30 protein-coding genes and 2 pseudogenes (1 of these 32 running past the window's edge) are annotated in these 57,671 nt (G+C 70.1%); 13 read left to right on the forward strand and 19 right to left on the reverse strand.

Going from position 1 to position 57,671, the window contains the following annotated elements; all coding sequences use genetic code 11:
* Positions 1–139 precede the first annotated feature (139 nt).
* A complete protein-coding gene (locus tag TU34_RS14875; RefSeq protein WP_045823695.1) occupies positions 140–328 on the reverse strand; it encodes a hypothetical protein in 189 nt (62 codons plus the stop codon).
* On the opposite strand from TU34_RS14875, the gene TU34_RS14880 reads away from it, so the two are divergent.
* Positions 309–794, forward strand: coding sequence for a DUF4190 domain-containing protein (locus TU34_RS14880; RefSeq protein WP_052688958.1), 486 nt, complete (start codon positions 309–311; stop codon positions 792–794). The genes TU34_RS14875 and TU34_RS14880 overlap by 20 nt on opposite strands.
* Positions 795–891: 97 nt before the next feature.
* Here the strand turns inward: TU34_RS14880 and rpsQ are convergent.
* The 11 genes and pseudogenes from rpsQ to rpsJ all read right to left on the reverse strand — a co-directional run.
* Positions 892–1,158: pseudogene (gene rpsQ / locus TU34_RS14885) on the reverse strand (30S ribosomal protein S17); the annotation flags it as partial.
* A gap of 23 nt (positions 1,159–1,181) precedes the next feature.
* Positions 1,182–1,430: a 50S ribosomal protein L29 gene (gene rpmC / locus TU34_RS14890; RefSeq protein ID WP_045823697.1), complete on the reverse strand. Its 249-nt coding sequence runs from the start codon at positions 1,428–1,430 to the stop codon at positions 1,182–1,184.
* On the reverse strand, positions 1,430–1,846 hold the full coding sequence (gene rplP / locus TU34_RS14895; protein WP_045823698.1) for a 50S ribosomal protein L16: 417 nt from the start codon (positions 1,844–1,846) through the stop codon (positions 1,430–1,432). Before rplP ends, rpmC begins: the two co-directional genes overlap by 1 nt.
* Positions 1,847–1,849: 3 nt before the next feature.
* On the reverse strand, positions 1,850–2,689 hold the full coding sequence (gene rpsC / locus TU34_RS14900; RefSeq protein WP_045823699.1) for a 30S ribosomal protein S3: 840 nt from the start codon (positions 2,687–2,689) through the stop codon (positions 1,850–1,852).
* A complete protein-coding gene (rplV, locus tag TU34_RS14905) occupies positions 2,689–3,147 on the reverse strand; it encodes a 50S ribosomal protein L22 (protein WP_045823700.1) in 459 nt (152 codons plus the stop codon). The genes rpsC and rplV overlap by 1 nt, the downstream gene beginning before the upstream one ends.
* Complete coding sequence (rpsS, locus tag TU34_RS14910) at positions 3,144–3,425, reverse strand: 30S ribosomal protein S19 (RefSeq protein WP_045823701.1); 282 nt, start codon at positions 3,423–3,425, stop codon at positions 3,144–3,146. The genes rplV and rpsS overlap by 4 nt, the downstream gene beginning before the upstream one ends.
* A gap of 17 nt (positions 3,426–3,442) precedes the next feature.
* A complete protein-coding gene (rplB, locus tag TU34_RS14915; protein WP_045823702.1) occupies positions 3,443–4,279 on the reverse strand; it encodes a 50S ribosomal protein L2 in 837 nt (278 codons plus the stop codon).
* A gap of 43 nt (positions 4,280–4,322) precedes the next feature.
* On the reverse strand, positions 4,323–4,628 hold the full coding sequence (gene rplW / locus TU34_RS14920) for a 50S ribosomal protein L23 (protein ID WP_045823703.1): 306 nt from the start codon (positions 4,626–4,628) through the stop codon (positions 4,323–4,325).
* Position 4,629: 1 nt separating this feature from the next.
* The gene (gene rplD, locus TU34_RS14925; RefSeq protein WP_045823704.1) at positions 4,630–5,319 is read right to left on the reverse strand and encodes a 50S ribosomal protein L4; all 690 of its coding nucleotides are present in this window, start codon (positions 5,317–5,319) and stop codon (positions 4,630–4,632) included.
* Positions 5,316–5,972 carry a 50S ribosomal protein L3 gene (gene rplC, locus TU34_RS14930; RefSeq protein ID WP_045823705.1) on the reverse strand — a complete coding sequence of 219 codons (657 nt, stop codon included), beginning with the start codon at positions 5,970–5,972 and terminating at the stop codon, positions 5,316–5,318. Before rplC ends, rplD begins: the two co-directional genes overlap by 4 nt.
* A gap of 35 nt (positions 5,973–6,007) precedes the next feature.
* Complete coding sequence (rpsJ, locus tag TU34_RS14935; RefSeq protein WP_003938093.1) at positions 6,008–6,313, reverse strand: 30S ribosomal protein S10; 306 nt, start codon at positions 6,311–6,313, stop codon at positions 6,008–6,010.
* Between the two features lie 660 nt (positions 6,314–6,973).
* Between rpsJ and TU34_RS23045 the strand changes: the two are divergent.
* From TU34_RS23045 to TU34_RS14980, 8 genes and pseudogenes are all read left to right on the forward strand, one after another.
* Positions 6,974–7,201 (forward strand): annotated as a pseudogene (locus TU34_RS23045) (winged helix-turn-helix domain-containing protein); the annotation flags it as partial.
* 434 nt (positions 7,202–7,635) lie between these two features.
* Positions 7,636–8,139 (forward strand): hotdog fold domain-containing protein, encoded by a 504-nt coding sequence (locus TU34_RS14950; protein ID WP_045823720.1) that lies wholly within the window; start codon positions 7,636–7,638, stop codon positions 8,137–8,139.
* A gap of 87 nt (positions 8,140–8,226) precedes the next feature.
* Positions 8,227–8,940 carry a GntR family transcriptional regulator gene (locus tag TU34_RS14955; protein WP_045823721.1) on the forward strand — a complete coding sequence of 238 codons (714 nt, stop codon included), beginning with the start codon at positions 8,227–8,229 and terminating at the stop codon, positions 8,938–8,940.
* Positions 8,941–9,039: 99 nt separating this feature from the next.
* Complete coding sequence (locus TU34_RS14960) at positions 9,040–10,605, forward strand: NCS1 family nucleobase:cation symporter-1 (RefSeq protein ID WP_045823707.1); 1,566 nt, start codon at positions 9,040–9,042, stop codon at positions 10,603–10,605.
* A gap of 17 nt (positions 10,606–10,622) precedes the next feature.
* Positions 10,623–11,363, forward strand: coding sequence for an aspartate/glutamate racemase family protein (locus tag TU34_RS14965; protein WP_045823708.1), 741 nt, complete (start codon positions 10,623–10,625; stop codon positions 11,361–11,363).
* A gap of 101 nt (positions 11,364–11,464) precedes the next feature.
* Complete coding sequence (locus tag TU34_RS14970) at positions 11,465–12,262, forward strand: glycosyltransferase family protein (protein WP_065973615.1); 798 nt, start codon at positions 11,465–11,467, stop codon at positions 12,260–12,262.
* Between the two features lie 93 nt (positions 12,263–12,355).
* Entirely contained in the window at positions 12,356–13,162 is an 807-nt protein-coding gene (locus tag TU34_RS14975) for a glycosyltransferase family protein (RefSeq protein WP_065973617.1), read from the forward strand.
* 184 nt (positions 13,163–13,346) lie between these two features.
* Positions 13,347–14,249 carry an esterase/lipase family protein gene (locus tag TU34_RS14980; protein ID WP_238981331.1) on the forward strand — a complete coding sequence of 301 codons (903 nt, stop codon included), beginning with the start codon at positions 13,347–13,349 and terminating at the stop codon, positions 14,247–14,249.
* 49 nt (positions 14,250–14,298) lie between these two features.
* Here the strand turns inward: TU34_RS14980 and TU34_RS14985 are convergent, their stop codons facing one another.
* The 4 genes from TU34_RS14985 to TU34_RS15000 form a co-directional block, all read right to left on the reverse strand.
* Positions 14,299–48,405, reverse strand: coding sequence for a non-ribosomal peptide synthetase (locus TU34_RS14985; RefSeq protein WP_082080318.1), 34,107 nt, complete (start codon positions 48,403–48,405; stop codon positions 14,299–14,301).
* Positions 48,406–48,718: 313 nt separating this feature from the next.
* Positions 48,719–49,159, reverse strand: a complete 441-nt coding sequence (locus tag TU34_RS14990; protein ID WP_150116550.1) for a hypothetical protein — start codon at positions 49,157–49,159, stop codon at positions 48,719–48,721.
* A gap of 262 nt (positions 49,160–49,421) precedes the next feature.
* Complete coding sequence (locus TU34_RS14995) at positions 49,422–49,643, reverse strand: MbtH family protein (protein ID WP_045823710.1); 222 nt, start codon at positions 49,641–49,643, stop codon at positions 49,422–49,424.
* Between the two features lie 97 nt (positions 49,644–49,740).
* Positions 49,741–50,133, reverse strand: coding sequence for a hypothetical protein (locus tag TU34_RS15000; protein ID WP_150116551.1), 393 nt, complete (start codon positions 50,131–50,133; stop codon positions 49,741–49,743).
* A gap of 271 nt (positions 50,134–50,404) precedes the next feature.
* Between TU34_RS15000 and TU34_RS15005 the strand changes: the two genes are divergently transcribed.
* From TU34_RS15005 to TU34_RS15020, 4 genes are read left to right on the forward strand one after another with little or no spacing between them, the layout of a single operon-like run.
* Positions 50,405–51,454, forward strand: a complete 1,050-nt coding sequence (locus tag TU34_RS15005; RefSeq protein WP_082080319.1) for an ATP-binding cassette domain-containing protein — start codon at positions 50,405–50,407, stop codon at positions 51,452–51,454.
* A complete protein-coding gene (locus tag TU34_RS15010; protein ID WP_045823712.1) occupies positions 51,451–52,266 on the forward strand; it encodes an ABC transporter permease in 816 nt (271 codons plus the stop codon). Before TU34_RS15005 ends, TU34_RS15010 begins: the two co-directional genes overlap by 4 nt.
* The gene (locus TU34_RS15015) at positions 52,263–53,498 is read left to right on the forward strand and encodes an ABC transporter permease (RefSeq protein WP_338063005.1); all 1,236 of its coding nucleotides are present in this window, start codon (positions 52,263–52,265) and stop codon (positions 53,496–53,498) included. Before TU34_RS15010 ends, TU34_RS15015 begins: the two co-directional genes overlap by 4 nt.
* Before the next feature lie 40 nt (positions 53,499–53,538).
* Positions 53,539–54,402, forward strand: a complete 864-nt coding sequence (locus tag TU34_RS15020) for a glycosyltransferase family 2 protein (protein ID WP_045823713.1) — start codon at positions 53,539–53,541, stop codon at positions 54,400–54,402.
* 23 nt (positions 54,403–54,425) lie between these two features.
* Here TU34_RS15020 and TU34_RS15025 read toward each other — a convergent pair whose 3' ends face one another.
* The 3 genes in view from TU34_RS15025 to mftF are tightly spaced (at most 7 nt apart) and all read right to left on the reverse strand, a layout consistent with a single transcriptional unit that may run on beyond the window.
* A complete protein-coding gene (locus TU34_RS15025; RefSeq protein WP_045823714.1) occupies positions 54,426–54,878 on the reverse strand; it encodes a PPOX class F420-dependent oxidoreductase in 453 nt (150 codons plus the stop codon).
* Positions 54,875–56,221, reverse strand: coding sequence for a mycofactocin system GMC family oxidoreductase MftG (gene mftG / locus TU34_RS15030; protein WP_045823715.1), 1,347 nt, complete (start codon positions 56,219–56,221; stop codon positions 54,875–54,877). The genes TU34_RS15025 and mftG overlap by 4 nt, the downstream gene beginning before the upstream one ends.
* A 7-nt stretch (positions 56,222–56,228) precedes the next feature.
* A protein-coding gene (gene mftF, locus TU34_RS15035; RefSeq protein ID WP_150116552.1) for a mycofactocin biosynthesis glycosyltransferase MftF crosses the window boundary here: on the reverse strand, positions 56,229–57,671 show its 3' portion. 159 nt of this gene lie beyond the right edge of the window; only the last 1,443 of its 1,602 coding nucleotides appear in the window; the start codon falls outside the window, past its right edge; its stop codon occupies positions 56,229–56,231.

Genomic DNA, 57,671 nt, shown 5'->3' on the forward strand with positions numbered 1-57,671 from the left:
CCTCCACCCCGCCCAGCACATCGACCCCGCCCAGCACGCCTTCGCAGCCGACCACACCGGTCGCCTCGACGCCCACCACGGCACCGAAGTTCGGGAGCAGCTGACCCGTACCCGTTCGGCAGAGAGGCTCCGGGGCGGGTCAGTCTGTCCCGGCGTCGAGTCGGCGGGCGAGCTCGGGTCCGATCACGCGCAACGAGGCGGCGTCGGCCATGCCGAGGTGATGGGTGTCGACATCGACCGTGGTGACCGTCCCAGCGACGTACGGTCGCCAACTCTCGCCCACCGCGGCCGGATCGTCCTTGTCGGCGGTGGCGACGACGACCAGCATCGAGCCGTCGAACACCTCGGGGCGGTGCTCCGCCGGCCCGGGACCGTATCCCGGCGCGGGATACGGCGAGACCCCCTTCGGGCAACCCCAGTACGAGCAGCCCCGGTACGGCCAGCAACCGCCGTATGGCCAACCCCAGTACGGGCAGGCGCCTTACGGTCAGGCGCAGTTCGGTGCGCCCGCTTTCGGTGCGCCACAGAACAACACGCTCGCGGTGGTCTCGCTGGTCACGGGCATACTGTCGATCCCCGCGCTGCTGCTCTGCTACCTCGGGGTGCCGCTGGCGATCGCGGCGCTCATCACCGGTTTCCTCGCCCGAGGTCAGATCACCCGTGAACTTGCGCGCTTCCGCGGTACCGGTCAGGCGACAGCCGGGATCATCTGCGGCGCCATCAGTCTCGTGTTGCTGGTGCTGCTGATCGTCCTCATCGTCGCGGTCGGTCTGAGCTCACCCACCGACTTCTGAGGTCGGTCGCGACACCGGTTCGCACGAACAGAACGACCCGCCACCGTGATCCGGTGGCGGGTCGTTCCGCTCTACGTGGGTCGTGATGCGAGAGGGCTTACTTGGCCTTCTCGAGGACCTCGACGAGGCGCCAGCGCTTGGTGGCACTCAGCGGGCGGGTCTCCATGAGGCGCACGCGGTCGCCGATGCCGGCGATCTCCTGCTCGTCATGGGCCTTCACCTTCGAGGTGGTGCGGATGATCTTGCCGTAGAGGGGATGCTTCACGCGGTCCTCGAGCTCGACCACGATCGTCTTCTGCATCTTGTCGCTCACGACATATCCGACCCGCACCTTGCGCTGTGCGCGCGGCTTCGTTTCGGGTGTTGTCACAGTGGTGTCCTTCTCGCTCATGCGTCGTCACCGACCGTCGCGTCGGAGTCCGGGCCGCCGGCGAGTCCGAGCTCGCGCTCACGCATCACGGTGTAGACGCGTGCGATCTCACGACGGACCAGCCGCAGACGGCGGTTGTTGTCGAGCTGTCCGGTCGCCATCTGGAAGCGCAGGTTGAACAGCTCTTCCTTTGACTCGCGGAGACGCTCGAGGAGTTCTGTGTCACCGAGCTCGCGGAGCTCGGCGGCAGCGATACCGAGTGCCATCAGAACGACTCCTCTCGTGTCACGATGCGGGTCTTGATGGGCAGCTTGTGCTGCGCGCGGCGCAGGGCCTCGCGAGCGGTGTGCTCATCGGGGTAGCTCATCTCGAACAGCACGCGACCGGGCTTGACCGGCGCGACCCACCACTCGGGCGAACCCTTACCGGAACCCATGCGGGTCTCGGCGGGCTTCTTGGTCAGCGGGCGGTCGGGGAAGATGTTGATCCACACCTTGCCGCCACGCTTGATGTGCCGGTTGATCGCGATACGTGCGGACTCGATCTGACGGTTGGTGATGTACGCGCTCTCCAGTGCCTGGATGCCGTAGTCACCGAACGTCACCTTGGTGCCGCCCTTGGCCTGCCCCTTGAGGCTGGGGTGGTGCTGCTTGCGGTGCTTGACCCGGCGTGGGATCAGCATGGGTCAGCCCTCCTGGTTCTCTGTCGGCGCCGTGGCGGTGTCGACCGCGACCGGGGCCTCGGTGGCGACCGCGGTGGCGGTGTCGGCCGCTGCGCGGCCGGCCTCGGTGCTCGTCGCGGTGGTGCCCGAGGCGCCACTGCGGCGCGGACGGGCCGGACGCTCACGACGGGGACGGTCGCCGGCCGGGGCCGACGCGGCGGTGAGCTCGCGCTTGCCGCCGACGATGTCGCCCTTGTAGATCCAGACCTTCACGCCGATGCGGCCGAAGGTGGTCTTGGCCTCGTACAGCCCGTAGTCGATGTCGGCACGCAGCGTGTGCAGGGGCACGCGGCCCTCGCGGTAGAACTCGCTGCGGCTCATCTCGGCACCGCCCAGACGACCCGAGCACTGCACCCGGATCCCCTTGACGTTGGGCTGACGCATGGCCGACTGGATCGCCTTGCGCATGGCGCGACGGAACGCGACGCGGTTCGAGAGCTGCTCGGCGACACCCTGTGCCACCAGCTGCGCCTCGGACTCGGCGTTCTTGACCTCGAGGATGTTGAGCTGCACCTGCTTGCCGGTCAGCTTCTCCAGGTCGCCACGGATCCGGTCGGCCTCGGCGCCGCGGCGACCGATGACGATGCCCGGACGGGCGGTGTGGATGTCGACGCGGACGCGGTCACGCGTGCGCTCGATCTCCACCTTGGCGATGCCGGCGCGCTCGAGGCCGGTGGCCAGGAGCTTGCGGATGGCGACATCCTCTTTCACGTAGTCCGCGTACTGCTTGTCGGCGTACCACCGCGACTTCCAGTCGGTGGTGATACCCAGACGGAAGCCGTGCGGGTTGATCTTCTGGCCCACTACTGAGCTCCCTTGCTTGTCTTCGCGGCGGCCTGCTGCGACACGGCCTTCTTGGGTGTCTTCGACCGGCTGCGACCCGACGGGGCCGAGGCGGTGACACTCTCGACGACCACGGTGATGTGGCTGGTGCGCTTGCGGATCCGGAACGCGCGCCCCTGGGCACGCGGACGGAAACGCTTCATCGTGGGGCCCTCGTCGGCGAAGGCCTGCGAGACGACCAGCGTGCGCCGGTCGAGTCCCAGGTTGTTCTCCGCGTTGGCCGCGGCACTCGCGACGACCTTGGCGACGGGCTCGCTCGCGGCCTGCGGCGCGAACAGCAGGATGTCGAGCGCCTCGTCGACGTTCTTGCCGCGGACGAGATCGATGACGCGGCGGGCCTTCATCGGCGTGACGCGAACGAACTTCGCGGTGGCCTTGGCCGTCGGGTTCAGAGTCTCCGGGCTCTTGGCTGCACTCATCGCCTCTTCGCCTTCCGGTCGTCCTTGATGTGTCCCTTGAACGTGCGCGTCGGTGCGAACTCACCGAGCTTGTGTCCGACCATCGAATCCGAGACGAACACCGGCACGTGCTTGCGACCGTCGTGGACGGCGAAGGTGTGACCGATGAAGTCCGGGATGATCGTCGAGCGGCGCGACCAGGTCTTGATGACCTGCTTGGTGCCCTTCTCGTTCTGGACGTCCACCTTCTTCAGGAGGTGGTCGTCGACGAACGGGCCTTTCTTCAGACTGCGTGGCATCTGCTACTCCCTCCTGCTTATCGCTTGTTCTTGCCGGTACGGCGGCGGCGGACGATCAACTGATCACTGGGCTTGTTGCGGCGGGTGCGGCCTTCCGGCTGTCCCCACGGGCTGACCGGGTGGCGACCACCGGAGGTCTTGCCCTCACCACCGCCGTGCGGGTGGTCGACCGGGTTCATGACGACACCACGGACGGTGGGGCGCTTGCCCTTCCAGCGCATACGGCCGGCCTTGCCCCAGTTGATGTTGCTCTGCTCGGCGTTGCCGACCTCGCCGACGGTGGCGCGGCAGCGCACGTCGACGCGACGGATCTCACCCGAGGGCATGCGCAGGGTGGCGTGTGCACCCTCCTTGCCCAGCAGCTGGATCGAGGCGCCGGCACTGCGGGCCATCTTCGCGCCACCACCGGGACGCAGTTCCACGGCGTGGATCTGGGTACCGGTCGGGATGTTGCGGAGCGGCAGGTTGTTGCCGGGCTTGATGTCGGCGGTTGCCCCCGACTCCACGACGTCGCCCTGGTTGAGCCCCTTCGGCGCGATGATGTAGCGCTTCTCGCCGTCGAGGTAGTGCAGGAGCGCGATGCGCGCGGTGCGGTTCGGGTCGTACTCGATGTGAGCGACCTTGGCGTTGACGCCGTCCTTGTCGTTGCGACGGAAGTCGATCAGTCGGTAGGCGCGCTTGTGCCCGCCACCCTTGTGCCGGGTGGTGATGCGTCCGTGCGCGTTACGACCGCCGCGACCGTGCAGCGGGCGGACGAGCGACTTCTCCGGGTGGTCACGGGTGACTTCGGCGAAGTCGGCGCCACTGGCGCCGCGGCGGCCCGGTGTCGTCGGCTTGTACTTACGAATGGCCATGAGTCTTCTTGTCCTCTACTTCTTCCCAGGGGTACCGGCGGCGTCAGCCGACCGGCCCTCCGAAGATCTCGATGGGCTTGCTGTCTGCGGTCAGCGTGACGATGGCGCGCTTGGTGTCCTTGCGCTTGCCGTAACCCGACCGGGTGCGCTTGCGCTTGCCCTGACGGTTGGCGGTGTTCACGCTCACGACCGAGACATCGAAGATCTTCTCGATGGCGATCTTGATCTGGGTCTTGTTGGACTCCGGGTGCACGATGAACGTGTACACGTTGTCCTCGATCAGTCCGTAGGACTTCTCCGAGATCACCGGCGCGAGGATGATGTCGCGCGGATCTGCCTCAACAGTCATCTCAGGCCTCCTTCTCGTCTGTCTTCACCGCGCGCGAGACGAACGCGTTGAGCGCCTCGACGCTGAACACGACCTCGTCGGAATCGAGCACGTCGTAGGTGTTGAGCTGATCGGGCGTGATCGGCAGCACGTACTGCAGGTTCGCGACCGACTTCCATGCCGCGGTGTCCTCGCGGCCGATGACGACCAGGAACTTGCGGCGATCCGACAGCGCCTCGAGGAACGTCCGCGCGGCCTTCGTCGACGGGTCCTGCCCGGCGACGAGTTCGGTGATCACGTGGATGCGCTCGTTGCGGGCCCGGTCCGAGAGGGCTCCGCGCAGGGCGGCGGCCTTCATCTTCTTGGGGGTGCGCTGGCTGTAGTCACGCGGCTTCGGGCCGTGCACGACGCCACCACCGGTGAACTGCGGGGCGCGGGTCGAGCCCTGACGGGCGCGGCCGGTTCCCTTCTGGCGGTACGGCTTCGCGCCACCGCCGGAGACCTCGGCGCGGGTCTTGGCCGAGTGGGTGCCCTGCCGTGCGGCGGCCTGCTGCGCGATGACCACCTGGTGCATCAGCGCGATGTTGGCCGGCGCGTCGAAGATTTCGGCGGGGAGCTCGACGGTGCCGTCGGTCTTGCCGTCGGCGGTCTTGACGTCGAGGGTCAGCTTGGTGGCTGCGTCGCCCGTCGACTTCGTGGTGTTGACGCTCATACGGTCACACCGCCTTTCACTGCGTCGCGGACGATCACGACGCCGCCCTTGCGACCCGGGATCGCTCCCTTGATCAGCAGGAGGCCGGCCTCGGCATCGACCTTGTGCACGGTCAGGTTCTGGGTGGTGACGCGCTCGTTGCCCATGCGTCCGGCCATCCGCATGCCCTTGAACACGCGACCCGGGGTGGCGCAGCCACCGATCGAGCCGGGTGCGCGGTGCACGCGGTGGGCACCGTGGCTCGCGCCCAGGCCCTTGAAGCCGTGGCGCTTCATGACGCCCGCGAAGCCCTTGCCCTTCGAGGTGCCGGTCACGTCGACGACGGCGCCGTCGGCGAAGATCTCGGCGGTGAGCTCCTGGCCCACGGTGAAGGAGGACGCGTCGTCGACGCGGAGCTCGGCCAGGTGGCGGCGCGGCGTGACGCCGGCCTTTGCGAACTGTCCTGCGACCGGCTTGGTCACCTTCCGCGGATCGATCGCACCGAAGGCGAGCTGGACGGCGACGTAGCCGTCGGTCTCCTTCGTGCGGATCTGCGTGATCACGTTCGGTCCGGCCTTCACGACGGTCACCGGCACAACCCGGTTGTTCTCGTCGAAGACCTGGGTCATCCCGAGCTTGGTGCCCAGGATTCCCTTTCCGTTCTTCTGTGTCATATCTGTGTCAGTCCCTCTTCGGCGCTCTGGCTCGTCTACTGGATGTTGACGTCGACGCTGGCCGGCAGATCGATGCGCATCAGGGCGTCAACGGTCTTGGGCGTGGGGTCGAGGATGTCGATCAGACGCTTGTGCGTCCGCATCTCGAAGTGCTCGCGAGAGTCCTTGTACTTGTGCGGCGAACGAATCACGCAGTACACGTTCTTCTCGGTGGGCAACGGCACCGGGCCGACCACGCGAGCCCCGGTACGGGTCACGGTCTCCACGATCTTGCGCGCCGAAGCGTCGATCGCCTCATGGTCATAGGCCTTGAGCCTGATGCGGATCTTTTGTCCCGCCACGCTGTGTCCTCTTCCGTCTGGTGTCTAGTCGGCAGATCGCCGCGCGAGCGCGGCCACAGATGACCACCGCACGCAGGCGTCCTGCGCGCTACCGGCGAACCCTCGCCGGAGGTGATCGACACTGTTCATCTGTCGTTGTGCGTTCGACCCGTCACGACGTGCGTCGATACGGGCCTGGTCGAGCTGGCCGGGTGCGGATCTCTCCGACACCCGAGGTCGGGCGTGTCGTTTGCTCGAACACACGTGTTGCGACGTGTTCGAACCATTGCGTCATCTGCCGTGAACCTCACCGATCCGGCCACGCGGTGGCGCCGAGATCGGAAATCCGTGCTTGTCGAACGAGTGCGGTCCGATGCCCCGAGCAGTTCGTCTCCGCTTGCTCCGTCAGCCACACTCGCACCCGATCGAGGCCGCACGAGAGCGCGTACCCGATCAGGGCAACCCGAACAGTATGCAACAGATGCCGGTCGAGGCCAAATTGCCGCCCGTGGACGGACCACCCGGCGACAGCATGGTCTTCACAGAGTCTGCACATGATCTGCGCGGCATGTCGACAACCGGTCACCACCGTCTCAGCCATGGAGCCAGCGAGCTCGTCGCCCGCACCCGCGCGTTGCTGCGTCGGGCGGGGCGGTCGCCGCCGCGGCCGCGAATCTCACGCGCACCGAGTTAGACCTGCTCGCCACCCTCGCGCGCCATCCCGGTGCGGTCCTCAGTCGTGGGCAGCTGTTGGAGACGGTGTGGGGGTGGGCCGAGGCCGGCGAGACACGCACCGTCGACTCCCACATCCGCTCGCTGCGTCAGAAGGTGGGCGCACACCGTATCCGGACCGTGCACGGGGTCGGCTACGCGCTCGACGCCCGCCCCGACGCGACCGACCGACCGTGACGCCCGGCCTGCCTCGACCGCTCGACGCGATGTGCTCGTTCAAGTCCAAGACCGCCGTCGTGGTCGGCACCGCACTGTTCTCCTCGAGCGTGTCGTTCTGGGTGACCGCGAAGTGGCAGTTCCGCTACGCGCTGCTGATGGCTCTGGCCGCCGCGCTCGTGGTCACGTGGGTGCTCGCCCACGGCATGACCTCGACGCTGCGGGAGATGACCGGTGCGGTGCGGAGGATGTCGCAGGGCGACGACACCGGTCGCGTACGGGCCGGCGTGGCGACCCCGACCGCGAGACCCTCGACCTGGCGCTCGACCAGACCGAGCGGCTGGGGCGACTCATCACTGACCTCCTCGACCTCTCCGCGCGCGCTCCGCCCTCGACGGGGTCGACCTCACACCGACGCAGACGTGCCCACCACGGTGAGCGGTACGGTGTCGGCCATGACCGAGGCCTCCACCACCCCCCGCCCCGCCGGCACGAACCCGACCTACGCGCTGTGGCGCAGGCTGCCGCAGAACGCGATCGGTGCCGCGGTGTTCTCACTCGGCATGGTCGCGCGCGTCCCCTACTTCGGCACCATCGTCCCGTCGGTGAAGGAGCTCTCGCCGGGGCGCTGCGTCGTCACCGCGCCCAAATGGTTCGGCGTGCACAACCACATCGGCACCTTCCACGCCATCGCCGCCTGCAACCTCGCCGAGTGCGCCATGGGCATGCTGATGGAGGCCACCGTGCCCGACGGCCTGCGCTGGCTGCCCAAGGGCATGCAGTCGCAATACCTCGCGAAGGCGACCACCGGACTCCGCGCCGTGGCCACCCTCGACGGACCGATCGACCCCGCGACCATCGGCAGCGGAGCCGACGTCGTGGTCGCCATCGCCATCACCGACAAAGCCGGCCTCGAGGTCGTGCATTGTGAGATCACCTGCTGGGTGACCCCGAAGTAGCTTTCGCTTCACCCGGCGTCGGGCGGCCGGAGTTGCGACAATCGTCGTGTGTGCGGCGGGGTGGTCGTCGCGACGGGAGGAGCGCACATGCTGCCGGGACGAGGGCGCCACATCGTGTTGCTCGACGCGCTGTCGGCCATCCCGACGGGCCCCTCGCAGGCGAGCGTCCTCGACGGGTTGCGGCGGGTCATCCTCGACGGCGTAGCGGTACCGGGGTCACCGATCCCGGTCGGTGAGGTCGCGGGGGTCTTCGGCGTCAGTCCCATCCCGGTCCGCGAGGCGCTCAAGACGCTCGTCGGCGAGGGCCTCGTGGGGCACGAGACGAACGGCGGATACTTCGTCGCCCAGCTGACCGGCGACGAACTCCGCGAGATCTATTACGTGCGAGGCGTTCTCGAACGAGCGGCGCTGGGACGCGCGGTTGAGCGGGCGACCGCTGACGACCTCGACGCCGCACGCGCGGCCAACGATGCCCTCCTCGAGGCGACCATGACCGCGGATCTGCGCGCCTATCAGGTCAATTCGCGTCGCTTCCACCAGGCGCTGATCGCGCCGTGCGGAATGCACCGGCTCATCAACATGTTCGAGTCGACCTGGAACATCACCGAACCGTTCCAACTCATGCGGACCGCGACCCCGCAGATGCAGACCCGTCTGCACGCCGACCACGAGGCCATGATGACGGCGATGGCGCAGCGGGACACCGCCTCGTTGCTCGCCGCCGCCGGCGACCACCACGCACGACTAGAGACGATGATCGTCGGCAGCGCAGCAGATTCGGACATCGCCGACCCGCGGTGATGCCGCCCTTCCGGGCCGGCGAAAATATACTCTCGAAGTAACCCGTCAGAAATAACGCGGTCCTAATCTCAGTGGAATTCCACGAATCCAGGAGATGCCATGACCGACGTCGGGACAACGAATGCGGTGGTCGAACCGACGCGCACGAGCGCGGCCGGTGAGAGCGTCATCAAGATCGGCTACCACCAGAACCTCACCAACGAAGACCTCGCGCCGCTGAAGAAGCAGCACTGGACCTCCTACAACATCTTCGCGTTCTGGATGTCGGACGTGCACAGCGTCGGCGGCTACGTGTTCGCGGGAAGCCTTTTCGCACTGGGTATCTCGGCATGGCAGGTGCTCATCGCACTGCTCGTCGGCATCTTCATGGTGTACTTCCTCTGCAACCTCGTGGCCCGCCCCTCACAGCAGGCGGGTGTGCCCTACCCGGTGACCACCCGCATCGCGTTCGGCGTACGCGGCGCCAACCTCCCCGCCATCCTGCGCGGCCTCATCGCCGTCGCCTGGTACGGCATCCAGACCTACCTCGCGTCGGTCGCGTTCGGCCTGCTGGCCCTGAAGTTCTGGCCGTCGCTGGCGAAGTTCGACTCGGTCGGTGACTACGGCTTCCTCGGCCTGTCGCTGCTCGGATGGGGCGGGTTCGTCCTGATGTGGGTGCTGCAGGCAATCGTGTTCTGGAATGGCATGGAGACCATCCGCAAGTTCATCGACTTCTGCGGACCCGCGGTCTACGTCGTGATGGTGATCCTCGCCGGCTACCTGATCTACAAGGCCGGCTGGAGCAACGTGCACTTCGATCTCTCGTCGGGCCCCAACAAGAGCGGCTGGGCGTCGATCACGGCACTGATCAGCGCGATCGCCCTGGTGGTCTCCTACTTCTCCGGACCGATGCTGAACTTCGGCGACTTCTCCCGCTACGGACGCACCTTCGCCGACGTCAAGAAGGGCAACTTCCTCGGCCTGCCGGTGAACTTCCTGTTCTTCTCGATCCTCGTGGTCTGCACGGTCTCCGCCGGCGCCACAGTCATCGGCCGCGACACCGACGGCAACATCATCACCGACCCGGTGCACATCGTCGATCGCATCGACAACACCACCGCCGCGGTCCTGGGCGTGCTGACCTTCGCCATCGCGACCATCGGCATCAACATCGTCGCGAACTTCGTCTCCCCCGCGTTCGACTTCTCCAACGTGGCGCCGACGAAGATCACCTGGCGCATGGGCGGCATGATCGCCGCGATCGGTTCGGTGCTGATCACCCCGTGGAACCTGTTCAACAACCCCTCGGCCATCCACTACACACTCGACGCCCTCGGCGCGGTGATCGGACCGCTGTTCGGCGTGCTCATCGCCGACTTCTACCTGGTGAAGATGAAGCAGATCGTCGTCGACGACCTCTTCAGCATGTCGCCGACCGGGCGCTACTGGTTCCGCAGCGGCGTGAACCCGGTGGCCGTGATCGCCACCGTCGTCGCCGCAGCCGCGGGCATCGCGATCGTCATCGAGGGAACCACCTACATGGCGAGCTACACGTGGTTCGTCGGCGCCGGAATCGGCTTCGCGATGTACTGGCTGGGTATGCGCTTCGCGCCCGCGACGTTCATCTACGACAGCCCGCCCGCGCCGGTCGCCGAGGCCGCACCCGCCGCCGACGTCTCGGCCTGAGAGGCCAGACTGAGGTCATGCGGATCTGCCTGATCAACCCGAACACCACCACGTCGATGACCGATCTCATGGTCTCCGCGGCGATCGCAGCCGCCGGACCGGGCACCGAGATCGTCGGGGTCACCTCCTCGATGGGCCCGGCATCGATCGAGAGCCACTACGACGAGGCCCTCGCCGTGCCGGGTGTACTCGCGGCCATCACCGCCGATCGCGCCGCCGAGACCCCCTGTGACGCCTACGTGCTGGCGTGTTTCGGCGACCCGGGCCTCGACGCGGCCCGCGAGATCGCCGACGCGCCGGTGCTGGGCATCGCGCAGGCCGCCATGGCTCTGGCCGCCCTGGTCGGCGGGGGTTTCTCGGTGGTGACCACACTGTCGCGGACCATCGGTCGCGCCGACGAGCTGACCCATCGGTACGGGGTCGCCGGCCTGTGCCGCGGCCTGCACGCCTGCGACATCCCGGTGCTCGAACTCGAGACCGACCCCGACACCGAGGCCGTCCTCACCGATGCCTGCGCGCGGGCTCTCGCCGACGACGGTTCGGAGTCGGTCGTCCTGGGGTGCGGCGGGATGGCCGACCTGGCCGCACGCATCTCGGCGAAGATCGGGGCGCCGGTGATCGACGGTGTGGCGGCCGCGGTACGACTGGCCGAGGCCCTCGTCCCGGTCGCCGGATTCCCCGGGCCGGCCAGTGGCGAGTACTCGCGACCTCCCGCCAAGCAGTACACCGGGATGCTCGCGGGCTTCGAACGGTTGTGAGCCGTCAAGGTTTCTTCGTCTGTTCAGATGAAGATTGCTAATTTGCAACACTTACGGTGCGTATGTGCGAAAGACTGTGCAATATGTCGAAGTCTCTCCTTGTGACCGTTCCCGTATACGGCCAGATCGAGTACACCCACGCGCTGGTGGGAGACCTCGAGCAGGAAAAGGCCGATTATCTGATCGTCGACAACAAAGGTGACTACGAGCCGATCGGCGACGAACGGGTGGTCACGCCGGGTCACAACACCGGCTGGGCCGGCGGTTCCAACCTCGGTCTGCGGACGGCGTTCGTCGAGGGCTACGACGCCGCGATGACCCTGAACAACGACGTCCGGCTCTCGCACGGCTACTTCGACGGGCTGCTCGACGACCGCCTCCCCTCCGACGCGGGCGCGGTCGTGGGCCTCTACGACGACGCCGGCGCCCATCCGGCCCTGCTCGCCGACTACGAGGGACCGGCCGAGAACTACACACCGCGCGACGCCTACCGCCGACTCCCCGCCGTCGACGGCACGGCCCTGTTGCTCACCCGCGACGCGTTCGTGGCGACGGGCGGGCTCGACGAGCGCAGCTTCGGACGCTTCGGGTGGGGCGCCGATCTCGACCTGTGCATGCGGCTGCGCGCGGCGGGCTTCGGCATCTATGCGACCGAACGCAGCTTCCTCAACCACTTCGGTCGCAAGACCGCCGACGCCGTCGCCGGACGCCGCCGCTACCAGTTCTTCGGCGGCAAGGAGATGGCTCGCGGCCTCAAGAAGCTCTACGGCAACAAGTGGCGCAACGACGTCGTCACCCAGCGCTTCGAGGTCCGCAGTCTCGCCGACCACTCGGTCCTGCGCACCGAGACGCCCCGCATGGTCTTCAAGGCCGACCCGGTTCACGCCGGCGCCCACTGAGCCTCGTGATGCTCTGTCGTGTGTATGCGCGAACTTGCAGCATCCGATGCGAAATCGCTGTCCCAGCCCGCTCGGCCCGGAGATGATCGGTCTGTGAACAGGCGACTCCTGGTCTGTGTACCGGTTTTCGGCCAGATCGAGTACACGCATGCCCTCATCGGAGATCTCGACCGCGAGGACGTCGATTTCGTCATCATCGACAACCGAGGCGACTATCGGCCCCTCGGCGGCGAGCGGGTCGTCACACCCGGAACCAACCTGGGGCAGGCCGGCGGATCCAATCTGGGGTTCCGTACCGCCTTCTCCGAGGGTTATCAGAACGCGATGACGTTGAACAACGACACCCGTCTCTCGCCGGGCTACTTCGACGGATTGCTCGACCCGCGACTGCCCGATGACGCCGGGGCGGTGTGCGCCGTCTACGACGACCGGGGTGCGCATCCCGCGCTGCTGTCCGAACACACCGGGGATGCGGCCGACTACGCACCACGGGACGTCTACCGCGATCTCAAGGTCGTCGACGGCACCGGCCTCCTGCTGACCCGCGAGGCGTTCATCCGGATCGGGGAGCTCGACGAACGCTCCTTCGGCAGGTTCGCCTGGGGTGCCGATCTCGATCTGTGCATACGACTGCGCGCCGTGGGCATGTCCGTGGTCGCCACCGAACGCAGCTTCCTCAACCATTTCGGCAGAAAGACCGTGTCGGCGGAGATCGGCCGATCCCGCTACGGCTTCCGCGGCCTGGTCGGCATGTCCCGCGGACTCACCCGCGTCCACGGGCGTGGGTGGACCCACCAGACGAACACCACGTCGTTCGAGCGTTACGACCTCGACACCCACGAGCTCCTCGGCACCGACACCCCCCGCCGACTCCTCGAGGTCACCAAGCCTGCCGCCTGATCAGACCGAGGTCGTCCGGCCGGATGTCACATCACGCCCCGGCAACCATCCGATAGCGAATCGATGCACCGCTGTGCTCGTGGTGGGCAGCCCTCCCCCGGATCGGTAGCCTCGACCTCGGTTGGGGCTGATGTTGCTGGAGGTACTGATGAGGCGTGTGAGCCTCACGTTGGGACGTGTTTGCGTGGCCCGACTTGTCGTGATCGCCGTGCTGGCGATCGCGGCACCGCTCGGTGCGATGGGTCCCGCCGGCGCGGCCCCGGCCCCGGTGGAGCCCACGACCGGCGGGTACAACTCCCCCTCGTGTCGGCCCGCGCCTGCACATCCGCGCCCGGTGATCCTGGTGCACGGGACCTGGACCGATTCGGCGCAGACCTGGCAGACCCTCGCGCCGGCGCTCACCGGTCAGGGCTACTGCGTGTTCGCGATCGACTACGGCCGACATGCGGCCGGCAGCACCGAGAACCTCATGGACCTCGTGGGTGGCGACACCATCACGCGCTCGGCCACCACGCTGGCGCGCTTCGTCGACCGCGTACGGCGTGAGACGGGCAGCGCGCGCGTCGACATGGTCGGCCACTCGCAGGGCGCACTCGTCATCCGGCAATACCTGAAGTTCGACGGCGGCGCCCCGGGCGACCCCGCCCGCAACACCGTGAACACGGTGGTCACGCTGGCGGGGACCAACCACGGAACCACGTTCGACCTGAACCAGACCATCGGCGCCATCGGCGAGATGCTCGGGATCCCGGTGGTGCGCCTCGCCGCCACCACCGTCGGTCCGTCGTATGTCGAGCAGATGGTGGGGTCACCGTTCCTCGATCGGCTCAACGCCGGCGGTGACAGCCGACCCGGGATCCGGTATGTCGTGGTCGGCACCCGCGACGACACCGTGGTCACCCCGCCCGAACGCACCTTCCTGCGTGCCGGACCGGGCGCGACGGTCCGCAACACCTGGGTACAGGACGGCTGCGGGACGCGACAGGTCGACCACATGCAGATGACGAGCGACGCGCGCGCGGTGTGGATCGTGCTCGACGCACTCGACCCGAGCTATCGAGCGACGCACCCCGCGCCCTGCCGCTGACACCGCTGCGCACCGCCGTGCCGCCGCGGCCGCCGGTCCGGTCCGACGGTCAGCTCCGGTCGTCGTCGGGGCGGTCTCCCCCGGTGCGATCGGCGATCGCGCGCAGCGCCAGCATCCAGTGCTCGATCAGCTCGTCGAGGTCACCACGGTCGATGGCGTCGTCGAGGTAGGTCACCATCGCCCGCACGATCGGACCGTCGGGGGTGACGGTCGACAGCGACTGGATGTCGATCTCGGCCTGCGCGGGCATGCGGTTGCCACGGGCCAGGGCCTCGGGGTCGTGCACATCGAGCAGTTCCGGCCCGCGCATGTCGGGGAACCACGGCACCTCGTCGACATCTGCTGTGCCATCAGATCCGGGGCCATCAGATCCGGGGACGGCGCCGATGTAGTTGAAGACGACCTGCGGGTCGGCGAACCCACCGAGACGCTCGCGGCCCTCGGGGTCGAGGTGGCGCAGCATCCCGTACCCGATGCCGCGGTCGGGGTGCGCGGTCATCGCGGCGCGGGTGCGTGCGACGACCTTCTCGGCCACCTCGGGGCGATCGAAGATCTCCGGCAGGGCCAGTCCGTCGAGGTCGACGCGGGTGGGGAACATCGAGGTGAACCAGCCGACGGTGCGGGAGAGGTCGGCGCCGTCGACGACGACCTCCTCCCGGCCGTGACCCTCGAGGGTCAGCAGCGTCGAGGTGACGTCGTATCCGCGGTCCCGGCGCCAACCGACGACCGCGGTGGCGAGACCCGCGACGAGCAGGTCGGCCATCGTGGTGCCCTCTTGCCCCGGTTTCCCCTGAGCTGCCGGGAGACTCGCGGCGAGCGGGCCCACGATCTCGGCGGGCAGCACCAGCTCGGCGCGGGCGAGACGGTCGACGCGGTCGGTCGTGAGGTCGAGGCGCCGGGTGCCCAACGCCGGATCGGGTCCGTCGAGAACGGAGACCCAGTGGTCGAGTTCGGTGCGCCGCCCGGCGGCCGCGGCCTGTTGGCCGGCGCTCCACGTGATCCAGCTCGTACCGGCGTCGGGGAGGTCGACGGCGTGACCCGCCGACACCTGGCTACCCGCGACGGCGATGTCGGACTGCAGGATCCGCCACGACACCGCGTCGACGACGAGGTGGTGGGCGACCACGGCCAGCCGTCCCGTCTGTCCCTGCGACGCGGGGGCCAGCCACACCAGCCGCAGCATCGCACCGGCCTCGGGGTCGAGGTCGTCGATCGCGTCGGCGACGGCGCTGCGCAGGCGCGCGGTGTGGGCGTCACTGCCCGGCACCTCGCCGGCGGCCAGGTCGATCCGGGTGAGCGCGGCGGAGAGATCGACCGTGCCCGCCGCGCCGATCTCCAGTGTCCGCGACGCGATGTCGAGCCGTGAGCGCATCACGTCGTGTCGGTCGACGACGGCGGTCATCGCCGCGACGATCTGCTCGGGGGTCACCTCGGCGGGAACGGTGAACACCATCGGCATCACGAAGCGGCTGATGTCCCCACCACGCTCGAGGAGCTTCTCGATGACCGGCGTCAGCGGCGCCGAACCGGCATGCGCGTCAACACGATCGGCGGCCGTGCCCGATCCGTGCGTGGACGCGACGGCTGCGAGCGCGGCGATCGTGCGCTTCTCGAGCACATCCCGTGCGGTGAACCGGATCCCGGCCGAGCGCGCTCTGGTCACCAACTGCATCGCACCGATGCTGTCGCCGCCGATGTCGAAGAACGAGTCGTCGGCGCCGACGTCGGCGCCCAGGAGGTCCGCGACGATCCCGCACAGGATCGCCTCGGACTCAGTGGCCGGTGCCCGCCGCGCCACGTGCTCGATCTGCGGCAGCGGCAGTTCGCGGCGCGCGATCTTGCCCGAGCGCCCACGCGGGAACTCGTCGAGGACCACGATCACGTCGGGCACCATGTACGGCGGCAGCACCCGACCCGCGTGGTCCCGGACACCGACGGCGTCGACCTCGGCGTCGCCGTGGCCGATCACGTATCCGATGAGTCGGGTACGACCCTCGGTCTCGTGGGCGATCACCGCCGATTGCGCCACCGAATCGTGCTGCGCGAGAACGGTCTCGATCTCCTCGAGCTCGATGCGCAACCCGCGGACCTTCACCTGGAAGTCGACGCGTCCGACGTAGTCGAGGGTCCCGTCGGGCAGACGCCGCACCAGGTCGCCGGTCCTGTACATCTGCGCGCCCGCAGGACCGAACACACTGGGCACGAATCGTTCCGCGGTGAGGTCGGCGCGTCCGAGGTACCCACGGGCCAGTTGGTCGCCGGAGAGATACAGCTCGCCGACGGCGCCGAGCACACACGGGCGCAACCACCGGTCGAGGACCCAGCCCCGAGTGTTCCACACCGGTCGGCCGATCGGCACCACGTCGGTCGCCCCGGATGTCGTGGCCGTCGAGGTGGTACCGGCCGTGACGACCACAGCCGACGTCGCGTCTACGGTGACCTCGGTGGGCCCGTAGAGGTTGACGACCTGGGCACCCGAGGTCGACGCCACCTGCTGGGCCAGCGAGATCGGCAGGGCCTCACCACCGGAGAAGACCGTGCGCAGGCAGTCGAGGGAATCGGGTCCCGCGGATTCGGCGAAGACCGCCAGCACCGACGGGACGAACTGCACGACGGTGACGGCGTGGTCGGAGACGAGCGAGACGAGTTCGGTGGCGTCGGTGTGCGCACGCGGTCCGGCGATGACGGTGCGGGCACCGGCCAGTGCCGGCGCGAACATCTCCCACACCGAGGCGTCGAAGGTGAACGGCGTCTTGAGGAGGACGACGTCGTCGCGGCCGAGTCGGTATTCCTCGGCGATCCACCGCACCTGGTTGGCCAGGGCGCGCTGGGTGATCGCGACCCCCTTGGGTCGACCTGTCGATCCCGAGGTGAACAGGACATAGGCCAGCGATGCCGCGCGGACGCGGCCCCGCATCTCGGTCGGTTGGATCGGCGCGTCGGAGATGTGGCGCAGACCCGGTGCCGCGAGGTCGAGGCACGCGATCGGCGCCACGAGCGTACGGATGGCGGCGAGGCGACCGGCGTCGGTGACGACGCAGCGCACACCGGCTTCGGCGACGAGCGTGGTCATGCGGTCTGCGGGGGCGTCGACGTCGATGGGCAGGTACGCCGCACCGGCCTTGCCGACGCCGTAGACGGTGGCGACCTGCTCCAACGACCGCGGCATCGCCACGGCGACGAGGTCGTCGGGGCCCACGCCGTAGGCGATCAGCACGCGGGCACGGCGGTTGGCCATGGCGTCGAACTCGGCGAAGGTCACCGTCCGCTCACCGTCGGTGAACGCGACGTCGTCGGGCGTCTCGCGCACACGGCGGGCGAACATCTCGGTCACCGTCGCGTTACCGACCGCGACGGAGGTGTCGTTCCACGACTCGAGTTGTCCGGCGACCTCGTCGGCATCGAGCAGGTGCAGGTCGCGCACCGGGGTCGCGCCGGCGCGGGCGAAGGCGCGCAGCACCCGCAGTACCCGTTGTCCGAGATCGTCGGCCCGGTCGTGACCGATCAACGCGGGGATGTACTTCAGGGAGATCGACAGGTGCGGATCCGACTGCGCGAGAACGGTCATCGGGTAGTGCGAGGCGTCGTTGATCTGCGCGCCGTCGACCGACATGCCGTCGATCTGCGATCCGCTCTCCAGCGCCTCGCGGTCCACCGGATACGACTCGAACACCACGAGGGTGTCGAACAGCGCCGGTACCCCGAGGTCGCGCTGGATGGCCGGGAGCCCGATGTGGTGGGCCTCGAGGAGCCCGGCCTGTTCGGACTGCACGCGCTCGAGCAGACCGATCACCGTCTCGCGCTGGTCGAGGCGCACGCGCGCCGGGATGGTGTTGATGAACAGACCGAGCATCCCGCCGATGCCGGGCAGTTCGGGGGGACGACCCGACACCGTGACACCGAACACGACGTCGTCGGCGCCGGTGGAACGGGCCAGCACCAGGCCCCACGCGGTCTGCACCATCGTGTTCATGGTGAGTCCGCGCTCGCGGGACAGCTCGGCGAGGCCGGCCGCGGTCTCGGGGTCGATCGCGAGCGGGTACTCCACCGGGACGATGTCGTCGGGCCGCAGCTGCTCGGGGTCGGTCGGGCGTTCGACGAGCAGGGTCGGGCCCTCGAGGTCGGCGAGGGCGTGCCGCCACGAGGTCATCGCGGCCTCGGGGTCGCGACGCGACAACCACCGCAGGAAGTCGCGGTAGTCAGTGTCGGCCACGGGGAGATGGTCGACGCCGCCCATCGCGTAGAGCGCGAACAACTGCTGCAGCAGGATCGGTCCCGACCACCCGTCGAGCAGGATGTGGTGGTTGGTCATCGACAGTCGCGCCAACGGGATCCCGTCGGCACCGGCCGGCACCTGCAGCATGAGGAACCGCATGAGCGGCGGTGCCGACATGTCGAACCGGTCGAGGCGGTGGGCGCGCAGGAGTCGGTCGGCCTCGGCGTCGGCGTCGGGGTGGCCGGTGAGATCGACGACGCGCCACGGCACCTCGACCGCGTCGGCGATCGCGGTCACCGGGGTGCCGTCGCCGGCGGTGTGGAAGGCGCTGCGCAGCACCGGGTTGTGCGCGACGAGGGCACTGACCGCGGCACGCATCCGGTCGGCGTCGACGGGGCCGCGCAGTTCCAACACCACCTGCGCGGTGTAGATGTCGACGGCGTCGTCGCCGGCGAGTTGGGCGTGGTAGAGCAGACCGGCCTGCAGCGGGGCGAGCGGCCAGATGTCCTCGACACCACCGTGTGCGGCCTCGATGACGTCGATGTCGTTCTGCGACACCGGCACCAACGGGACGTCCGAGGGGGTCAACCCGCCGGCGTCGGCACTGTTCCCGTGGGTCGCGAGACCCGCCGCCGCACGCTTCCACTCGTCGGCCAGCGCCACGACCTCGTCGTGGTCGAGGAGGTCACCGGCGTAGGCGAACGACGCCGACAACCGCGGGCCGTCGGGGGTCTCGTCGGTGACGGCGTTTATCGTCAGCACCGCCGGGACCACCATGGCGTCGTCCATCGCACCGCCGAGGGGGCCGCCGTCGTCGGCCGCCTGCCACCCGAAGTCGGCGTCACCCGCGGCGGACTCGGTGCCGGATTCGTTGCGGCCCAGGTAGTTGAAGGCGATCTGCGGTTCGGGGCGGCTGCGGAGCGCGTCGGCCTCGGGTCCACCGAAGGTGGTGAGCAATCCGAAGCCGATGCCGTTGTCGGGCACCGACGCCAGCTGCTCCTTGACCGCCTTGAAGGCCGTGCCCGCGGCCGGGCCACCGGCGAGGGCGTCGTCGACGTCGATGCCGTCGAGATCGACCCGCACCGGGTACTTCGAGGTGAACCATCCGACCGTGCGGAACAAGTCGGCGCGCGCGCCGTCGGCGGTGTCGGCGACGACGTCCTCCTCGCGGCCGTGGCCCTCGAGTTCGATCAGCAGCGACGACGCGTCGACGCCCCGTGCCTGCCGCCGTCGCCGCACGGCCAGCGCCAGCGCGGTGAGCAGCGCGTCGTCGGTGCCGGCACGGTAGGTCGCGGCGACGCCGCTGAGCAGCGACCGCGTGACGTCGGCGTCGAATGCGACCTCGACACGGCGCAGTGTCGCCGCGACATCGCGCGCGGGATCCAGGGGCCGGTCACCGAGGTCCGGGTCGTCAGCGGCGGCGACGGCGGTCCAGTGGGGCAGTTCGTCGTGGCGGGTCGCCACGGCCGCGGGCAGGGCGTGGGCCCAGGTCCGCAACGACGTGCCGATCGGGCGGACGGCGTCGGATGGCGTGCCGTCCGGTCCCGTCAGTCCCCACGCCACGGCGAGGTCGGGCAGCAGGATCCGCCACGAGACGCCGTCGACGACCAGGTGATGGATGACGACGTAGAGACGTCCGCGCGCATCGGGTCCGAGCTCGTCGGCGGGGTCGAACCAGACGACCGAGATCATGCGACCGGCCGCCGGGTCGAGGCGGTCGATGGCGTGGGCCGCCGCGGCCTGCACCGTCGCGGTGAACGCGTCGGTGCCCGGCAGGTCGTCGACCACGACGCGGGTCAGGACGTCGCTCGCGACCACCGATCGCGCCGCCGGGATCTCGAGGCGGTCCTCGCCGTCGGCCTCGAGATCGTCTCCGACGAGCACCAGACGTGCCCGCAGCGCGTCGTGGCGGTCGAGGACCGCGTCGAGGGCCGCGAGGAGACGGTCGTGTCCGGGATCGGCGGGCAGGGTCAGGAACGTCGCCTGCGAGAAGGTGCGGTACTCCCCGCGGGTGTCGACGAGCCACCGCATGATCGGCGTCAACGGCAGCGATCCCACGCCGCCACCGTCGAGTTCGGGCAGCACCGCGTCGGCGGCCCCGCCCTCGGTGTCGACGATCGGCGCGAGTTCGGCGACCGTACGGCGGTCGAAGACGTCGCGCGGGGCGAAGGTGAGGCCGGCGCCGCGAGCCCGCGACACCAGTCCGATGGCCATGATCGAGTCGCCGCCGAGCGCGAAGAAAGAGTCGTCGACGCCGACCTCGGGCACGCCGAGCGTCTCGGCGAACAGCGCGCACAGGCGTTTCTCGACCTCCGAGACCGGGGCCCGGGAGGGACGGTCGGCCGCGACGAACGTCGGCGCCGGCAACGCCTTCCGGTCGAACTTGCCCGCCGGGGTCAGCGGGACGGTGTCGAGGACCACGATCGCCGTCGGCACCATGTGCGAAGGAAGACGCTGCGCGATCCGCGCGGTGAGATCGGCGGTGTCGACCTCACGCCCGTCGTGACCGTGGACGTAGGACACCAGCATGGTCTGGCCCGACACCGGGTGCGGCACACCGAGCGTCGTGGTGAACCCGATGTCGGGTTCGCGGCCGATGACGGCGTCGATCTCGCCGAGCTCGATGCGGAACCCGCGCACCTTCACCTGGAAGTCGCTGCGACCGTTGAACTCCAGTTCCCATCGGCCGTCGGCCCCGGCACGCCAGCGGACGAGGTCTCCGGTCCGGTACATTCGCGATCCGGGCGGGCCGAACGGGTCGGCGACGAACGACGCCGAGGTCTGCGTGGTCCGGGTCAGGTAGCCCAGGGCCACCGACGGGCCCGACACGTACAGCTCGCCGGGGACACCGGGCGGCACCAACTGCAGTCGATCGTCGAGGACGGCGGTCCGGACGCCGCTGATGGGTCCGCCGATGGTCAGCGGCAGCGCGGGGTCCATCGCGGCGCTACGTGTCGACCAGATCGTCGCCTCCGACGGCCCGTAGAGGTTGTACATCGAGCGCCCGACGGCCCAGCGCCGCACCAGATCCGGCGGGCAGGTGTCGCCGCCGACGCAGATGACGCGCAGCGCGTCGACGCCGTCGGTGGGCACGGTGGCCAGCGCCGCCGGGGTGACGAACGCGTGGGTCACGTGACGCTCGACGAGCAGGTGGGCCAGTTCGTCGCCGCCGAACATGTCGGCGGGCGCGATCACCTGGGTCGACGCCGCGGCCACGGCCAGCAGCATCTCGAGAACCGACGCGTCGAAGCTCGGCGAGGCGAAGTGCAGCACCGTCGAGTCCGGACCGAGGTCGAAGGTGTTCGTCATCTCCGCCACGACGTCGGCCAGCCCGCGATGGGGCACCGCGACACCCTTCGGGCGACCGGTGGACCCGGAGGTGAAGATGACGTACGCGGTCGCGTCCAGATGCGCGACGGTCGCCGGCGGACGCCGTGCGGCAGCGGTGTCGACTCCGTCACCGTCACCGATGTCGACTCCGTCGAGCGCGAGCCACTGCGCGGCGTCGGGCAGGCGGTCCCGCAACGCGTCGACCGTGAGGCCGATCCAGATGGCCGCGGCGTCGACCATGAAGCCGATGCGGTCGGCCGGATAGTTCGGGTCGATGGGCACCACGGCACCACCGGCCCGCACGATCGACCAGAACCCGACGACCGACTCGATCGAACGTCCGATCGCCAACCCCACCGGCGAGCCCGCGCGAACTCCCCGATCGTGGAGCACGGCAGCCAGATCGGTGATGCGACGGTCGAGTTCGCGATAGGTGAGCACCCGACCGCCGGCGACGACGGCGGTGCCGTCGGGGTTGGCCGCGATCGCGTCGTCGAGGATCTCACCGAACGTGCGCGACGGCGCCGCGGGAGTCCCCGTCATCGACGACAGCTGCGCGGTCCGCGCCGGCGACAGCAGGGCGATGTCGCCCACCGGCACGGTCGGGTCGCTCACCGCGGCCCGCAGGACCGCGACGAACCGCTCCGCCATCGCCTCGATGGTCTCGCGTTCGAACAGCGCTGTGGCGTAGGTGAACACCGCATCGAGCCCGCCGGGGGCGTCACCGGTCGGCGCGACCGTCAACTGCAGGTCGAACTTGGTCGTCGTGATGTCGGTGTCGAGTCCCGACACGGTGAGCCCGGGCAACTCGAACTCGGCGTCGCCCGCGGTGTTGCCAAAGGCCAGGACCACCTGGAACAGCGGCGAATACGCCGTGGTGCGTTCGGGTGCGAGCTTCTCCACCAGTCGCTCGAAGGGGATCTCGGTGTGGGTGAACGCCGCGATGTCGGTGCTGCGGATCCGGTCGAGCAGATCCCCGAATCCCTCGGCCGGGTCGATCTCGCTGCGCAGCACCAACGTGTTGACGAACATGCCGACGAGGTCGTCGAGATCGGCGTCGCCCCGACCGGCGATCGCGGTGCCGATGGCGACGTCGTCGGTGGTGCCCGATCGCGCGAGCAGCACCGCCAATGCGGCATGCACCACCATGAACAGCGTCGCACCGTGCGCTCCGGCCAATCGCGTCAGACCGGCGTGGGTCTCCGGGTCGACGGAGAACTCGACGTTCGCGCCGGCGGTGGAGGCGACCGCGGGCCGCGGGTGGTCGGTCGGCAGGTCGATCACATCGGGCAGACCGTCGAGATGCGTGGTCCAGTAGTCGATCTGGCGCGAGGCGAGGGATTCGGGATCGTCCTCCGAACCGAGCAGTTCGCGCTGCCACAGCGCGTAGTCGGCGTACTGGACGGGCAGCGACGGCCACCCGGGCGCCTCGCCGCCGCGACGAGCGCTGTAGGCGGTCATCACGTCGCGCGCCAGCGGCGTGACCGATGACCCGTCGCCGCTGATGTGGTGCACGACGACCACCAGGACGTGTTCGTCTCGACGCGGGGCGTCGGCATGCGCGTCGTGGGCCCCATTCGCGTCGGGGGTCCCATTCGCGTCGGCGCCGGATGCGACCGACAGCAACGCCATCCGCAGCGGCACCTGCGCGGCGACGTCGAAACCGGTCGAGACGAGACGGATCAGCTCGGTGTGCAGCGCGTCGTGGTCGGCGACCGACGCCACCGACAGCAGGGCCCGGGCGGCGGCGTCGTCGTGGTCGGCGATCGACTGGCGCGGGGCGCGGTCATTGCCGCCGATCTGCGCGTCGGCCGGGTAGTGCGTACGCAGGATCTCGTGTCGTGCGACGACATCTGCCACCGCGGCCCGCAACGCGTCGACGTCGAGATCGCCGACGAGCCGGATGACCGACGGGATGTTGTAGGCGGGCGAGGTGGTGTCGAACTGGTTGATGAACCACATGCGACTCTGGGCCGGCGACAACGGGATCTGCGCCGGGCGCGGTCCGGCGACGAGGCGCGGGCGGTCCGACGACGCGCTGCGTTCGGCGGCCGCGGCGACCCCGCCGACGGTCGGGTCGGTGAACAGGTCGCGCACCGTCAGGTCGGTTCCCAGCGCCGCGTTGATGCGTGCGATCGCCCGCGTCGCCGACAGCGAGTTGCCGCCGATGGCGAAGAAGCTGTCGTGGGCACCCACGGTCTCGACGCCGGTGAGGTCGGCGTAGAGACCGGCCACGATCTCCTCCACCGGTCCGCTCGGTCGCGTGTGGTCGGTACCACCGCGCAGGTCCGGCTCGGGCAGGGCGCGGCGGTCGAGTTTGCCGTTGATGTTGAGCGGCAACGACTCCAGGACCACCGTGACGGTCGGGACCATGTACGACGGCAGGTCGGCGGCGGCCGCGTCGAGGACGGAGCGCTCGTCGATGCTCGCCCCGGGTGCGGGCACCAGATAGGCGACGAGGTGTTCGCCCGACCGCGGGTCGCGGTGCACGGTGACGACGGCGCTGCGCACCGACGGTGCGGCACCCAGGACACGCTCGATCTCCTCGAGCTCGATGCGCAGTCCACGCACCTTCACCTGGAAGTCGCTGCGTCCCATGTAGACCAGGGTCGGGACGGGGTCGTCACCCACGCGGGCCCACCGCACGAGGTCGCCGGTGCGATACATCCGTGTGCCCGCCGGTCCGGACGGGTCGGCGACGAAGCGGTCGGCGGACAGGTCCGGACGGGCGAGGTATCCGCGGGCCAGCTGATCGCCGGCGAGGTACAGCTCACCGGTCACGCCGTCGGGAACCGGGTGCAACCGGTCGTCGAGGACGTGCACGCGGGTATTCCACTCGGGCCGACCGATTCCCACCACGGACTCGACGTGTGCGGGCACGGGCTGGTGGGTGACGCTGACTGCGGCCTCGGTCGGACCGTAGAGGTTGTGCACCCGCGCCGACGACACCGCGCGGAGCCGGTGGACGACGTCGGCGGTCAACGCCTCACCGATGCAGAGGATCTGGCGCAGCCCGGCGATCTGTTCGGGCCGCACGTCGGCGAGGAACGCCGCGAGCAGCGACGGCACGAACGTGGTCACGGTGACGCGGCGTCGCTCGATGAGGTCGGCGAGGACGGCGGGGTCGCGGTGCGCCGTCGGCCCGGCCACCACCAGGCGGACACCGGCGGTGACGGCCCACCAGAACTCCCACACCGACAGGTCGAAGGTGGCCTGGGTGCGCAGGAGCAGCGCGTCGTCGGAGGCGAGGCGGAACTCCACCGACAGCCAGTTGAGCTGGTTGACGATCGCCGAGTGCGGCACCGCGACACCCTTGGGTCGCCCGGTCGAGCCCGACGTGTAGATCACGTACGCGGTGTTCCACGGACGCAGTGTCTGCAGGCGTTCGGAGTCGTCGACCTCGGTCGCGGCGTAGGCACCGAGATCGACCTCGGCGAGATCGATGACGTCGGCGTGACCCGCGACCACCTCGGGGGTGCCCTCGGAGACCACCACCACCGACGGTGCGGCGTGGTCGAGGATGTAGGCCACGCGGTCGGCGGGATGGTCGGGGTCGATGGGCAGGTACGCACCGCCGGCGACGGTGACGGCGTACATCGCGACGACCAGGTCGATCGACCGGTGCATGGCCAGTCCGACGACGACCTCGGGACCGACCCCGTGATCGATGAGCGCACGGGCGAGGCGGTTGACGCGGGCGGCGAGCGCGGCGTGGTCGAGCGACCCGGTCTCGGAGTCCAGGGCCACCCGTGTCGGGTAGGCCGCGAACGACGACGCGAGGATGTCGGCGAGCGTGGTGGGGGCCAACACGACGGCGGTGTTGTTGCGGCCGTGCACGACATCCTCGATCTCGGCCGCCGACATCAGCGCCAGATCACCGACGGGGGTGGCAGGCGCCTCGAGGAGCGAGGTGAGCAGGGTGGTGAAACGCTCCGCCACCGCCCGCACGGTGTCGCGGTCGAAGAGGTCGTCGGCGAAGGTGAGGACTGCCTCGACCGCGGCCGGGGCGCCGTGCTCGTCGTACTCCGGCGACAGGATCAGGTGCAGGTCGAACTGCGCCACACCGTCGGGCAGCTCGACGGGTTCGATGCGCAGGCCGGCGAGCTCGAGCGCGGCGCGGTCGATGTTCTGGAACGACAGACCCACCTGGAAGATCGGGTGGCGCGCGGTGGACCGCACCGGGTTGATGACCTCGACGAGCCGCTCGAACGGGACGTCGGAGTGGCTGAACGCCTCCGCGTCACGGTCGCGGGTCGTCTCCAGCAGGCGGTCGAACGGTGTGGCGGGATCGACGTCGACGCGCAGGGCGAGGGTGTTGACGAACATGCCGATGACGCCGTCGAGTTCGCGTTCGGTGCGCCCGGCCATCGGTGTGCCGACGATGATGTCGCGACTGCGCGAGAGCCGTCCGAGCAACACCGCGAACGCGGTGTGGAACGCCATGAACGTGCTCGCGTTGTGGGTGCGGGCGAGGTCGGCCATGCGACGGTGGACGTCGGCGGGGACGGTGAACGCGTGCTGACTGCCGCGCAACGACTGCACGGGCGGTCGCGGACGGTCGACGGGCAGCTCGAGCTGATCGGGCAGCGCCGCGAGAGTCGTCTTCCAGAAGGCGATCTGGGCGCTGAGCAGGCTGGTCGGGTCGTCCTCGTCGCCCAGCAGCTCGCGCTGCCAGATCGCGAAGTCGGCGTACTGCACCGGGAGTCGATGCCACGCCGGTTCGGTCGCCTCGACGCGCGAGGCGTAGGCCAGGGCCAGATCGGTCACGAACGGCACCATCGACTCGCCGTCGGCGACCACGTGGTGCACGGCCATCGCCAGCACGTGCTGGTCGTCGGCGACGCGGAGCACGGTGATCCGGACGGGGACCGAGTCGGTGACGGTGAACCCGGCCGACAGGAACTCCCGCAAACGCTCCGGCACGTCGGCGATGTCGACGTCGGTGACGGACACGTCCGGGATCGCCTGCTCGGCGGGCAGGATCACCTGGTGCGGGCCGGCGGCGGAGTCGGGGTACACCGTCCGCAGCGACTCGTGCCGGGCGATGACGTCGCCGATCGCCGCCCGCAGGGCGTCGAGGTCGAGGTTCCCGCGCAGCGTGACCGCGGCCGGGATGTTGTACGCCGCCGACTCGGGGTCGAACTGGTTGAGGAACCACATGCGGGTCTGCGCCAGCGACAACGGGATCCGCTCCGGACGGGGCCGGGCGACGAGCGGCGGGCGGGCCGGTCGACCGACCTCGCCGGCAGCGAGGCGCTCGGCGAGCCCGGCGACGGTCGGCGCGGCGAACAGCTCACGGACCCCGATGGCGGTGTCGAGTGCGGCCGACGCGCGGCCGACGACCTTCGTCGCGCTCAGCGAGTTCCCGCCGAGGTCGAAGAAGCTGTCGTCGACGCCGACGGTGTCGACTCCGAGGACCTCGGCGAACACCTCCGCCAGGGTCTGCTCGACCGCGGTGCGCGGTGCCCGGTACTCCCGTTCGACGACGACGAACTCCGGTGCGGGCAGTGCACGTCGGTCGAGCTTGCCGATGGGGGTCAGCGGGATCTCGTCGAGCACGGTGATCACGGCGGGCACCATGTGCTGCGGCAATCGCGCCGCGACGGCCTCGCGCAGGGCGTCGGGATCCGGTGTCGTACCGGGCGCCCCGAGGACGTAGGACGCCAGCGCCGTCTGACCGTCGGGTCCGGTGGCGCCGATCGTCACGGCGTACTCGACGTCGGCGGAATCGGCGAGGGCACGGTCGATCTCACCGAGTTCGACGCGGAACCCGCGCACCTTCACCTGGAAGTCGCCGCGGCCCACGTATTCCAGCGAGGTGGCCGGCAGCGCGGGATCGATGCTCACCCGCACGAGGTCGCCGGTCCGGTACATCCGCGCGCCCGGGGCGCCGAAGGGATCGGCGACGAAGCGTTCGGCGGTGACGCCGGGGCGCTCGTGGTAGGCGCGGGCCAGGCCGGGGCCGGCGAGGTAGAGGTCACCGACGATGCCCTTGGGCACCAGGCGCATCCGGGCGTCGAGGACACGCACGCTCACCCCGCGCAGCGGTGACCCGATGGTCACACGATCCCCGGGGTGCAGACCGGGGGTGATGGTGGTGATGACGGTGGTCTCGGTGGGGCCGTAGGCGTTGCGCAGACGGCCCGTCCACCGGGCGGCGAGCTCGGGCGGACACACGTCACCGCCCACCACGACGGAGGTGACCTCGTCGAGCCCGCCGGGGTCGACGGTCATCAGCGCGGTGGGGGTCATGACGACCGTGGTCACCGATTCCGCGGCGATGAGTGCCGCGAGTTCGTCGCCGCCGAACACGTCCTGCGGCGCGACGACGAGGGTGGCGCCGGCGAAGAGCGCGGCGAGCAACTCGCCCACGGAGGTGTCGAAGCTCGGCGAGGCGACGTGGAGCACCCGCGAGTTCTCGTCGGTGTCGTAGTGTTCGCGGACGTCGGCGGCGAGGTTCGCCAGACCGGCGTGGGTGACGACGACGGCCTTCGGCGTCCCCGTCGAACCCGAGGTGTAGATCAGGTAGGCGGGGTGATCGGGTCGGAGCACCCCGGTGCGCTCGGCGTCGGTGACCGGCGCGGGGTCCAGATCGGCCGTGGCCGAGGCGATCTCGTCGAGATCACGCCATGCGACGGTGTCGGGGAGATCGGCGACGTCGGCGGCGACGGTGATTCCGAACAGCGCGCGGGAGTCGGTCAGCATGCCCGCGATGCGCTCGGCGGGGTACTCGGGTTTGATCGGCAGGTAGGCCGCACCGGTCTTGGCGATCGCGATCGTGCCCACCACCGACGACAGGCTGCGTCGCATCCCCAGCGCCACCACGGTCTCGGGACCCGCACCGTGCGAGATCAGGTCGCGGGCGACGCGATTGCACAGCTCGTCGAGTTCACGATGGGTCAGCGACGTGCCGTCGAAGGTGATCGCGGTGCGGTCGGGGTCGATGTGGGCACCGCGGGTCAACAGGTCGGGCAGCAGCGCGTCGGCAACCGGTTCGCCGCCGGTGAGGGCGAGCAGTTCACGTCGTTCCGACGGGCCGAGGATGTCGATGGCGCCGATCGTGGTCGTCGTGTCGTCGGCGATCGCGGTGAGGATCCGCAGAAATCGGTCGGCGAAGGTCGCGACGGTCGACTGGTCGAACAGGTCGGTGGCGTAGGTGAACATCGCCGGGGCCGCCTCGTCGGGCGGGGCGGAGTCGCCGACCGACAACTGCAGATCGAACTTGGCGACCTCGAACTCCGCCTCGACGACCTGCACGCGCAGATCGGGCAGCGTGAGATCGGGGGCCTCGTTGTTGTCGAACGACAGCGCCACGGTGAACAGCGGGTGGTGTGCCGTGGAGCGCGGGACGTCGAGCACCTCGACGATACGCTCGAACGGGATGTCGGCGTGCGCCATCGCGTCGACGTCGGCGGCACGCACCGCGGCGAGCATCTCGGCGGCATCGGCCTCGGGGTCGACCTCGGTGCGCAACACGACGGTGTTGACGAACATGCCCACGAGATCGTCGAGGGCCTCCTCGCCGCGACCGGCGACCGGGGTGCCGATCACGATGTCGCGCGACCCGGACAGGCGTTCGAGCAGGATCGCCAGCGCGGCGTGCAGGAGCATGAACAGGCTGACGTCGTGGGTGCGGGCCACGGTCGCCAGGCGGGCCCGCAGGTCGGCCTCGATCTCGAAACGGACCATGTCGCCGCGCAGCGACTGCACCGCCGGACGCGGCCGGTCGGTCGGCAGGTCGAGCGACTGCCCCACTCCGGCCAGGGTGATGCGCCAGTGCTCGATCTGCTGCGCGGCCACCGACGTCGGATCGGATTCGTCGCCGAGGAGGTCGCGCTGCCACAGCGAGAAGTCGGCGTACTGCACCGACAGTGGTGGCCGCGGCGCCACGGCACCCGACCGTCGCGACTCGTAGGCCACCACGAGATCCCGGAAGAGCGGGGCGAGCGACGACCCGTCGGCGCTGATGTGGTGGGCGACCACCATCAGCAGATGCTCCTCGGCGGCATCGGCCGGGGACGCCTCGCCGCGTCCGATGGTCATCAGCACGATGCGCACGGGGAAACCGGTGGTGACGTCGAAGCCTGCCACCGCCATGCGGGTGACCTCGTCGGTGACCGACTCGGGGGCGACGGTGGTCTCGGAGAAGATCTGCGGCAACGCGGAATCGGTCGGGTGGATGACCTGACGCGGGCCGTCGGCGGAGTCGGGGTGGGTGGTGCGCAGCGACTCGTGCCGCTCGAGGACGTCACCGACCGCCGTGCGCAGCGCGTCGAGGTCGAGGGTGCCGGTCAGCCGCAGCGGCAGCGGCAGGTTGTAGGCCGGTGACGAGGTGTCGAACTGGTTGATGAACCACATGCGCGCCTGTGCCGGCGACAGCGGGATGTGGTCCGGACGAGGGCGGGCGGCCAGGACCGGGCGCGTGGTGTTCCGGTCGCGGTCGCCGATCGCGGCGGCGAGTTCGGCCACCGTCGGGTGGTCGAAGACGTCGCGGACGCCGACCGACACCCCGAGTGCGGCCTGCACGCGCGCGGCCACCCGTGTGGCGCCGAGCGAGGTGCCGCCGATGTCGAAGAACGAGTCGTTCGCCCCGACCCGGTCGCGGCGGGCGATGTCGGCGAACACCTGCGCCACGGCGCGCTGCGCGTCGGTGCTCGGCTCGACGTAGGCGACCTCGGTGGAGGCGAAGTCGGGCACCGGGAGCGCGCGGCGGTCGAGTTTGCCGTTGGGGGTGAGCGGGAAGTGCGGCAGCACGATGATCGCCGCGGGCACCATGTATGCGGGCAGACGCCTGCGCAGGGTGGCCGCGACCGCGGTCACATCCGGCTCCGCGCCGCCGGTCCCGACGACGTAGGCGACGAGCTGCTGGTCGCCGGCCGCGTCCACCACCACGGCGACGGCGTCGGAGATCTCCCAATCGTCGAGGAGGGCCGCCTCGATCTCGGTCAGCTCGATGCGCAGCCCGCGCAGCTTCACCTGGAAGTCGGTGCGTCCGATGTAGTCGATCTCCCCGTCGGGACGCCGCCGCACGAGATCGCCGGTGCGGTACATCCGTTCGCCGGTCGCCGAGGTGATGTCGGCGACGAAGCGGTCGGCGGTGAGATCGGGTCGGCCGACGTAGGCGCGGGCCAGCTGCACACCGGTGATGTACAGCTCGCCGGCGACACTCGGCGGGACCGGGCGCAGACGTTCGTCGAGGACGTGGACGCCGGTGTTGGCGACCGGACGGCCGATCGGGACCGTCTCGGTGTCGGCCGCGGAGTAGTGGTGGTAGGTGACGTCGACCGCCGCCTCGGTCGGACCGTAGAGGTTGTCGACAGAGATCGAGGTCAGTGCGGCGAGCCGGGCCGCGACGGTCGGGGGCAGCGCCTCGCCGCTGGCGAACACGCGGCGCAGCGACGCGAGCCTGCGGTCCCCGCGATCGCGATCACCGAGCGCGGCGGTGAAGGCCGACAGCATCGACGGCACGAAATGCGCCACAGTGACGTCGTTCTCAGTGATCACGCGGGCGACCTCGGCGGGGTCGCGGTGGGCGTAGGGTGCGGCGATGACGAGTCGGGCACCGACCTGCAGCGGCCAGAAGAACTCCCACACCGACACGTCGAAGGTGGCCGGCGTCTTCTGCAGCACGGCGTCGGTGGCGTCCATCGGGTACTCGGCCTGCTTCCATCGCAGTCGGTTCACGATGGCGCGGTGGGTGATCGCGACGCCCTTGGGCCGCCCGGTGGACCCGCTGGTGTAGATCACGTACGCGGTGTTGTCGGCGTGCAGCGGACCTCGTCGGTCGGCATCGGTGACCACCGCGCCGGACACCCCGGACAGGTCGAGGGTGTCGACGGCGACAACCGTCCGACCCCCGTGACCCACCGCGTCAGCGCGCTCGACGGTCGTGGTGAGCACCAGCAGCGGATCGGCGCTGTCGAGGATGTAGGCGATCCGGTCGGCGGGGTGGTCGAGGTCGATCGGCACGTAGGCGCCACCGGCACCGACGATCGCGTACATCCCCACCAGGAGGTCGATCGATCGTCGCATCGCCAGTGCCACATGGACCTCGGGTCCGACGCCGACGTCGATGAGGTGCCGCGTCAACCGGTGCACGCGGTCGGCGAACTCGGCGTAGGTGAGTTCCTGCGGCGCGGACCCGACGGGCGCGAAACGCAGCGCGGGCGCGTCGGGGGTGCGTCCGACCTGTTCGACGAACAGATCGACGAGGGTGAGGTTGTCCTCGGCCGGCGCCTGCCCCGATTCGGCGATGACCGCGGCGAGCATGCCGGAGAACCGCTGCGCGAAGGCGTCGCCCGAGCCGTCGTCGAGCAGACCCGGCAGCAGCGTCGACAGCGCCACGGTGACCGCGGCCTCGGGACCGATGCCCACCGACCCCAGCGTGGCCGCCATCTCCGCCGATTTCGCCTGCAGTGCACCGTAGGTGACGTCGACACCGTTGTGCGACAACGCGATCCCGTCGGGGTTGATCCGTGCGGCCGTCGCGAGCAGCTGGTCGAGGGAGCGGGCATCGGTGTCGACGGGCCGCGCGTCGGCCGCCACCGGGTCGCCGGTGCTGGAGTCGGCCAGCTCGTTGCGTTCGGCCGCGGTGAGGATGTCGATGTCGCCGATGACGACGTTCTCGTCGTCGGCGACGGCGGTGAGGATGGTGAGGAACCGCTCGGCCATGGCCTCCACGGTGGTGTGGTCGAAGATGTCGACGGTGAAGTCGAGGACCGCCTCGATGCCGCGGCCACGACCGTCGGCGCCGAAACTCTCCGAGATGGTGAGGCCGAGATCGGACTTCGCGACCCGGATCGGCAGGTCGAGCGCACTCACCTCGAGCCCCGGGAGGGTGACGGTGGGGACCTCGATGTTCTGCATGGTCAGCGTGGCCTGCACCAGCGGGGCGTACTTCCGCGACCGGGCGGGGGCGAGGACCTCCACGACCTGTTCGAACGGCAGATCGGCGTTGCCGAAGGCCGCGAGGTCGGATTGTCGTGTGGCGGCGAGTGATTCGATGAAGGTCGCCGAGCTCGGCACCGTCGTGCGCAACACCAGCGTGTTGACGAACATGCCGACGAGTCCCTCGGTCGCCGAGGCGGTGCGACCGGCGATGGGTGTGCCGACGGCGACGTCGCCGGTGCCCGACATCCTCGACAGCAGGGCCGCGTATGCGGCGTGCAGGACCATGAACATGGTGGCGTCGTGCTCGCGCGCGAGCTGGGCGAGCCGTTGCTGGAGTTCGGCGCCGACGGTGAAGGTGACCTCGCCGCCCTCGATGGAACGGCGGTCGGTGCGGGGCCGGTCGGTGGGGATCGCCAGCAGCTCCGGCAGACCGGCGAGGTGTTCGCGCCAGAACGCGATCTGCCTGCTCGCCGGGGACTCCGGGTCGTTCTCGTCACCCATCACCGCGCGCTGCCAGATCGCGTAGTCGGCGTACTGCACCGACAGCGGGCGCAGGTGCGGGCGGTCCCCGGCGGCCCGAGCGGTGTAGGCCGACATCAGGTCGGTCGCCAGCGGCACCAGCGACGATCCGTCGGCGGCGATGTGGTGGATCACCAGGAGCAGCACGTGGTCGTCGTCGGACAGGCGGAACAGGCAGGCGCGCAACGGCGGTGCCGCGGTGACGTCGAACCCGGCCGAGGCGGTCGCGAGCGCGGCGGCGAGCAGGTCGTCCTCGCCGGCGACGTCGATGATCTCCAGGTCGGGGGTGTACTCGTCGACACCGAGGACCCGCTGGAACGGTTCGTCGTCGGAGTCGGGGTAGACCGTCCGCAGGATCTCCTGACGGGCCAGCAGATCGGCCAGCGCGGCGTGGAGCGCGTCGAGGTCGAGCGTGCCGCGCAGCCGGAGTCCGAGGGGGATGTTGTAGTCGGCGACGTCGGGGTTGAGGCGGTTGAGGAACCACATCCGCTGCTGCGCGAGCGACAGCGGCACCCGGTCGGGGCGGGGGCCCGCGGTGAGCGGGAGGGCGGTGATGCCGTCGGCGGTGTCCAGTGCGGCGACCGCGGCGGCGAGGTCGGCGACCGTGGACGACTCGAACAGGACCCGCACGCCGAGGCGCACGTCGAGGTTCTCGTTGATGCGCGCGATGACCCGGGTGGCGGCCAACGAGTTGCCGCCGAGATCGAAGAACGAGTCGTCGGCGCCCACGCGGTCGAGGTCGAGCACCTCGGCGAAGGCGTGCGCGATCGCGCGTTCCAGCGGCGTCTCGGGGTCACGGGCCGAGGTGGCGGCCGCGACGAACTCCGGCGTCGGCAGCACCCGCCGGTCCAGCTTCCCGGTCGGCGTCAGCGGGACCTCGTCGAGGACGGTCACCGCACTGGGCACCATGTACTGCGGCAGGAACCGCGCCGCGTACGAGGTCAGGTCGGCAGGCCCGACCGTCGAACCCGCCACCAGCGTCACGTAACTCGCCAGCGCCGTGCCACCGCCCGGTCCGCCGACGCCGAGCGTGGCGGCGAACTCGACCGCCGGGTGCGCGGCGAGCACGGAGTCGATCTCGCCGAGCTCGATGCGGAACCCGCGGACCTTCACCTGGTGATCCGAGCGCGACAGGTAGACGATCTCGAGACCTCGGTCGGCGGTGCGCACCCACCGGACGACGTCGCCGGTGCGGTACATCCGCTCGCCCGGCTCGGCCGGGTTGGCGACGAAACGTTCGGCGGTGAGTCCGGAGCGGTCGTGGTAGGCGCGGGCGACTCCCGGTCCACTGACGTAGAGCTCGCCCGGGACCCCGACGGGGACCGGCTGCAACCTCGCGTCGAGCACCAGTGCGCTGACGCCGGTGATCGGGCCGCCGATCGTGATCTGCTCGCCGGGCACGACCGGAGAGCTGATGTTGGTCATGATGGTGGCCTCGGTCGGACCGTAGCCGTTGTAGACGTTGCGCCCGGGTGCCCAGCGCGCGAACAGCTCTGCCGGCACGGCCTCGCCGCCGACGGCGATCTCGGTGAAGTCGGGCAACCCCTCCGGGTTCACCGACGCCAGCGCGGCCGGGGTGATGAAGGCGTGCGTGACGCGCTCGCGGGCCAACAGGTCGTGGAGTTCCTCGCCGCCGTAGACCGTGGTGGGGACGATGACCATCGTCGCCCCGACGCAGGTGGCGAGGAGCAGCTCGAGAACCGAGGCGTCGAAGCTCGGCGACGCGACGTGCAGGGTTCGCGAGGCGGGCGTGATGCGGTACCGGTCGGCGATCTCGGCAGCGTACGGCGCCATCCCCCGGTGGGTGAGCTCGGCGCCCTTGGGCTTCCCGGTGGTCCCCGAGGTGTAGATGATGTAGGCGCAGTTCTCCGGTCGCGGGGCCCGCAGCAGTTCCCCGGGACGGATCGGTGCATCGTCGTGCCGGTCGAAGGCGGGGTCGTCGATGTCGATCGACGCGACACCGTCGGGGAGCACGAGGTCGCCGTCGGCGGCCCGCGTGATCACCAGTCGCGCACCGGAATCGGTGAGCATGTGGGCGACGCGGTCGGCCGGGTAGTTCGGGTCGACGGGCACGAACGCGGCGCCGCTGCGCACCACTCCCCACACCCCGAGCACCGAGGAGATGCTGCGACCGATGGCGAGGGCGACCACGTCCTCGGTTCCGAGACCGCGATCGATGAGCTCGCGGGCGATCCGGTTCGAGCGTGCGTCGAGCTCGCGGTACGACATCGACTCCTCGCCGCACACCAGCGCCATGGCGTCGGGGTCGACGCGTGCGGCCTCGTCGAGGATCTCCGAGAGCAGACGCAGCGGCGGCGCGGGCCGGCCGCGCACAGGGGTGACCTCCGTGCGCTCGGCGGCGGTCATGATGGGGATCTCCCCCAGCGGTCTGCCCGCGGCGTCGGCGTCGACGAAGCCGGTGAGGATGGCGGTGAGCCGGGCACCCAGCGTGGCGGCGGTGCCCGCGTCGAAGATGTCGGTCGCGTAGCCCACGAAGCCGGTGACCCCGGCGGGGGCGCCGTCGTCGGTGAACTGTTCGCCGAGATCGATCGTCAGGTCGAACTTGCTGTACTCGGTGTCGATCGAGCCCAGCGCCACGCCGAGGCCGTCGATGTCGAGAGTGGTTGCCGCGGCGCCGTTCACACCGATCACGACCTGGAAGATCGGGGTGTGCGAGGCGGTGCGTGTCGGGGCCAGGGCATCGACGACACGCTCGAACGGGACGTCGCTGTGCCCGAATGCGTCGAGGTCGGTGTCACGCGCGGCGATCAACAGGTCGGCGACGGTCATCGCCGGGTCGACCTCGAGCCGCAGCGCGAGGGTGTTGACGAACATGCCGACCAGCGCGTCGAGTTCGGGACTCCCGCGGCCTCCGATCGGTGCGCCGACCACGATGTCGGTGTCGCCGCTGTGCCGTGCGAGCAGCGCGGCGAGGGCGGCGTGGAACACCATGAACCGCGACACCCCGTGGGAGTTGGCGGTCGCGACGATCGCGCGGTGCAGTTCCGGCGACAGCTCGAACATCTCGGTGGCCCCGATACCGGTGCGGCTCTGGCCTCGCGGGCGATCGGTGGGGATGCCGGTGATCTCCGGGGCGCCGGCGAGCACGGTGCGCCAGTGCTCGAGTTGCCGCGCGGCGATCGAGTCGGGATCGGTCTCGTCACCGAACGTCGCGGACTGCCAGATCGCGAAGTCGGTGTAGTGGGCGGCCAGCGGGGCGAGCGCAGGTCGGTCACCGCGCAGCCGGGCCTCGTAGGCGCCCAACAGGTCTACCGCGAGCGGCTGCATCGACAACCCGTCGGCGGCGATGTGGTGGATGACGAACACCAGGATGTGCTCGGGTGCCTCGTCGGGCCGGTCCTCGTTGAGGCGCCACAGCGCGGTGCGCACCGGGACGGTGGTCGTCACGTCGAAGCCGGGTCCCGCGAACTCGCGCAGGCGACCCCACAGCTCGTCGCGGCGGATCGAGTCGAGCCGCACCGGCGGCAGGGCGTCGATGGTGGGGACGACGACCTGATGCGGACCGTCGGCCGTCGAGGGGTAGATCGTGCGGAGCACACGCTGACGGTCGACGAGATCGACCAGCGCGGCGCTGAGTGCATCGATGTCGAGGTCGCCGGTGAACACGAACGTCAACGGGATGTTGTACGCGCCCGAGGTCGGGTCATAGGTGTTGATGAACCACAACCGCTGCTGCGCCAACGACAGTGGCACGGGCAGGGACTCGTCGTGGGCGATCGGCCGGAAGCGGGCGACCATCGCCGAACCGGACTCGCCCGAGTCGCGCCGCTGCGTGATCAGGCGGGCGAGCTGCGCGACGGTCTGCGCCTCGAACAGGTCGCGGATGCCGATCGCGACGCCGAGGGTGTCGTGGACGCGGACCGAGAGCTGCGCGGCCATCAGGGAGTTGCCGCCCAGTTCGAAGAACGAGCGCACGGTGCTGACGCGGTCGACGCCGAGCATGTCGCCGAACAGCCCGGCGACGATCTCCTCCACCGGGTCGGTCGGCGCCACGTACTCGGCGTCGTCGGTGTCGGGGACCTCGATCTGCGCGAGCGCCGTCCGGTCGAGCTTGCCGTTGGCGTTGACCGGCATCTCGGGCACGGACACGAGGACCGCGGGGACCATGTACTCCGGCAGCACCGCCGTCAACGCGACGCGCGTCGCCTCGACGTCGACGACCGCGCCCGGGGCGGGGACGACGTAGCCGACGAGCCGGGCCCCGACACGGTGTTCGGCCACGAGAACCGCGGCGGAGGCGACCGTGTCGAGCGCCGTCAACGCCGTCTCGATCTCCCCGAGCTCGATGCGCAGTCCGTGCAGTTTGACCTGGAAGTCGGTGCGCCCCAAATAGTCCAGCTCGCCATCGGACCGCATCCGCACCAGGTCGCCGGTGCGGTACATCCGCTCGCCGGGCGCCACGGCGATCGTGGCGGGCGCGGCCAGGAACCGATCGGCGGACAGGTCGGCGCGGCCGAGATACCCACGCGCCAACTGCACGCCGAGCAGGTACAGCTCACCGGCCACCCCCGCGGGGACCTGGCGCAGACGACGGTCGAGAACCGCGACGCGGGTGTTGGCGACGGGCACGCCGATCGGGACGGTGACCTCGTCGGCGGGAACCCATTGGTGGTGGGTGACGTCCACGGCGGCCTCGGTGGGACCGTAGAGGTTGTGGATCTCGGCGGACGAGGCCTCGCTCATCGCGCGCGCGACATCGGCGCCCAGTGCCTCGCCGCTGGTGAAGACCAGACGCAGCGATCCCAATGCGGTCGGGTCGGTCCCGGTGACGAACACACCCAGCATCGAGGGCACGAAGTGGATGGTGGTGATCGACTCGGCGGCGATCAGACCGGTCAGGTAGGCGACGTCACGGTGGCCGCCGGGTTCGGCGACGACCAGACGCGCACCGATCTGCAACGGCCAGAAGAACTCCCACACCGACACGTCGAAGGTCGCGGGCGTCTTCTGCACGACGACGTCGTCGGGGGTCAGCCGGTAACGGTCCTGCATCCACCGTAGGCGGTTGACGATCGCGCGGTGGCTGACCGCCACGCCCTTGGGCATGCCGGTCGAACCGGAGGTGAAGATGACATACGCGATGTTGTCGGCGCGCAGCGGCGATGTCCGCTCGGTGTCGGTGATCGGCGTCGCCGACAGCGGTTCCAGATCGAGTGTGTCGATCGCGATCCGGGGGATGTCGGGTCCCGGCGCGTCGGCGTCGGGGGCGGGTGCGGCGGCGGGCAGCGGTGCGCCGGTCACGGTCAGCACGCACGCGGGACGGGAGGTGCGCAGGATGTGGGCGATGCGGGTCGGCGGGTGTTCGAGGTCGATCGGGACATACGCACCGCCGGCGGCGACCACGGCGTACATGCCCACGAGCAGGTCGACACTGCGGCCGATCGCGAGTCCAACGGTGACGTCGGGGCCGACGCCGTTCGAGATCAGGTGCCGCGCCAGTCGATTCGACCGTGCCGAGAACTCGGCGTAGGTGAGCGACTGCACACCCACGGTCTGAGCACCCACGGTCAGGGCGATCGCGTCGGGTGTCTCCCGGACGCGATCGGCGAAGATCTCCGCGAGCGTGTCCGACGAGTCCGGGGACCACGTGGACTCCGGCGTCACGGGCGCGACGTCACCGGCGGCCCGGCGCGCGGCGGTGTGCACCTCGTCGATCAGCTCGACGAGACTGCCGCCCGATCCCGGGGCGGCAGCGGCGGCCGCCGGGATCATCGTCGACAGCGCCACCGACAGCACCGCGTCGGGGCTCAGTCCGCCGGCCGCCATCGGCGCCAACGGCACGAGGCGCTCGGCGATGTCGGCGAAGGTGAAGCGGTCCTGGTCCTGTCCCGATCCGACGTCGATCGCGACCGTGTCCGGGTGCGCCACCGCCGCCGCAGCGATGAGGTCGAGCAGGTCGTCGCGGTCGGGTGCGACCGCGACCGGCCGTGCAGGAGTGGCGATCTCGGGTGTGGACGCCTCGATCGCGGGTGCGGTCGCGCCCCAGATGTCGATGTCGGCGACGGCCGCTCCGGTGTCGGCGATCATCGACCGCAGGGTCGAGGTGAACCGGTCGGCGAGGGTCCGAGCGGTCGACGGGTCGAACAGGTCGGTCGCGAAGGTCAGCGAGCCGGCCAGCGCGACCACACCCGACCCATCGGCGGCCATGACCTCGGACAGGTTGACCGCGATGTCGAACTGCGCTGTGCCGGTGAGGCTGTCGGCGTTGATCTCGGCGTCGAGACCGGCGAGCGAGAACCGCACCGGTTCGGTGTTCTGGAACGACAGCAGCACTTGGAAGACCGGGGAGTACGCGGCGGTGCGAGGGCGACCGAGCGCGTCGACGACGGCCTCGAAGGGCAGATCGGCATGGTCGAGGGCATCGAGGTCGACGGTGCGGACGCGGGTGAGGAAGTCGCCGACCGTCGCGGTCTCGTCGACGGTGACCCGCAGCGGCACGCTGTTGACGAAGACGCCGACGACGTCGGCGATCTCGGGGACACCGCGGCCGGCGACCGGGGTTCCGATGACCACGTCGTCGCTGCCTGTGGTGCGCGCCAGCATCGCCGTGAGAGCGGCGTGGACGACCATGAACACCGATGTGCCGGTGTCGCGGGCGACCGCGGCGACCGCGGCGTACGTGGTCTCGTCGATCGCGAAGTGCACGATGTCGCCGCGCAGGCTGCGCGTCGGCGGCCGCGGGCGGTCGAGCGGGAGGTCGATGATCTCGGGGCTGCCCGCCAGGGTGCCGCGCCAGAACTCGATCGAGCGTGCCGCCGTCGACCCGGGATCGCCGGCGTCACCGAGGGTGGCGCGGAACCACGCCGCGTAATCGACGTACTGCACCGGCAGATGCGCCCAGGCCGGCTCGTCACCGGTGGTGCGCGCGGCGTAGGCGGTCATCACGTCGCGTGCGAGTGGGGCCATCGACGAACCGTCGGCGCTGATGTGATGGACGACGACCACCACGTGCACGTCGTCGGGGGCGATCTCGAACATCGCGAACCGCACCGGGAACTCGTGCGTGAGGTCGAATCCGGTTGTCGCGGCTGCGGTGACGGCGGCCTCGACCGAGTCGGCGGTGACCGGCTGGGGGGTCAGGTCGATCTCGACCTCGTCGGCGTCGCGCACGTCCTGGTACGGCCCGGTGGCGGTCTCAGGGAAGATGGTGCGCAGCGTGCTGTGCCGTCCGACGACGTCGCGCGCGGCCGCGGCCAACGCCGATCGGTCGAGGGGTCCGCGCAGCTGCACGACCATGGCGATGTTGTAGGCCGCGCTCTGCGGGTCGATCCGGTTGAGCAGCCACATCTGCTGCTGGGTCGGGGACAGGACCGGGCGTGACGCCGCGAGACCGGGGCCCAGGGCCGGGAGGTCTCCGTGGCCTGAGGGAGTCGGTGCCGCGGACTCCGCGGCGGACCCGTCGTCCCCGAGGTGCGCGGCGAGCGACGCGACGGTCGGGTGGTCGAACAGTTCGCGGACCGCGACCCGACGACCGACCGCCGATCCGATCCGCGCGGCGGCCTTGGTCGCCAGCAGCGAGTTGCCGCCCACGTCGAAGAACGAGTCGGTGACACCGACCGCGGGCAACCCGACGACGTCGGCGACGATCTCGGCCAGCGTCCGCTCGAGATCGGTTCGGGGCTCGACGGATTCGGCGGCCAGCTCGGTCAGGTCGGGTGCGGGCAGTGCCGCGCGGTCGAGTTTGCCGGTGCGGGTGAGCGGGATGGTGTCGAGGGTGACGACGATCGACGGCACCATGTGCGGCGCCAGCCGGCCGGCCACGAAATCCTTCAGCGAGGCCGCGGTGACACCCTCGGCGTCGCCCGCGGGGACGACATAGGCGACGAGCGCGGTCGCGCCTGAGGGCAGAGCGGTGCCGACGGTGGTGGCGAACGTGATGTCGGGATGCGCGGCCAGCGCCGCGTCGATCTCGCCCAGTTCGATGCGGAACCCGCGGATCTTGACCTGGAAATCGCGACGCCCGACGTAGAACACCTCGAGGCCGGAGTCGGTGCGGACCCAGCGCACGACGTCGCCGGTGCGGTACATCCGATCGCCGGGGACACCGTGCGGGTTCGCGACGAACCGGTCGGCGGTCAGCCCCGGTCGCCGATGGTAACCTCGCGCGACGGCGGGACCCGAGAGGTAGAGCTCGCCGTCGACACCCTCGGCGACCGGCTGCAGGCGACGGTCGAGCACGAGGGAGGTGAGGCCGCGGACGGGGCGTCCGATGGTGATGTCGCGCCCGGGCTCCATGGGTCCGGCGATGTCGGCGAAACACGTTGCCTCGGTGGGGCCGTAGCCGTTGAACATGCGTCGACCGGGAGCCCAGCGCGCCGCGAGTTCCGGCAAGCAGGCCTCGCCGCCGACGACGACGGTCTCGAACTCGTCGAGGCCGTCGGGGTCGACCGACGCCAGCGCGGCCGGGGTCACGAAGCCGTGGGTGACGCCGTGGTCGGCGAGCAAATCGTGGAGCTCCTCGCCGCCGTAGATCTCCGAGGGCGCGATCACCATGGTCGACCCGTGTGCCAGGGCCAGCAGCATCTCCAGCACCGATGCGTCGAAGCTGGGCGACGCGAAATGCAGGGTGCGCGACGACGGTGTGAGGACGAAACGTTCGGACTGCTCGGCCATCAGCGCGGCGAGCCCACCGTGGGTGACCGCGACACCCTTCGGCAGTCCGGTCGTGCCCGACGTGTAGATCATGTAGGCGAGGTTCGTGACCGTCACCGGACGCAGACGGTCGGCATCGCGCACCGGAGCCGACGCACTCGCGTCCGTGACGCCTGGGACGTCGATGTCGAGCCACTCCACCGTCGTCGGGCGCACGTCGCGCCACGACGAGGTCGACAGGCCGTACACCGCACCGGAATCGGTGAGCATGTGTTCGATACGCGCTGTCGGATAGCGCATGTCGACGGGCAGGTACGCCGCGCCGGTCTTCGCGACAGCCCACAGTCCCAGGACGAACTCGACCGAACGGTTCATGCCGAGGGCCACGATCTGTTCGGTGCCGATGCCCTGCGCGATCAGACGGCGCGCGAGCGCGTCGGATCGGCGGTCGAGCTCGGCGTAGGTGATCGAGCCCGTCGGGGACACGACGGCATCGCGCGCACCACCGGCGGAGGCCGCGGCGGCCAGCAGATCGGGCAGCGGCGCGGGAGCCGGGAGACGATCGACGCTGCCGGCCTGCTGCAGGAGTCGGGTGCGGGTGTCGGCGTCGAGGACATCGACGTCGAGCACCCGCATCTCGCGGTCGTACGCGATCTGCTCGAGCACCGAGGTGAGCATCCCGAGGATGTCGGCCGCGCGATCGGCGTCGACCATCGACGGCAGGTACTTCACCGACAACCGCAGGTCCGGGTCGGTGATCGCGATGACGGTCAGCGGGTAGTGCGTCGCGTCGACCACGTCGGCGTCGGTGACGGTCATCCCGTCCACCGATGCCGCGGCGGCCAGTGCCTCACGGTCGAGCGGGTAGGACTCGTAGACCATCATCGTGTCGAACAGGACGTCGAGATCGACCGCGGCGGTGATGTCGGCGAGCCCGGCGGTGTGGTGGTCGAGGAGGTCGGCCTGCTCGTGGGCGACCCGCTTGCACAGGGCGGCGACGTCGTCGGAGTCGTGGATCGTGACGCGCACGGGCACGGTGTTGATGAACAGTCCGAGCATCGTCTCGACGCCGGGCACCTCGGGCGGGCGACCGGACACCGTGGTGCCGAACACGATGTCGTCGCGTCCCACGAGTCGGGCGAGGACGATCGCCCAGCTCACCTGCAGCATGGTGTTGAAGGTGATGCCGGTCTCGCGGGCGTGCTCGGTGAGTCGCTCGGTCACCTCCGCCGCGATCGTGATCTCGACCTGACCGGGGACCTCGATCTGACCGGGGCCCCCCGACACGCCGGTCGAGTGCGTGCCGCGGTCGCCGTCCCCGACGAGCAGTGTCGGTTCGTCGAACCCACCGAGCGCGGTCGACCACGCCGCGATCGACGCCGCGGTGTCCTGCGCCGCCAGCCACGAGAGGTAGGTCCGGTAGGCCGGTGGTGCGGGAAGGGCCCTCGCCTCGCCGCCTGCGGCGTAGAGGGTGAACAGGTCGCCCATGAACACCGGCATCGACCAGCCGTCGAGCAGGATGTGGTGATTGGTCGCGATCATGCGGAAACGGTTGTCGCCGAACGCGATCATGGCGAAGCGCAGCAGTGGGGGCGCCGCCATGTCGAAGGCGGTGACCCGATCGGTGTGCGCGATCTCGGCGGCACGGGCGGGGGCGTCGTCTCCGGCGCGGGAGAGGTCGTGGACCACGAACGCGACGGGCGCCGACGCGGAGACCACCGAGACGGGGGTCCCGTCGGCGGCGGTCACGAACCCCGTGCGCAGAGTGGGATGACGATCGACGAGAGCCTGCGCGCTGCGACGCATCCGGTCGACGTCGACGCCGGAGAGATCGAGGACCATCTGCGCGGTGTACAGGTCGACCGAACCGACCGACATCTCCGAGTGGAAGAGCAGTCCGGTCTGCAGGGGGGCCAGCGGCCACACGTCGACGACGTCGTAGCGCGCCTCGACGGAGTCGACGTCGGCCTGGGTGAGCGAGACGAGATCGAGGTCCGACGGTGTCAATCCGCCCGCGTCGGCCGACGCCGCGTGGCGTGCGACGGCCTCGAGTGCGCGGTGCCAGAGGTCGGCGAGCTCGTCGGCCTCCTCGTCGGTGAGGACACCGTCGGGGTGGTCGAGGGTGGCGTGCAGCTGGGGTCCCGCAGCGGTCTCGACGACCGAGGCGTTGATGTCGAGGGCATGGCGCACGGGCACATTCGCGCCCCGGCAGCCGCGCAGCGCCTGGTCACCCTCGGGTACCCAGGGGCCCGACGCGCCCGTTCCGGCGAGACGGCCGAGGTAGTTGACGCTGATCGACGGCTCGGGCGCCTCGGCGAGCACCTGCGCACCCTCGACGTCGAGATGACGCAGCAACCCGTACCCCACGCCGCGGCGCGGGACGGAGGCGAGCTGTTCCTTGACCGTCTTGACGGCCACCCCGGCGGCCTCTCCGCCGGAGAGCGCGGCCGCGACGTCGATCCCGGTGAGGTCCAGCGCGACGGGATAGACGGTGGTGAACCACCCGACGGTGCGCGACAGGTCCGAGCCGGCCAGCAACTCCTCCTCGCGGCCGTGCGCCTCCATGCTGACGAGGAACCGTCGCCCGGCGGCGGCATCGGGGCTCCGCCACGCGGAGACGGCCAGCGCCAGCGCCGCCAGCAGGCCGTCGTTCACACCGGCGTGGAAGGCCTGTGGCACCCGGGTCAGCAGGGTCTCGGTCAGCTCCGGGGTCAGGTGTAGTTCGCGGCGCTGCAGCGTGGCGACGACGTGACGTCGCGGATCGAGCGGCAGCGCAACGGAGTTGGGCCCCTCGGTCACCGCGCGCCAATGCGCGAGCTCGGACCGGATCGCCGGCGTCGCGGCCAGTTCGGTCATCCCCCGTGCCCACCGACGCATCGAGGTGCCCACCGGCGCGAGGTCGACGGAGACGCCCGCGCTGTGCTGCGCCCAGGCGGTCGCGAGGTCGGGCAGCAGGATGCGCCACGACACGCCGTCCACGACGAGATGGTGCAGCACGATGACCAGACGCCGTGCGCCGGTGTCGGATCCGGCCGCGAGCGACTGGGCCGTGTGGGACTGCATCAGGACGAACTGGGCGACGCGTCCGGCCTCCGGGTCGAGGGAGTCGGTGGCCGCGCGGACAGCGGCGTCGACGCCCGCGGCGAACGCGACGGTGCCGGGCTCGGCCATCACGTCGACGGTGGTGATCTCGGGCATGTCCATCTGCGCGGTCGCCTCGTCGACGACGTGGTGCCACCGCCCGTCGTCGTCGACCGACAACCGCGAGCGCAGGATGTCGTGACGGTCGACGACCGCGCGCACCGCGACCAGCAGGGTGTCGGGATCGTACGGCTCGGGCAGCGGCACCTCGACCGACTGGGCGAAGGGGCCGACCGATTCCGGGATCTCGGTCATCGACCGCACGATGGGCGTGAGGTCGACCTCGCCGACCGCCCCACCGGGCAGTTCCACGGCCGCGACGGCGTCGTCGTCGGTTCGGACGACCGCGGCGAGATCCCCGATCGTCTTGTGCTCGAACACCTGTCGGGAGGTGAAGTGCAGTCCGGCGGCACGGGCACGGGAGACAAGCTGGATCGACATGATGCTGTCGCCGCCGAGTCCGAAGAACGAGTCGTCGAGGCCGACACCGTCGCGACCGAGCAGATCCTCGACGAGGCCCACCACGGCGCGCTCGACATCGGTGGTCGGTGCCCGGAACGGCGCCGCGTGCGCCGAGAAGTCCGGTTCGGGCAACGCCTTCCGGTCGACCTTGCCGCTGGTGCCCAGCGGCATCTCCTCGAGCGTGACCACTGCATCGGGGACCATGTAGGCGGGAACGCGGCCGCGCACGGCTCCGACGACGGCCGCGGTGTCGACGGCCTGGCCCACCGCGGGGACCACGTAGGCGACCAGCCGTTGCCCCTGCGCGCTCTGGTGGACTGTCACGACGGTCTCGCGGACCCCGGGGGCGCCGAGCACGGCCGCCTCGATCTCGCCGAGCTCGATCCGCAGACCGCGGACCTTCACCTGGAAGTCACTGCGCCCCACGTAGTCCAGTGAACCGTCGGGTGTCCAGCGGACGAGGTCGCCGGTCCGGTACATCCGCGCCGGGCCCGGCTCGAACGGGCACGCCACGAATCGTCCGGAGGTCTGCACCGGGTCGCCGACATATCCCCGGGCCAGTTGCACGCCACCGAGATACAGCTCCCCCACCGCCCCCACCGGCACCGGGCGCAGCGCGCGGTCGAGCACCCACACCCGTGTGTTCCAGACAGGTCGGCCGATGGGCACCGAGTCGACGTCGTCGGCGGTGTGTCGGTGGTAGGTGACGTCGACGGCGGCCTCGGTGGGGCCGTAGAGGTTGTGCAGCGCGGCATCGGTGATGGCCGCAAGACGCCCGGCGACCGACGGCGTGAGGGCCTCGCCGCTCGCGAACACCGCGCGCAGACTGGTCAACGACTGCGCAGGCGCCGACTCGACGAACAACGCCAGCATCGAGGGCACGAAGTGCACCGCGGTGACGCCGCGGTCGGCGATGAGGCCGGCGAGGTACTCGGGGTCGCGGTGCCCGTCGGGCACGGCGATCGCCACCGAGGCGCCGACCTGCAGGGCCCACAACAGTTCCCACACCGACACGTCGAACGTGACCGGCGTCTTGTGCAGCACCACGTCGTCGCCGCCGAGGGGATACTCCGCCTGCATCCAGCGCAGCCGGTTGACGATGGCCCGATGGCTCACCGCGACACCCTTGGGCGCACCGGTGGAGCCGGAGGTGTAGATGACGTAGGCGGTGTTGTCGGGGTGCAGCGTGCCGTGTCGCTCGTCGGGCGACACCGGTGTGTCGGCGTGATCGTCGAGGTCCACCGCATCGACCTCGACGACGGTCGGGGTCTCGGGCAGTCCCTCGGGGACCACGAAACCCTCGGCGCGGGTGGTGAGCACGACCGGTGCGGCACTGCCGCGCAGGACCGCGGCCTGGCGCCCACCGGGGCTGTCGAGATCGATCGGGACATACGCGCCGCCGGCCTCGAGGACCGCGTGGACGGCGACGAAGAGGTCGAACGAACGGCGCATGGCGATCGCGACATGGCGATCGGGGCCGATCCCCAGCGCGATCAGATGACGGGCGAGGCGGGCGACGTCGGCGCCGAATTCGCCGTACGACCGTGTCTGCGCACCGAAGTGCAGGGCGGGTGCGTCGGGGGTGGCCCGCGCCTGACGGCGCCAGATGTCGCCGAGCACCTCGGACTCGACCGGGTGGTCGGTCGCGTTCCACTCGTCGGTGATCATCGCGATCTCGTCGGCCGAGCCGACGGTGATCTCGCCGACCGGTGTCGCACGGTCGCTGCCCAGCATCCGCTCGACGAGGTCGACGAAGCGGTCGAGATGCCGTCGCAGGTCGTCGTCGGAGTACAGGCGGGGGTTGGCCTCGAGGTCGAGGCGCAGGGCGTTCCCGTCGGCGCCGGGGTAGATGTTGACCGCGAGGTCCTCCACGGGGCCGGTCGTGAGGACGTGCATCTGCCCGACGGTCTCGCCGAGGTTCACCTCGGACTGGAACATCATGAGGTTGACCGACGGTCCGAAGAGCCCGCGTTCGCCGGTGCCCTGACCGATGTCGCGGCGCATGTCCTCGTGGCGATACAGCTGGCGGCGCAGTGCGCCGGTCAGCGCGGTCTGGGCGTCGGTGATCAACCGACCGATCGCCATGTCGTCGGACACCCCGACGCGCAGCGGGACCACGTTGGAGACCATGCCCGCCGCCGACCGCAACTTGGCGGTGTTCCGGGCCGACACCGGCAGGCTGAGGACCACGTCGTCGATGTCGGTCATCCGCGACAGGTAGGTCGCGAACGCGGCGATGACGGCCGGCGCCGCGCTCCCCGAGGACTCCGCGGCGGCGGCGTCGACCAGCTCACCCACGCGGCCGCGGAGCTCGACCGAGGCCAGGCGGGAGAACGCGCCGGGCGGTTCACGACGCGCCGCGAGCGACACGGCGCCGGGGAGTCCCGCGTTGCGTTCGGCCCAGTAGGCACGATCGTTCTCGAACCGCGTGGAGTCGCGGTAGGTGCGCTCCCCCTCGACGAGGTCGGTCAGGGACGCTCCCCGCCAGGTCGGGAGCTCGTCGCCGTCCAGACGGGCGGTGTAGATGGCAGCGACCCGGGCCAGCATCGCGGTGGCGCCGAACCCGTCGGTGGCGATGTGATGGGCGCGCCAGTACCAGAAGTGCCGATCGGGTCCGACGCGGATGAGGGCGCTGACGGTCAGGCGGTCGGTGAGGACGTCGATGGGACGGCTGTACTCCGCGCGCATCCACTCCAGTGCACGCTCGACGGCGTCGGGATGGTCGGAGAAGTCGAGACGGGAGATCGAGTCGTCGTGGTCGGCCTCGACGACCTGCATGGGCACGTCGCCGGTGTCGACGAGGCGGAGGAACCCGGACCCGGCCTCGCGGCCGGCGGCGTTCGACGCCGCGGTCAGGGCCTCGGCGTCGACCGGGCCGACGAGATCGACGTATTCGGCGATGTTGATCGGGATGGAACCGAGCGCCTGCTGGGCGAACCAGATCCCCCGCTGGGCCGCCGAGAGCTCGAACGCGCCTGCCGGCATCTGCGCCCGACCGTCGGAGCCACCCGCAACCAAGATTCTCGTGCTCCGATCCCGTCTGAAGGCCGCCGTGACATCCACCGGCGATGACTGCGGACTGTCATCCGCATCACCTCACGATGGTTTCACCAACGCACCTCGCCGGGCGTGGTGACACGCCTGACGTGGACGGGCGATTTCGCCGACTTCTCGAGCTGTCATCGCGGGTCGTCATGCCAGAATTCACGATGGCAAAACGACTTCCGATGTTACACGAGCATGAACGAGCGATGGAGTGGTGCCGACCCCGGACCGGGGTCGTGACAGGGCCGGGCGCTCAGGCTCCGGTGAGCCGGCTGGCGATCCCCCGCAGGTCGATCTCACTCGTCCGCATGGTGCGGACGGGGGTTGCGGCGGCGGCGATCTCGAGTTCGGCGAGGTCGGCCATGATGCGGGCGAAGGTACCGTCGACGACGGAGGCGACGGTGGCAGGATCCCGCTCGGTGGACAACGAGGGCATACCGGCGAAGACGGCGGCCACGATGGCGGCGCGGTCGTCCATCTGCTGGCTACGGGTGACCGGCACCATCAGTTCGATGGCGGCGTCGAGTTCCCGGTAGTTGAGCGACCGGTAGTGGTAACGGCACACGACCCGGTTGGGCGCGGACTCCGCGATTCGGCGAACCGTGCCGATCAGGTCCGAGGGGGCGATGCCGCGCGCCTCGACGAGATCGTGCTCCACGGTCGTTCCCCCCGACCGAACTGCTGCGAATGCCATCTTGAACCCCTGATTCCCGGTCACCGTGCTTGGTGTAGGGACACATTAACGGGTGGTGTGGGTCGCTGGGGTATCTGTTTCGTTACAGACTGGAACGGTAAACGCTGGTACTTCTCCACAAAAGGCGCTCTGAGCTGCACTTTCGCGTCTGAGAACGATGTCGATCGCGTTACATTGACAGGTGATCCGTGTCACATTCGAGCGCGATTCGTGTCCCGACACGGGCGTGTCGGCCGCCGGGCGAGGTGCCGGCGGGTGGAGATCACTGCGCCGAATCGGCCTCCATGGCCTCGATCAGGCTCTTGGGCCGCAGGTCGGTCCAGTGCTCGTTGACGTAGTCGAGGCACTCCGCACGCGACGCCTCGCCGAACACCTTGTCCCAGCCCGCGGGGATGTCGACGAAGGTGGGCCACAGGGAGTGCTGGTTCTCCGCGTTCACCAGCACGAAGAAGCGGCCGTTCTCGTCGTCGAAGGGATTGCTCATGGATGCGGTCCCACTCTCTGTCTGGTCGGAGCCGGCGCACCGGGCGCGGCGGACGGTTCTGAAGGGCTCGGGCGGTGTCGGGCGAACCCGGTCGGTCTCAGACGCGCTCGGCGCCCGCGAGGGCCACCGACGCCTGCACACGCAACGAGATCAATGTAGCGGCCAGGCCGGCCGGACCCGACAGGGCGAGGCCGGGCACGTTCATCATCAGGGCGACGGTGAGCGCGGAGTCGTCGATGACGTCCCCGCCCGACATCGCTCCGACGGCGCCGAACGCCGAGGTGGCCAGCTGACCGAAGGTGATGGTGAGACCGGGCTTGCAGATCGCGGGCTGTCCCGGGGCGATCGCCGCGGCCGCCCCGACGAGCTGACCCAGGGTGCGCGTGTCGTCGATCTGGCTGACACGGACGCGATCGGTGGTGCTCGCCTTCTGCGAACGAAGCTGCATCGCCACGTTGCTCTCCCATTCTCCCGCCGCGGGTCCGATCACCGGTCGTCGGTGGTCACACATCACGGTTGCCGATCTCCGCACGCGGGCCGATAAAAGCGTACCGGTAATCCCACGTCCCAAAACTAATCGGTCATGACTTTCTTTTTCCGATTTCGATATCGGCGAAATGTCACGGAGCGTTACACACCGCGCCGATCGCACGGAACACGTTCACCGGACGAATACACTCGCCACCGGGTCGGCGGGAGTCGACCCGGCGGGACGCCGTCGACCCCGCGTTCCCCGTCACTCCCCGACGACAGGACCACACATGCAGGGCAGCCAGTCCGGTGGATGGACCGCGTCCGGCGGCATCGACCACGCGGGGACGCGACCGAGTGTCGTCGCCGACGGTCTCGTGAAGCGGTTCGGCGACTTCACCGCCGTCGACGGCGTGTCGTTCGAGGTCGCCCCGGGAACGGTGCTCGGACTGCTCGGACCCAACGGCGCCGGCAAGACCACGACGGTGAACATGCTGGCCACCCTGCTGATACCCGACGCCGGATCGGCCCGCATCGCCGGTCACGACGTGGTGCACGACCGCGCCCAGGTGCGTCGCTCGATCATGTTGACCGGCCAGTTCGCGGCCCTCGACGAATCCCTGACCGGCCAGGAGAACCTCGTGCTCTTCGGCAGGCTGATGGGCCTGGACAAGAAGGCGGCCCGACTCCGCGCGGCGGAACTGCTCGAGGCGTTCAATCTCACCGAGGCAGCCGGGCGCCGCGTCGGCAAGTTCTCCGGCGGCATGCGGCGACGCATCGACATCGCCTGCGGACTCGTGGTCCGACCCGAGGTGGTGTTCCTCGACGAACCGACGACGGGGCTCGACCCGCGCAGCCGCCAGGACGTGTGGAACATCGTCACGAACCTCCGCGACCTGGGCATCACGACGCTGCTGACCACCCAGTACCTCGAGGAGGCCGACCTCCTCAGCGACAACATCGTGGTCATCGACAAGGGGCGGGTGATCGCCGAGGGCACCGCCGACGAGTTGAAGGAACGCGTCAGCGGGACCTTCTGCGAGGTCATCCCCAGCTATCCCGACGACATCGAGAAGATCACCGAACTGCTCGCCGACCTCGTCCCGCGCGACCAGATCCGCAGCGCCTCGGGCGGGACCGCGCTGACCGTCCCCGCGGTCCGCGGCACCGCGACCCTGGTCGAGATCGTCCGGCGTCTCGACGACGCCGAGATCGAACTGTCGGATGTCGGTCTGCGACGCCCGTCCCTCGACGACGTCTTCCTCAAGCTCACCGCGCCGGCGGACGCCGAGGCCCCGACACCCACGGGGGTCGCGTCGGAGCGCGAGGGGGCGCGGTGACGACCACGGCCCCACGGCCGCTGGTGATCGGCGGGCTCGCGGCCGGGACCATCAACCCGGTGGGCCAGACGCTGGCGCTCACCGAGCGATCGCTGCGCGGGATGCTCCGCCAGGGCGAATTCGTGCTGGGGATCGTCGCCCCGGTGATGTTGACCATTTGTTTCTACGTGCCGTTGCGCAGCATTTTCGACGCTTTTCCCGGTGTCAACTACGCACAGTTCCTGATGCCGGTCATCCTTTTGCAATCGGTGGGTTTCGTGGCGACCTCGGCGGCGATGCGCGCCGCCACCGACGGCAGCGCCGGCATCACCGACCGGCTGCGCAGCATGCCGGTCAACGCGGTGATCCCGATGTTCGCGCGCCTGGTCGCCAACGCGATCCTGCTGGTCATCTCGCTGTTCTGGGCGGTCGTCTCCGGTCTCGTCATCGGGTGGCGGCCCGAACACGGCCTCTTCTACATGGCCGGGTTCCTCGGGGTCGCCTTCGTCGTCGGCCTGCTGCTCGCACTCGGAGCCGACGCGATCGGCGTCGTCGCCAGCAACCCCGAGGCCACCAGCCAGGCCCTGGCACTCCCGCAGCTCATCCTCGGCATGCTCTCGACCGGGTTCGTGCCCGAGGCGTCGTTCCCCGAGTGGATCCGCCCGTTCGCGCGGAACCAGCCCATCTCGCAATTCACCGAGTTGATGCGGGCCTTCGACAACGGTCGCGTGACCTGGGATGTCGCGCAGGCACCGCTCATCTGGGCCGGCAGTGTCGCGGCACTCGCCGTCGCCGGCGGCGCGTACGTGATCGTGCGGGGTGCGCGCCGATGAACTGGGAGATCACCGGGACACCGTCGGGCGACGAGCCCACCACCCGTCTCCCGCGTCGGCCGCGCCACCGATCGCCCGGGCAGACCGACAACGACCACTGGTGGCGGTCGGAGAAACGACCGGTCTCGCGCAGGTCGGTCGACCCCGACGACACCGAGACCCGCCGCACCGACATGACGCCCGGTCGGCAGGTGCTGTTCCCGGGTACCGGGTCGATCCGCGCGGTGGTCGGTCCCTGGACGGTGCTGGCCCCCGAGTCGGCCGACCGGCCGACGACGCGGATCCCGGTGCGCGACCGCGGCACCACCGCCGTCGAGGACGCACCCACGACCCGTCTGCCCTCGGTCCGTCTGCCCACGGCACCGGCCGATCCGGCCGACGCCGTCGCGCCACGGGCCGCCGGTACCGGCAATCTGATGGTGACGCGCTTCCCCGAGGTGGGCCGCCACAGCGAACGCGGGTTGCGCGCGTGGTTCACCCACACCGGCATCCTCACCGGTCGACAGACCCTCGTCGTCCTCCGTGACCGGGTCACCCTGCTGCAGACCCTGCTGTTCCCGGCCCTGAGCATGATCATGTTCAAGGTCGTGCTCGGCGACGCCATCGGTCAGGCGACCGGGCAGAACAGTGCGTTCGGCACCGTGCCGCTGGTGGTCCTCGTCGGTGCGATGTTCGGTTCCATGGCCGGCGGCGTGCGGCTGACGACCGAACGCAAGTCCGGACTGCTCACCCGCCTCTATGTCCTCCCCGTCCACCGCGGAGCCGACTTCAGCTCCCGGATCGCGGCCGAACTCATGCGCATACTGGTCGGCACGGTGATCCTGACCCTGTTCGGGATGATCATCGGCTGGCGCTTCAACCAGGGCTTCGTGCCGGCGCTGGGCATCTTCGCGGTCGCGCTGCTCTACGGGGCCGCGTTCTTCACGATCGTGCTGGCGTTGGCGCTGTCGTCGTCGAACATCCCGCTCGTACCGATCCTGTCGCTGATCGCGAGCCTGTTCATGTTCTTCAACTCCGGCTTCTCCCCGGTCAGCGCCTACCCCGGAGTCCTGCAGCCGCTCGTCGCGAATCAGCCGATGACGTGCGCGATCGACACCATGCGCGCGCTGGCGATCGGTGGTCCGGTGACCGACAGCCTCATCAAGACGGTGCTGTGGGCCGTCGGCGGTCTCGTCGTGTTCGGCTATCCCGCACTCCGCGCCTACCGCCGGGCGGCCGTGTCGCGGGATTGACGACATTGACCTATCCGTTCGTCTGGGTAAACATGCACCTGTGTCTCACCCAGCGATCTCGGTGATCATCCCCGCCTACAACGAGGAAGCGGACATCGCGGCCTGCCTCGATGCACTGCTGGCCCAGGACGAACCCGTCGCCGAGGTCATCGTCATCGACAACAACTCCACCGACGACACCGCCGCGATCGTCGGCTCGTTCGTGCGGGAGTCCCCGACCGTCCGGCTGGTCACCGAGCACCAGCAGGGGGCACTGCACGCCGCCGCTCGAGGGGTGCGGGAGGCCACGGGTGAACTGGTCGCGAAGATCGACGCCGACACCGTCGTCACCCCTCAGTGGACCGCGGCGATCCGCCGCTTCTTCGAGGCGGTGCCGCCCACCGTCGCCGGCGGCAGCGGTCTGTGCTCCATGCACGACATGCCCGCCCAATGGCTCTTCCGGTCGGCGCAGGCCCGGTTCACCGAGAAACTCGAGGCCGGCATGCGTGAGGGGTCCATCACCGAGATGGCCGACACCTTCGGCGCGAACTGCGTGATGCGGGCGGCGGTGTGGGCCGACATCGCGGCCCACACCAGCACGCGAGACGACATCCAGGACGACCTCGACATCGGGATCACCGTGGTGAGCCGGGGATGGCAGCTCGCGTGGGTACCGGGCATGGACGCCCGGATCTCGGGCCGGCGGCTGTGCACGACCCCGGCCAGCTACTGGAAGTACACCGCGCGCACGCCACGCACCTTCCGCATGCACGGCAGGCGCAAGCAGTGGGCGGGATCATTGGTCGGCATCCAGTTCGCCCGACTCGCCCAGGCCCTGGCCTGGCCCGTGCTGGCGTTCTGGGATCCGCGTGAGCGCACCTTCGCCGTCACACCGCGTCGCGAGGAGCAGCGCGTTCTCCCCTGACGCGTGCTGCGCCGGCAGCGACGTCAGGCGCTGACGTCGAGGGAGGCGATCACCTTGACCGGTTCGATCCACACCACGAGTTCCCCGGGGACCCCGTTGCGCGCGCCGAACTCCTCGGCGCGGTCGGCACCCATGTAGCGACCGCCCGCCGCCGTGGCGATGCGTCGCACCTCGTCGAGGTCGTCGCTGATCTGCACTCGCCCCTGCACCTGGACGAAGGCGTACGGCGGCTCGGGGAGGTCGACGCAGAGCACCACACGCGGATCACGCTGCAGCGCCCGCCCTTTCGCCGTGTCGGCGCCGGTGTTGAAGGCGATGCGCAGGTCGGCCCCGCCGTCGTCAGCGGTGCGTTCGTCGAGCACGAACCACACCGGCGCGATGAGCGGACGTCCGTCGGATGCAGTGAATCCCAGCATGCCGGTACGGGTTCCGGTGGACAGGAACTCCCGGACCGCCGGGTCGCCTAGTGAGGTCACGATCCGACGATACCGCTGCGCGCCGAGAGCGGTTCGGCAATGGCGTCGGCGATCCGGGCCGCCATCATCATCGTCGTCGCGTGCGGTCCGCTCGACAGGGCGCCCGGGAGGATCGATCCGTCGACCACACGCAGACCCTCGACGCCGATCACCCCGCCGAGCGCGTCGGTGGCCGCACCCATCGGCATCGTGCCCCAGGCGTGGTGCGACGTCGCGAGCACCGGGTCGATCGTCACGCTGCCGTTCTCCACGAGGTCGGCGTGCGCAGCTCCCTCGAGCATCTCCACGACCCGGTGCGACCACCGCCGCATGCCGTCGCCCACGGCCTGGGCGGCGCCGATGTCGATACCGACGGCACCGTCGGCGTCGACGGTCAGGTGTCCGCTCGCCCCCGGGACCATGCCCGCCACCCCGACGGCCGGGCCCGAGCGCGCCACACCGGTGATGTGGTCGGCGAAATCAGCGTTGTAGCAGCGGATCTCGAAACCGTCCTCGGTGTGCAGAACGGTCGGGAGCAGGGGGAGGCCGGCGCGGGTGCGGGGCGCCGGGGTCCGTTCGCGGTAACGGACCAGGATCTCGCGGTGTTCACCCAGCGGGAAGGTCGACGGTGTCCGGCCGGCCGAGCGGGCGAGGAGCGTCGCGCTCGCCAGGGTGCCCGCGCAGAGGATCACCTCGTCGGCGGGGATCGTCTCTCCACCGGCGCGGACACCGGTCGCCGTGCCGTCGGACACCAGCACCTCGTCGACAGTGGTGTCGGCAACGATCCGTAGCGACGGTCGGGCGCGGACGGCGGCCGTGAGGAACGCCCGGTCGGCGGACACCCGTCGGACGCGGTCGGCGTTGACACGCACCCGGTTGACGCCGACGGTCGGCCATTCCGTGCCGACGAGGTCATATCCTGTTCTGTGCCAATATCTCTCGAAGGCCATGGCGCGCGGGTGGAGCTCGGTGTCGTCGACGCGGCGGACCGACATCACACCGCCGGACCCGCCGCCGTCGAGGATGCGGTGGAATCGCTCGACGGTGTCGATGTCCCACCAGCGTCGATCCCAGCCGTCGAGGTCGGCGCGGTGACCGCGCAGGAAGTAGCCGCCGTTGACGACCGACGACCCGCCCACCCCGGCGCCGCGGACGAGATCGAGACCGTCGACCGTGCGATACCGCCGCACGCGGTGCGCATCGGGTCCCACGGGGAGACGGGACACACGGAGGTCGGCGTCGGTCGGGGTGTCGCGGCCCGCCTCGACGAGGGTCACGAGAACGTGGTCACCGCGCGAGAGACGCTCGGCCACCACGCATCCGCAGCTGCCCGCACCGACCACCACGACACGACGCGGTGTCACGAGCGGCTCACGAATGCGATGGCGCGGCCCCCTCGGTGACCGCACGTCTCTCCGCGATCCGCCCGGACGTCGCGTGCCGCTCCGCGGCGTGGACGGATCCGATGACCGGTCGCAGCGCACCCGCCGCCCGTGCGGCGAGCACGCCCTCCCACAGACCGGCACCGTAGGCGAGGTCGTCGAGGCGTTTGAGGATCACGAACCGGGCGACACCGAGGCGCTGCACCGGGTCGGGGTTGAGCATCTCCGAGCGCACCCATTCGACGAGGCCGTCGGCGAGGGCGACGGCGAGCAGCACCTGACGGAACCGGGCCGAGAACACCGCGAGCACGACCGACAGCGGCCAGTAGTGCCGACACAGCGCCGAGGCGAACTGCAGGAACCCGAACCCCATCGACTGTGCGGTCAGCTTCGCCGCCACCGAGAACGCGTCGGGGACGTGCGACACCCGGCCGTGCAGACGTCGTCCGATGATCGCGATCATCGCCACCAGCAGGCCCAGCCCCCATCGCGAGCGGGTCAGCACGCCGAGTGCCGCCACGGCCATGGGGACCGTCATCACGATCGGCGCCGCGAGGGTGGGATGGCGATCGCTCAGCAGGGCCGCCCCGGTCCCGTAGAAGCGTCGGCGTCGCAGCGCCGGACCGAGCCGGTCGCGGTGATCGTGCGCCGCGACGGCGATGGGGTCGTACCGGATGACCCAGCCCGCAGACGTGATGCGCCAGCAGAGGTCGACGTCCTCGGCCACGTGCAGCGACTCGTCGAACCCGCCCGTCGAAACCTCACGGAACACGCTGCGGCGCACTATGATCGCAGCACTCGGCACGTACGGGACACGCGTACCCGGCGCCACCGCGCTCTCCCGACGCCCCATGTCGAGCGACGAGCACAGCGCCTCGTAGCGCGCCATCGGGCCGCCGTCGGGGGTCATCGCGACGATGCGTGGCGCCACCATCGCGACGCGGTCGTCGGAGAAATGCGCGAGAAGCTTGAACAGCCAACCGGATTCGGGGACGACGTCGGAGTCGACGAAGGCGATGAGATCGGTCTCGACGCGACGGGCCCCGTGGTTGCGCGCGGCCGCCGGACCGACGCTGCGATCGAGACGGAGGAGCTCGACCTCTTCCCCACGCCCCGCGTCGCCGACGACGACCGGTGTCGCGGAGCCGTCGTCGACGACGACGACACGGACCCCGACCAGTGCGGCGAGCAACCGATCGACCCCGGATTGGTTGTCGCGCACCGGGATGACCACGGTCACGTCCCCGGTGTCGGGCCCGAACATGGGCCGCGGATGGGCGACCCCGGCGTCGAGCAGACGACGACCCAGGGTCGCCGAGGAGGGACCCGAGACCACCAGTCGGCCGTCGGCATCGATCATGTCGACCGCCGCGGGGGACAGGGTCAGCAGGCGCATCGGGGATCCGCCCAGGAGGTGCCGGCGCGTTGCGGG

The organism is Williamsia herbipolensis (assembly GCF_000964005.1).
Classification (GTDB): Bacteria; Actinomycetota; Actinomycetes; order Mycobacteriales; family Mycobacteriaceae; genus Williamsia_A; species Williamsia_A herbipolensis.

Excerpts from the sequence above, each read along its gene's own strand:
- TU34_RS14875 (WP_045823695.1), bottom strand. The coding sequence starts at position 328 with ATGCTGGTCGTCGTCGCCACCGCCGACAAGGACGATCCGGCCGCGGTG.
- rpmC (WP_045823697.1), bottom strand. The coding sequence starts at position 1,430 with ATGGCACTCGGTATCGCTGCCGCCGAGCTCCGCGAGCTCGGTGACACA.
- rplP (WP_045823698.1), bottom strand. The coding sequence starts at position 1,846 with ATGCTGATCCCACGCCGGGTCAAGCACCGCAAGCAGCACCACCCCAGC.
- rplV (WP_045823700.1), bottom strand. The coding sequence starts at position 3,147 with ATGAGTGCAGCCAAGAGCCCGGAGACTCTGAACCCGACGGCCAAGGCC.
- rpsS (WP_045823701.1), bottom strand. The coding sequence starts at position 3,425 with ATGCCACGCAGTCTGAAGAAAGGCCCGTTCGTCGACGACCACCTCCTG.
- rplB (WP_045823702.1), bottom strand. The coding sequence starts at position 4,279 with ATGGCCATTCGTAAGTACAAGCCGACGACACCGGGCCGCCGCGGCGCC.
- rplW (WP_045823703.1), bottom strand. The coding sequence starts at position 4,628 with ATGACTGTTGAGGCAGATCCGCGCGACATCATCCTCGCGCCGGTGATC.
- rplD (WP_045823704.1), bottom strand. The coding sequence starts at position 5,319 with ATGAGCGTCAACACCACGAAGTCGACGGGCGACGCAGCCACCAAGCTG.
- rplC (WP_045823705.1), bottom strand. The coding sequence starts at position 5,972 with ATGACACAGAAGAACGGAAAGGGAATCCTGGGCACCAAGCTCGGGATG.
- TU34_RS14950 (WP_045823720.1), top strand. The coding sequence starts at position 7,636 with ATGACCGAGGCCTCCACCACCCCCCGCCCCGCCGGCACGAACCCGACC.
- TU34_RS14955 (WP_045823721.1), top strand. The coding sequence starts at position 8,227 with ATGCTGCCGGGACGAGGGCGCCACATCGTGTTGCTCGACGCGCTGTCG.
- TU34_RS14960 (WP_045823707.1), top strand. The coding sequence starts at position 9,040 with ATGACCGACGTCGGGACAACGAATGCGGTGGTCGAACCGACGCGCACG.
- TU34_RS14965 (WP_045823708.1), top strand. The coding sequence starts at position 10,623 with ATGCGGATCTGCCTGATCAACCCGAACACCACCACGTCGATGACCGAT.
- TU34_RS14985 (WP_082080318.1), bottom strand. The coding sequence starts at position 48,405 with ATGCCGGCAGGCGCGTTCGAGCTCTCGGCGGCCCAGCGGGGGATCTGG.
- TU34_RS14990 (WP_150116550.1), bottom strand. The coding sequence starts at position 49,159 with ATGGCATTCGCAGCAGTTCGGTCGGGGGGAACGACCGTGGAGCACGAT.
- TU34_RS14995 (WP_045823710.1), bottom strand. The coding sequence starts at position 49,643 with ATGAGCAATCCCTTCGACGACGAGAACGGCCGCTTCTTCGTGCTGGTG.
- TU34_RS15005 (WP_082080319.1), top strand. The coding sequence starts at position 50,405 with ATGCAGGGCAGCCAGTCCGGTGGATGGACCGCGTCCGGCGGCATCGAC.
- TU34_RS15015 (WP_338063005.1), top strand. The coding sequence starts at position 52,263 with ATGAACTGGGAGATCACCGGGACACCGTCGGGCGACGAGCCCACCACC.